The sequence below is a fragment of the Leisingera sp. CC-HEC096 genome, from assembly GCF_059429235.1.
The window spans coordinates 170,068-220,583 of the sequence record NZ_JCAIJS010000006.1 but is presented as its reverse complement, the minus strand read 5'-3'; the positions used below and the strand labels follow the sequence as shown (position 1 = coordinate 220,583).

Here is a 50,516-nt window from a genome sequence, read left to right as displayed (position 1 = left end):
GCGTAGCGATGACGCCGGACTCTGCGCGTCAGCTGCAGAAGCTGGGGTATGACTGCGCGATCGAGACCGGGGCGGGGGCCGCTGCGGGCTTCTCCGATGCCGCCTATGAAGCGGCCGGCGTCGAGATCATCAAGACACCGGCGGCGCTGTGGAAGGCGGCCGATATCGTCGCCAAGGTGCGCCAGCCGGATGCCACCGAGCTGAAGCGGCTGACCAAGGGCAAGACGCTGATTTCCTTCTTCAATCCGGCCGGAAACGAAGAAGGCATGGAGCTCGCCAAGGCTAAGGGCGCCAATGTGATCGCCATGGAAATGGTGCCGCGGATCTCCCGCGCCCAGAAGATGGATGCGCTCAGCTCCATGGCCAATATCGCGGGCTACCGCGCGGTGATCGAGGCGGGCAACAACTTCGGCCGCTTCTTCACCGGCCAGATCACCGCCGCGGGCAAGGTGCCGCCCGCAAAGGTTCTGGTGGTCGGCGCAGGCGTCGCGGGCCTGGCCGCCATCGGCACCTCGACCTCGCTGGGTGCCGTTACCTATGCCTTTGACGTGCGCCCGGAAGTGGCCGAGCAGGTGGAATCGATGGGCGCCGAGTTCGTCTATCTCGACTTCGAGGAGGAGCAGCAGGACGGTGCCGCCACCGGCGGCTATGCGGCTGTTTCTTCGCCGGAATTCCGCGAAGCGCAGCTCGCCAAGTTCCGCGAGCTGGCGCCGGAGGTGGACATCGTCATCACCACCGCGCTGATCCCCAACCGCGAGGCGCCCAAGCTGTGGCTCGCCGATATGGTGGCGGCGATGAAGCCGGGCTCGGTGATCGTCGACCTGGCGGCGGAGCGCGGCGGCAACGTGGAAGGCACCGTGAAGGACGAGAAAGTCGTCACGGACAACGGCGTCACCATCATCGGCTACACCGATTTCCCCAGCCGGATGGCGGCGCAGTCGTCCAGCCTCTACGCCACCAACATCCGCCACATGATGGCCGACCTGACGCCGGAAAAGGATGGCCAGGTCAACCACAATATGGAGGACGACGTGATCCGCGGCGCCACCGTGGCGTTTGAGGGCGAGATCACCTTCCCGCCGCCGCCGCCCAAGGTGCAGGCGATTGCGGCCAAGCCCAAGGAAACCGTGCCGGAGCTGACACCGGAGGAAAAACGCGCCAAGGAGGTTGAAGCCTTCAAGGCACAGACCAAGAGCCAGGTCACGATGCTGGCAGGCGGCGGCGCGCTGCTGCTGCTGGTCGGGCTGTTCGCGCCGGTCAGCTTCATGCAGCATTTCATCGTCTTTGCGCTGGCCTGTTTCGTGGGCTTCCAGGTGATCTGGGGCGTGGCGCACAGCCTGCACACGCCGCTGATGGCGGTCACCAACGCGATCTCCTCGATCATCATCCTGGGTGCCCTGATGCAGATCGGCTCGGGCAGCTTCCTGGTGATCCTGCTCGCCGCGCTCAGCGTTTTCATGGCCGGGATCAACATTTTCGGCGGCTTCCTCGTCACCCGGCGCATGCTCGCCATGTTCCAGAAATCTTAAGGAGGCCGGGCACATGGATTACGGTTTCACCACCGCCGCCTATGTCGTTGCGGCTGTTCTTTTCATCCTGTCGCTGGGCGGGCTTTCCAACCAGGAAAGCGCCAAGCGCGCGGTCTGGTACGGCATCGCCGGCATGGGGCTGGCGGTTTTTGCCACCCTGATCGGCCCCGGTTCGGGCCTGTGGCTCTTGTCGCTGCTGCTGATCGCGGGCGGCGGCATCATCGGCACCTATGTCGCCAAGCGGGTGCAGATGACCGAGATGCCGCAGCTGGTGGCGGCGATGCACTCGCTGGTCGGCCTGGCCGCGGTGTTTGTCGGCTTCATCGCCCATTTCGAGATCGGAAATGTGGCATCCGCTGCCAGCACCGAGGATCTCGGCACCTTCGCCAAGCTGATCGCCAAGAAAACCCCGGCAGAGATCGCTTTCCTGCGCGTGGAACTCTTCCTCGGCATCTTCATCGGCGCGATCACCTTCACCGGCTCGGTCATTGCCTTCGGCAAGCTGGCGGGCAAGGTCACCTCGGCCGCGACCAAGCTGCCGGGCGGCCACATGCTGAACGCCAGCGCCGCGGGCCTCTCCTTCCTCTGCCTGATCTGGTACTTCAACTCCGGCGGCTTCCTGCCTCTGCTGCTGATGACCCTGGCCGCACTCTTCATCGGCTACCACCTGATCATGGGCATCGGCGGCGCCGACATGCCGGTGGTGGTGTCGATGCTGAACAGCTACTCCGGCTGGGCCGCGGCGGCGATCGGCTTCTCGCTTGGCAATGACCTGCTGATCGTGGTCGGCGCGCTGGTGGGTTCTTCCGGTGCGATCCTCAGCTACATCATGTGCAAGGCGATGAACCGCTCCTTCATCTCGGTGATCCTGGGCGGCTTCGGCGGCACCGCGGGGCCTGCGATGGAGATCGACGGCGAGCAGATCGCCATCGACGCCGACGGCGTGGCGGCGGCGCTGGAAGAGGCCGACAGCGTGGTGATCATCCCCGGCTACGGCATGGCGGTGGCGCAGGCGCAGCAGAATGTGGCCGAACTGACCCGCCGCCTGCGGGCCAAGGGCAAGGAGGTGCGCTTCGCCATCCACCCGGTCGCAGGCCGCCTGCCGGGCCACATGAACGTGCTCCTGGCGGAAGCGAAAGTGCCCTACGACATCGTGCTGGAAATGGATGAGATCAACGACGATTTCCCGCAGACCGACGTGGCGATCGTGATCGGCTCCAACGACATCGTGAACCCTGCGGCGCAGGAGGACCCCAACTCGCCGATCGCCGGCATGCCGGTTCTGGAGTGCTGGAAGGCAAAACAGGTCTTCGTCTCCAAACGCGGCCAGGGCACGGGATACTCCGGCATCGAGAACCCCCTGTTCTTCAAGGAAAACACCCGCATGTTCTACGGCGACGCAAAGCAATCGCTCGACACGCTGCTGAACCAAATTGCGGCCTGAACACTCTCAAGAAAAGGATTTGGATATGACCACTGATCCAAAACGCGCAAACGCCATGGACGCCTATTGGATGCCCTTCACGGCCAACCGGCAATTCAAGCAATCCCCGCGCATGGTCGCTGCCGCTGAGGGCATGTATTACACCACCACCGACGGCCTGAAGGTGATGGACGGCACCGCGGGCCTGTGGTGCGTCAACGCGGGCCACGCCGCGCCGCGTATCACCGAGGCGGTGCAGAAGCAAGTGACGGAACTGGATTATGCGCCCGCGTTCCAGATGGGCCACCCCAAGGCGTTTGAGCTGGCAAACCGGCTGGCGGAACTGGCGCCGGGCGATTTGAACCACGTGTTTTTCACCAACTCCGGCTCGGAATCGGTGGAGACCGCGCTGAAGATCGCGCTGGCCTATCACAAGGCCAAGGGCGAGCAGGGCCGCACCCGGCTGATCGGGCGCGAGAAGGGCTATCACGGGGTAAACTTCGGCGGCATCTCGGTCGGCGGCATCGTCAACAACCGCCGGCATTTCGGCAGCCTGCTGACCGGGGTCGACCACCTGCGCCATACCCATGATCCGGAGCGCAACGCCTTTACCAAGGGCCAGCCGGAGCATGGCGCGGAGCTGGCGGAGGATCTGGTGCGGCTGATAGAACTGCACGGGAGTGAAACCATCGCCGCGGTGATCGTAGAGCCGATGGCGGGGTCCGCCGGGGTGATCCTGCCGCCGAAGGGCTACCTCAAGCGGCTGCGCGAGATTACCCGTGAACACGGCATCCTCTTGATCTTCGACGAGGTGATCACCGCCTACGGCCGCCTTGGCCGTGCCTTCGGCGCCGATTACTACGGTGTGGAGCCGGACATGATCACCACCGCCAAGGGGCTCACCAACGGCGTCATCCCGATGGGCGCGGTGATGATCAGCAGCGAGATCCACGATGCCTTCATGACCGGCCCGGAGCACATGATCGAGCTGTTCCACGGCTATACCTACTCGGGCAACCCGGTGGCCTGTGCCGCGGCGCTGGCGGCACTCGACACCTACCGCGAGGAGGAGCTGTTCGAGCGTGCGGCGTCTCTGGAAGGCTATTGGGCCGACGCGCTGTTCAGCCTCAAGGGGCTGCCGCATGTGAAGGACATCCGCTGCTCCGGCCTCGTGGGCGCGGTGGAGCTGGAGCCGGTGGCGGGGGTGCCCACGAAGCGCGCCTTCGACACCTACCTTCGCGCCTGGGACAAGGGGGCGCATCTGCGCACCACTGGCGACATCATCGCCATGTCGCCGCCGCTGATCATCGAAAAGAAGGAAATTGACGAGCTGATCGGCATTCTGGCCGAGTCGCTCATCGCGTAAGGACCTGCCCCTGGCTTGCGCCCGAATGGCGCGGGGCAGGGGCGGAACAGGGAGAAAGACATGAAAGACGTGCAAAGCAACGCCCGCATCAACGGCAGCCGCCTGTGGGACACGCTGATGGAGATGGCGCAGAAAGGCCCCGGCCTGCGCGGTGGCAACAACCGCCAGACGCTGACAGAAGCCGACAAGGAAGGCCGCGACCTGTTCAAGCGCTGGTGCGAAGAGTCGGGCATGACGGTTGGCGTTGACAGCATGGGCAACATGTTTGCCCGGCTTGAAGGCGCGGAGCCGGATCTGGATCCGGTGATGATGGGCAGCCACCTGGACACCCAGCCGACCGGCGGCAAATATGACGGCGTGCTGGGCGTGCTGGCGGGGCTTGAGGTGGTGCGTTCAATCCGCGATCAGGGCATCCAGCCGCGCCGCCCCATCGTGGTGGTGAACTGGACCAACGAGGAGGGCACGCGGTTTGCCCCCGCGATGCTGTCCTCGGGTGTTTTTGCGGGCGTTCATACGCAGGACTGGGCCTATGCGCGCGAAGACGCGGAGGGCAAGACATTCGGCGAGGAACTGGCCCGCATCGGCTATGTCGGCGACGAGCCGGTGGGCAGCCGCAAGATGCACGCGATGTTCGAGCTGCATATCGAGCAGGGCCCCATTCTGGAGGCCGAAGGCAAGGACATCGGCGTCGTCACCCACGGCCAGGGTCTCAATTGGCTGCAGGTGACGCTGACCGGCCAGGAGGCGCATACCGGCTCCACCCCGATGCCGATGCGCCGTAATGCGGGCCTTGGCGCTGCGCGGATCACCGACCTGGTGCATGAGATCGCGATGAGCCACCAGCCCGACGCCGTCGGCGCCGTGGGCCACTGCGACTATTACCCCAACAGCCGCAACATCGTGCCGGGCAAGGTGGTGTTCACCATCGACTTCCGCTCGCCCAGCTTCGAAACGCAGGCGGACATGGAGAAGCGCCTCCGCGAGGGTGCCGCCAGGATCGCCGAGGAGCTGGAACTGGGCCTGGAGATCGAGCAGGTCGGCCATTTCGATCCCGTTACCTTTGACGAAAACTGCGTCTCCGCCGTGCGCAGCGCAGCCGAAAAGCTGGGCTATTCGCACCGCAACATCATCTCCGGCGCCGGTCACGATGCCTGCTGGATCAACAAGGTTGCGCCTACCGCCATGGTGATGTGCCCCTGTGTCGATGGCCTAAGCCATAACGAGGATGAGGAAATCAGCCGCGAATGGGCTGCGGCGGGAACGGATGTGCTCTTGCACGCCGTGCTGGAAACCGCAGAAGTCGTGGAGTGAAGACTATGACTGCAAGAACCGTGATCAAAGGCGGCACCATTGTGGCCGCCGACCGCAGCTATGCCGCCGATGTCGCCATCGAGGATGGCAAGATCGTGCAGATCGGCACCGGCCTGAACGGCGACAAGGTGCTGGACGCCGAGGGCTGCTATGTCATGCCCGGCGGCATCGACCCGCATGTGCATCTGGAGATGCCCTTTATGGGCACCCATTCGGCGGATGACTTTGAATCCGGCACCCGTGCGGGTCTGGCGGGCGGCACCACCATGGTGGTGGACTTCTGCCTGCCCAGACCCGGCCAGTCGATGCTGGAGGCGCTGGAGGCCTGGCACGCCAAGTCGAAACGCGCCTGCGCAGACTACTCCTTCCACATGGCGGTGACCTGGTGGAGCGAGCAGGTCTTCAATGAAATGCAGCAGGTCGTTGATCTGGGCATCAACTCCTTCAAGCACTTCATGGCCTACAAGGGCGCGCTGATGGTGGATGATGACGAGCTTTTCGACAGCTTCCGCCGCTGCGCCGCGCTTGGTGCGCTGCCGATGGTTCATGCGGAAAACGGCGATGTGGTGGCCACCATGCAGCAGAAGCTGCTGGCAGACGGCATTCGCGGCCCCGAGGGCCACGGCCTGTCGCGCCCGCCCGAGGTTGAGGGCGAGGCCACCAACCGCGCCATCATGATCGCCGACATGGCGGGCGTGCCGCTCTACGTCGTGCATACCTCCTGCGAGCAGGCGCATGAGGCGATCCGCCGGGCGCGCCAGAAGGGCATGCGCGTCTTTGGCGAGCCGCTGATCCAGCATCTGGTGCTGGACGAGAGCGAATACCGCAACCCCAATTGGGACCACGCCGCGCAGCGGGTGATGTCGCCGCCGTTCCGTGACAAGGCTCATCAGGACAGCCTCTGGGCCGGCCTTCAGGCGGGTTCGCTGCAGGTGGTCGCCACCGACCACTGCGCCTTCACCGTGGATCAGAAACGCACCGGCATCGACGATTTCACCAAGATCCCGAACGGCACCGGCGGTCTGGAAGACCGGATGCCGGTGCTGTGGAGCGAGGGTGTCAACACCGGGCGGCTGACGCCGAACGAATTTGTCGCCGTGACCTCCACCAACATCGCCAAGATCCTCAACATCTACCCGCGCAAGGGCGCGATCGTGGAAGGCTCCGACGCCGATCTGGTGGTGTGGGATCCGAAGAAGACCAAGACGATTTCGCCCGAGACCCAGCAGTCGGTGGTGGAATACAACGTCTTCGCGGGCCGTGAGGTGACCGGCCTGCCGCGCTATACCCTCAGCCGCGGCGAGGTGGCGGTGGACGACGGCACTGTCTGCGCCACCCCGGGGCACGGGCGGTTTGTCGAACGGCCCGCCTTCCCTGAGGTCAACAAGGCGCTGTCCAAGTGGAAAGAGGTCACCGCGCCGCGCCAGGTTGTGCGCTCGGCTGAAAACATGCCGGCCTGCGTCTGATCATGGTCCCCGGCGCAGGCCGGGGACTTTTGCATGTGCTGCCTGCCGCAGAAGCAGGCAGCGAAAGAAGCCACATAACAGGGAGAAAACTCAAAATGGCTGAAATAACAAGCGGGTATTCCGCGCCCGGCGCCGAGGCGCCGCCGCGGGTGGATCTCACCGGGATCGACCCTGAACTTTATAACGAGGACCAGCTGCCGACGACGGCAGCGGAACGCACCTGGGACTGGCTGGCAATTGCCGCGCTTTGGGTCGGCATGGTGGTCTGTATCCCGACCTATCTGCTTGCGTCCTACCTGATCGGCTCCGGCATGAGCTGGGATCAGGCGGTGCTGACCATCCTCGCGGCCAACGCCATCGTGCTGATCCCTATGGTGCTGGTGGGCCATGCCGGCACCAAATACGGCATCCCGTTCCCGGTGCTGCTGCGCTCCTCCTTCGGCCCAACCGGCGCCAAGATCCCGGCCGTGGCCCGCGGCATTGTTGCCTGCGGCTGGTTCGGCATCCAGACCTGGGTCGGCGGCTCGGCGATCTTTGTGATCCTCAACACCCTGACCGGCGGTGCGCTTGCGGGCGAGGCGCTGCCGGTGCTGGGCATCAGCGCGGGCGAGTTCATCTGCTTCCTCGCCTTCTGGGCGCTGCATCTCTACTTCATCGCCAACGGCACCGAGTCGATCCGCTGGCTGGAGACCTACGCAGCCCCGTTCCTGCTGGCGATGGGCCTCGCGCTGCTGGCCTGGGCCTATGTGAACGCAGGCGGCTTTGGCGAGATGCTGTCGACCCCCAGCGCCTTTGATCCGGGCCAGCCGCAGGAGGGCCAGTTCTGGGTTGTCTTCTGGCCGAGCCTGACCGGCATGATCGGTTTCTGGGCGACGCTGGCGCTGAACATCCCCGACTTCACCCGCCACGCCAAAAGCCAGAAGGACCAGCTGCTGGGCCAGATGGTCGGCCTGCCGATCCCGATGGCGCTGTTTGCCTTCATCGCCTCCGCCGTGACTTCGGCCACCGTGGTGATCTATGGCGAGGCGATCTGGGATCCGATCCAGCTGTCTGAGAAAATGGGCGGGTTCTCGGTGATCATCGCGCTGTTTGCGCTGATCGTGGCGACGCTGACCACCAACCTGGCGGCCAACGTGGTGGCGCCGGCGCACGGGTTCTCGAACTTGGCACCGAGCAAGATCAACCTCAAGCGCGGCGGCTATATCACCGCGGGCATCGGCATTGCCATGTTCCCCTGGGTCCTGGTGAACCACATCATCGGCTGGCTGATCGCCTATTCGGCGCTGCTGGGCCCGATCGCGGGCGTGATGCTGGCGGACTACTACCTGCTGCGTAAAACCAAGCTGGAAGTAGCGGATCTGTTCAAGATGAACGGCATCTATTCCGGCAGCAACGGCACCAACTGGGCCGGTGTCTGGGCGCTGGTGATCGGCATCCTGCCGAACCTGCCGGGCTTCCTGGCCGGTGTCGGCATCACTGCGGGCACCTCGGACTTCTTTGCCACGATCTACACCTACGCCTGGTTCGTGGGCCTGTTCGTGGCCGGCGCCGCCTATCTGGTACTGTCGAAGATCCTGAACAAGTAACCTTTGGCCGGGGCGGTGCCCGCCGCCCCGGTTTCCCCCTCAGACAAACGGAGCCCGCATGCCCAAAGCCTATTGGATTGCCCACGTCACCGTGACCAACCCCGACCCCTACAAGAACTACGCCGAAGGCGCGACGGAGGCGTTCAAGAAATTCGGCGCCCGCGTGCTGGCCCGCGGCGGCGCTTGCGAGCAGATGGAAGGCGACGGCCATCCGCGCAACGTGGTGATCGAGTTCGACTCGATGGAAGCCGCGCTCAGCTGCTACAACTCGCCGGAATACCAGGCAGCCAAAGCGCACCGTGAGGGCGCCGGCATCGCCAATATCGTCATTGTCGAAGGCGCGCCCGGCTGAGCGGGCCTGCATTTGCACCGGTTGCTTGCCGCCCTGTGTGATGCTAGGCGGCAAGTCGGCGGCCAAGTCTTTGTTTTTTTAAAATCCTGCAGCCGACTGTATGCGGCTATGCTCGTGCCTTAAAATTGTCAGCTGACAATGACGTCAGCCCGGTTTGCGCCATGGCGATGCTCAGCTCTTCGCTCAGCGCCTCCCACAGCTGTTCCAGCCCTGCTTCACCGCCTGCGGCAATGGCAAATTGCAGGATCCGCCCAAGGAAGGTGAAGTCCGCCCCGGCTGACAGCGCCTTCAACACGTCCTCGCCAGAGCGGATGCCGCTGTCGTAGAAAACCGGCACGTCCGGCCCTACCGCCGAACGGATTTTGCTGAGCATCTCAATCGGGGCAGGCGCTGCTTCCAGCTGCCGGGCGCCGTGGCTGGAGACCTGGATCGCGTCCACGCCAGCAGCAACCAGCGTCTGCGCATCCACGACGTCCAGCACGCCCTTGACCACCAGCTTGCCGGGCCAGAGATCACGCAGCCGGGCCAGCGTGTCCCAAGTCGCCCGCGCCCGGCTTTCGGTGCGGTCGAAGTCATAGCCCTCCATCTCGAAATTCGCCATCACCGGCTTGCCCTTGAACAGCGTTGTCAGCGACCAGCGCGGGTGCATGGCAAAATCGAGGAACTGCCACGGGCCAATGCGGAACGGCATTTTGAAGCCATGACGCAATTCGCGCGGGCGGCGGCCTACCTCCGGCACATCAACCGTCAGCACCAGCGTCTGATAGCCGGCCGCGCGGGCGCGCTCGGCCAGCTTGAAGGTGCCGCTGCCGTCACCGCTGAAATAGAGCTGGAACCAGGCATAGCCCTCTGCCGCCTCCAAGATGGTCTCCAAAGGGGTCGACGCAACGGTGGAAACCCCATGCGGCACCCGGTAGCGAGCCGCCAACCGGGCCAGCATCAGATCGGCTCCGGGGGCCGACAGGTTGCACATGCCCATAGGGGCAATGCCGAAGGGCCGGTCCGCCTCGGCACCAAAAACCCGGACCGCCAGCGAGCGGCGGCTGACATCGCGCAGGATACGGGGCCGCAGGGCGATGGCATCCAGGGCGGCGCGGTTGCGCGCCGCCCCCGTTTCCTGCCCGGCGGCCCCGTCGATGTAGTCAAACACCATCCAGGGCAGCCGCCGCCGGGCCAGGCGGCGGGCGTCCTCGGCCGAATGGATGGCGCCTGCGCCCATCAGCTGGCCACGGCCTTCATGAAGCGGTCGCGGATCACCACAGGGTCCATCGTGATCACCGGCATCTTGGCGTTGCCGCTGTCGCATTTGACCACCAGAACAGTGGCCTCGCCGCTGGCCAGCGCCTCCTCCAGAGCCGGGCCGGTGTCCTTGTCCTGCACCTCCACCACCCGGGCGCAGCCGGCGGCGCGGGCCATGGCGGCGAGATCGGTGCGCTGGCTGGTGTAGGTCGGCTGGTCGCCGGTGGAGCCATAGGAGCCGTTGTCGACGATCATCAGGATGTAGTTGGAAGGCGCGTTGTTGCCGATGGTGGGCAAGGTGCCGAGGTTGGTGAGGATCGAGCCGTCACCGTCAATCACGATCACCGGTTTCGGCTGCGCCAGCGCCAACCCCAGCCCGATGGACGAAGCCAGCCCCATGGTGCCCAGCATGTAGAAATTGCTGGGCTGGTCGTCGATGGCGTGCAGCTCTTGCGACGGGATGCCGATGTTGCAGACCACCAGCTGGTTCCGCAGGATGGGCGCGATCTCTTTCAGGATTTCGGAACGGATCATTGGTCGCCATAGCCTCCCCAGAAGTTGGCGTCGGTCAGGATGGCAACGGGTTTGTTGCACATGAAGGTGTATTTCAGGATGTTGTCCAGCTCCTCGACGTCCTTCTGCCAATGGAAGTGGTAGGTCGGGATGTTGAGCTGGGCCAAAAGCGCCTTGGTATGCACCGCCATTTCGACCTGGCAGGCCACCGGCTCCCGCAGCTCGCCGCGGTAGGAGATCAGCATCGGAAGCGGCATCCGGTAGTACTGGATCAGCGTCGCCAGCGTGTTGATGGTGACGCCGATGGCGGTGTTCTGCATGATGATGGCCGGGCGCTTGCCGCCCATCCAGGCGCCGGCGCACAGGCCCATGCCCTCGTCCTCCTTGTTGGAGGGGATGTGGAAGATGTCGTCGCGCTGGTCGATTTCCTCGATCACGCCGGCCAGCTGCTTGCAGGGCACGGTCGTGACGAAGGAGACGCCGTTGGCCGCCAGATCGTCAGCGATCCTCTTGTCGATATTCATGGTCGGTTGCCTTTGCTTCGGGGGTCTTGTTTCGGAGTCAGGAGGTGCGGCAGACATGCACCGCGCAAGGCGCGTGGCGGACCACGCGGGCGGCTGTCGAACCGAGGAAAAAGTCGCTGAGCCCCGGTTTGTGGGAGCCGACGACGATGCAGTCCATGCCGTGCTGTTCGGCGTATTCGACAATGGCGCGGTAGGACCGGCCCTTGACGATCTCTGCCGTGACATTGCCGTGGCCTGCGGTTTTTTCAGCCAGCGCCTCGCGGGCTTTGTCGTAGCCTTCGCGCACGGTGTCTTCGTCAAGGTAGGCGGTGACAGAGCTGTGCGGCGGCTCGTAGACATGCAGCGCGGTGATGTGTCCGCCAGGGTTGCACAGGGTGGCGGCGGCCTTCAGCGTTGTTCCGGACACCCCGTGATCCAGGGCCATGGGAACCAGGATATTGTCATACATGGTTGCTCTCCGTTTGTTTGGGGCGCGGGCTCAGGCCCAGGGGTCGAGGATGATCTTGGGCGCCGCCACCGCGCCGCTGCGCAGGTCGCGGAAGGCGGCGGCGCCGTCCGACAGCGGCCGTGTTTCGGGCCAGTCCAGCGGGCCGAGGCGGCCGTCAAAAATGGCCTGCGCGGTGTCGCGGAAGTCCTGCGCGGTATAGGTGTAGGTGCCGATGAAGGTGATCTCCTGCAGGGTCATGCGGCGGATATCCAAACCGCCGGTGTCTTCGCCGAGGCCGACATGGGAAATCACACCGCCGGGCGCAGCGGCCGCGGAGGCGGCTGCACGGGTGGCGGCATAGCCCACGGCATCGACCACCAGCGGTACCATGCCCTGGAACTCGGGAACGGCTTTCTGGCCGCAGTGGTCTGCCAGAAAGGCCCGGCGCGCGGTGTTGGGTTCCTGGATCGTGACGTCCTCCACCCCCATCGCGCGCAGCGCCAGCGCGGCCGCCAGGCCGATGGCGCCGCCGCCGATCACCAGCGCGCGGCGTTCGGTGTCCGGATGCAGCGCCTCCAGTGCCAGACGGGCGGCGTGCCAGCTCACCGCCAGCGGCTCGGCCAGCGCGGCCTTTGCCAGCGGCACATCATCCGGCACGGTCACAAGGTTGCGCTCCGGCATTGCCACGAACTGGGCAAAGGCGCCCTCGCGCGGGGGCATGGAGATGATCTGGCGGCTGGCGCAGAGGTTTTCGCGCCCCGATGCGCAGGCCGCGCAGCTGCCGCAGGTGACCAGCGGGTTGATGGTGACCCGGCGGCCCGCCTGCGGTCCGTCCTCAATCACCCCCGCGGCCTCGTGCCCCAGGATCAGCGGCGCGGGCCGGCGGCTGTCGTGGCCCAGGTAGGCGTGCATGTCCGAGCCGCAGATACCGGAGGCCTGGATACGGATCAGATGCTCGCCGTCGCGGCCCGCCGCCATCGGCACGTCGCGGAACGCCAGCGTCTCAACCCCTTCATAAACCAAGGCTTTCATTTCGCCGTGAACCCTCCATCAACCATCAGGATTTGCCCGGTGACATAGGCCGAAGCCTCGGAGCACAGGAAAAGAAGCGGCCCGTCGATATCCTCCAGCCGGCCGTTGCGGCCGATGCAGGTCTGCGCGGCATTGCGGGCGGCGCGGGCCTCATCCCCGAACACCGCCTGGGTCAGCTCGGTCGGGAAGAAGCCCGGTCCGATGGCATTGGCGGTGATGCCAAAGGGCGACCAGGCCTCTGCCATGGCGCGGGTCAGCTGGCCTATGCCGCCCTTGCTGGCGCCATAGGCAATGCCGCCGGGAAAAGCGCGGGTTGTCTGGAGGGAGGCGAAATTGACAATCCGCCCCCAGCCCCGCTCCCTCATCGCCGACGCCAGTGCCTGGCTGAGGAAGAAGGGCGCCGAGAGGTTCAGCGCCAGGGTCTGGTCCCAGCCCTCGGCGGTGACCTCATCGGCGGGTTGCCGGGTGTTGACGCCGGCCGCGTGGATCAGGATGTCCGGCGCCCCGAAGGGAGCCGTAACAGTGTCCCGCAGCGCATCCAGCGCGCTGCGGTCCGCCACATCCGCGACCACGTAAGCCGCGCTTGGCCCGATCTCTGCACAGAGGCTTTCCAAGGCCTCCGCCCGGCGGGCCACCGCCACCACCTGCGCCCCGGCAGCGGCCAGCGCGATGGCCGCCCGCCGCCCCAGGCCAGAACTGGCGCCGGTAATGCAGGCGGTCCGGCCTGTCAGATCGAACAGGTTGCGCGGGTCAGCCATTGGCGGTCAGGTCAAAGGTTTCGTCCGGGAAGTACTTGGCCAGCCGCACGTCGGCAGCGCGGGCGTGGCCCTCCATCCCCTCCAGCCGGGCAATGCGGGCCGTGGCCTCCGCCACCGGTTTCGAGCCTTCACGGGTGGCGCGCTGCCAAGTGACGATTTTCATGTACTTGTGGACACTGAGCCCGCCGGTATAGCTGGCCGCGCGCGAGGTCGGCAGCACGTGGTTGGTGCCAGCCGCCTTGTCGCCATAGGAGACCGTGGTCTCCTCGCCCAGGAACAGCGAGCCGTAGCAGGTGAGCCGCTCCAGCCACCAGTCCAGATCCCCTGCCTGCACGGTCAGATGCTCGGGCGCGTATTCGTCGGAACAGGCCGCCATGTCCTCGCGGTCCGCGCAGAGGATCACCTCGGCATAGTCGCGCCAGGCGGCGGTGGCGTTCTCGCGGTTCACCTCGGGCAGGTCGTTGATGTAGTCCGGCACCCGCCGCATCACGTCCTCGGCCAGGGTGCGGTTGTCGGTCACCAGCCAGACCGGCGAGTTGTAGCCATGTTCTGCCTGGCTCACCAGATCGGTGGCGACGATATGGGCATCCGCGGTGCTGTCGGCCAGGATCAGGCTGTCGGTGGGGCCTGCGATCATGTCGATGCCGACGCGGCCGAACAGGATCCGCTTGGCCTCGGCCACGAACTGGTTGCCGGGGCCGACCAGGATATTCGCCTTGGGCAGGCCAAACAGGCCAAAGGTCATCGCCGCAACCCCCTGCACGCCGCCCATCGCCATGATCTTGTCAGCGCCGCAGATATGGGCGGCATAGACGATGGCAGGGGCCACGCCGGTATCCGGGCGCGGCGGTGAGCAGGCGGTGATGTGTTTGCAGCCTGCCACCTTGGCGGTGGTCACGGTCATGATGGCGCTGGCGATATGGCTGTAGCGCCCGCCGGGCACGTAGCAGCCCGCCGCATCCACGGGGATTACCTTCTGCCCGGTGATGAAGCCGGGGGAGATTTCGGTTTCCACGTTCTGCATCGTGCTCTTTTGCAACTCGGCAAAGCGGCGCACGTTGTCATGGGAAAACCGGATATCGGCCTTGAGCTTCTCCGGCACCAGGGCGCAGGCGGCTTCGATCTCCTCCGCCGTCAGCAGCACGTTGCCTTCGTAACGGTCGAACTTGGAGGCATATTCCAGTGCCTTGGCATCGCCGCCGGCCTCGATGTCGTCCAGGATGCCCTGCACGATCTTGTGGGTCTCAGAGGCATCCGACTTGGGGGTCAGCGCAGCCTTTTTCAGGTATTCTCGGGTCATTTTCAGGGGGTCCTACTTGTAGATATCAGGAAGCAGCGTGGTCGAGATCGGCGGGAAATAGGCGATCAGCAGCACCACGATCAGCATGGTCAGCACGAAGGGCACGGCGCGGGCGGCGATCTTGAGAATGGATTCACCGGTGATGCCGGAGACGACGAACAGGTTCAGGCCCAGCGGCGGGGTGATGAAGCCCACGCCCAAAGCGGTGATCATCATGATGCAGAACTGGATTTCGTTCATGCCGATGTTGTCGGCGAGCGGCTTCAGGATCGGCGCCAGGATCACGATGTTGGGCGTCGTTTCCATCACGCAGCCCGCGGCGATCAGGATGCAGATCATCAACAGGATCAGCATCGCCGGATCATCGGTCAGCCCGGTCACCGCGGTCACAAACCCCTGCGGCACACCCATGATGGCCAGCGCCTCTGCCAGCGGGGCGGAGAAGGCGATGATCGGCAGGATCACCCCGTTCACCTTGGCAGAACTGACAAGCATCGCCGGGAAATCCGACAGTTTCAGCGTGCCGAGCAAGAAGCCCATCAGGATGGTGACGACCACGGCAGTGGCGCCGGCTTCGGTCGGGGTCAGGCGGCCGGAGAAAATACCGTAGAAGATGATGCCCGGCACGATGAAGGCATACCAGCCGGATTTCAACGCGTGGCCCAGGTTGCCCAGCCATTCGCCCAGACCCATGTTGCCGCCGGTCTCATAGGTATAAAGGCGGTTCATGATGATATTGGTGATCAGGATCGACACCAGGATCGCAAGGCCCGGGATCAGCGCCGCCAGAAAGAGGGTGGAGGCGGAGATGCCCAGCACCAGACCGATGATGATATAGGCGATGGAGGGCGGGATCAGGATGCCGGTGCAGGCACCCGCGGCCACCAGGGCGCAGGCATAGGGGCGCGGATAGCCGCTTTCGACCAGCCGGTTGATGGTCATCCGGCCCACAGCGGCGGCACCGGCGGCGTCAGAGCCGGAGATTGCCGCGAACATGCCGCAGACCAGCACCGTGGCAGACCCGAAGCCGCCGCGCGTCCAGCACGTCAGTGCTTCGGCCACATCCAGGAATTTCTTGCTGAGCCCGGTGCGCACCAGCACGTCGCCGGTCAGGATGAAAAGCGGCACCGCGGTCAGCGCAAAGGCGTCGATACCGGTGAACAGGCTCTCGCCGATGGCGCTGAGCGGCAGATCGCCCGACATCACCAGCATGGTGATGGCTGCTGCGCCGATGGCGGCCCAGACCGGAACCGCCAGCGCGATCAGCGCCACGAACATGATCACTGGCAGGTAGAAGTCCCAGCCCAGCTCGACTGTTTGGTTGAGTGAATTCCACAGCATCGCTTAGGGCCCCTCAATCAAACAGCTTGTCGCCTTCAAAGACGGGCGTGCCGTCGCGAAGGCTGCGGTAATCGCGCAGGAAGGATTGCAGCAGGCGCCAGATCATCAGGGCAAAGCCCGCAGGCACCGCCATCAGGAACCAGACCATCGAAATCCGCAGCCCGTGGCTGACCGATCCGAACTTGGCGGAGACCAGCACCGTCTCGAACGACCAGTAAAGCGCCACCAGCGCGACGATGAACATCACCAGGTCGCCGAAGATGTAGAGCAGCGCCTTGGGCCGGGGGCCGAGGTAGTGCATCAGCACATCAATGCGGATATGCGCGCGTTCCTTGACCGCAGCTGCGGCGCCGATCCAGGCCAGGTAGATGAAGGAATAGCGGACGATCTCCTCGCCCCAGATCGAGGAGAAAGCAAACAGCTCCCGCCGGATCACCTCGATCGCCATGGTGATGACCAGCATCACGTAGAAGGTCAACAGCAGCCAGCGCTCCGCGTTCTTGTCTATCGTTCGCAGGATTTCCATCGCTGTTCCCGGTGTTCAGGCACACCCCCGCAGCCAGCCCGGCGGGCTGCTGCAGAAGCGGCGGTTTCGGTAGCGGGCGGCGGCCGGTGCCCGGCGCGCGCCCCTGCGGCGGTCAGGCGTCGTGGACGAAGTATTTGCCTTGGGTGCCTGCGGCCTCCTCCAGCTTGGCGAAATTGTCCATCGACCCGGCCAGCTCAGTCTTGAAGGAATCCCATTCGCTGCGCTGGTAGCCGCCGGCGTCTTTCCACTCTGCCAGCTGGTCATCGCTCAGCGAGTGGAATTCGACGCCTGCCTTGGTCAGTTCCGCCATTGCATAGGCGCGGGCGGAGGGCACCTTGGACAGGTTCTGATGGGCGGTCATTTCCGAGCCCCACATCACGCCGTCCTGCACATCGGCGGGCAGCGCGTTGAACCACTCCAGGTTGCAGGAATAGACCTGGCTGTCCGGCACCGCCTGGGTAAAGGTCACATGGCTGAGGATGTCTTTGAAACCAAAGACATACAGCGCCCCGACCGACGGGTCGAGCGCATCTGCCACACCCTGCTTGATCGCCGAGGGAGTCTCGCCCCAGGCGACCGGCGTCGGGTTGGCGCCGACCATGCGGTAATACTGCTGCAGCATTTTCGATCCCGGTACCCGGAATTTCACACCCGCCATATCGCCCGGCGCCATTACCGCGTTGCCGCCCTTGCGCACGGCCACAACACGGGGGTCGATGTTCACATAAAACAGCGCCTTGAAACCGGCAGCCTCGACCTTGGGGTGGACCTCGGCCTTCCAGAAGTCAGAGGTCACCAGATTGGTGAAACGCTGGTTGGAGCCGCAGAGGTAGGGCATGTTGATCAGATCAACGGTGGAGGCGAAGGGCGCAAAATTCGATAGCGAATGCTGCGCCGCCTGAATGGTCCCGCCTTGAACTTTCTGCACCAGCGCGCCACCCGCACCCAGCTGGCCGCCGGGGGCCAGCTTGACGTAGATCTTGCCGTTGGTGGCGTTCTGGATGTTTTCCTTCAAGTCCAGCTGCATGATCGGATAGCTGCGCGACGCGCCCAGCACGTAGGCGGTGGCAACGGTCATGATATGCTCCGCCGCACGCTCGCGCTCTTTCTCCTCCTTGGCGGTCTGCGCGGCGGCCTCCGACGACCACAGGACACCGCCTGCACCCGCCACCAGCGCCGCGGTGAAGGAGCCGGTCGAGGCCAGTTTCAGAAAATTGCGGCGCTCAGCAGATTTGAGGCCATCCTTATCAGTCGTCATCGTCTTCCTCCCTTGGAAATCTTTCAGCTGCCGCTCTTTTTCTTGTGGTCAGCCTCCCGCTTGAGGATCGCGGCCACGAACAGGACCGACGCCGCAAACAGAACCAGCATCTCTCCCACATCGCTCAGAAAGCCGCCGCCGCCGAATGCGCCCAGGGCAACATTGGCAAAGAACACGGCAAAGACGGCAACGGCAGCGAAGAGAAACATCGTTAGATCCCGTTTTTTGATCCCAACACCATTTGTAAGCGCTTACATCAATAATGCAAGCGCTTACATTGATGGATGGCAACTGCTGGATTTTGTGCTAAGACAGGGGCGATGGAACGACAGGCGTGACATGGGAAAAACCCGCTCAGCTCCGACACTTAACGATGTTGCACGGGAGGCCGGGGTTTCGACCGCGACGGTTTCGCGCTGCCTGAATTCACCGGAACGGGTGATCGAGGCGACCCGCCAGCGGGTCATGCAGGCGGTCGAATCACTGGGCTATACCCCGAATTTCGCGGCCCGGGTGATGGCGGCCAAGCGCAGCTTCACCATCGGGGCGATCATTCCAACCATGGACAATGCGATCTTTGCCCGCGGGCTGCAGGCCTTTCAGGATGAGCTGCGGGAGCGCGGCTATACGCTGCTGGTGTCCAGCTCGGCCTATGATCCGGAGGCCGAACGCGAGCAGATCCGCACCCTGGTGGCGCGCGGCGCCGACGGGCTGCTGCTGATCGGGCATGAACGCGACCCGCAGATTTATGAGTATCTTGACCGCCATCAGGTCCCGTCTCTGGTCGCCTGGTCCTATACGCCGGAGGCGATGCGGCCCTCCGTCGGGTTCAGCAATGCCAGCGCCATGCGCGCGCTGGCGGACAGCGTCCTCGCGGCGGGCCACCGCCGGATTGCAATGATTTCAGGCGTGACGGAGGGTAACGACCGGGCGCTGAGCCGGGTGCTGGGTGTCAGGCAGGCGTTGCAGTCGGCCGGCTTGGGGGAGAGTGCGCTTACTCTGATCGAAACCCCGTATGAAATCGACAAAGGGGCAGAGGCGTTCCGCCAGCTGATGGCGCTGGATCCGCGCCCGACCGTGGTGATGTGCGGCAATGACGTGCTCGCAGCGGGCGCCTTGCGCGAGGCTAAAGGGATGGGCATCGCGGTGCCTGAGCAAGTCTCCGTCACCGGCTTCGACGACATTGAGCTGGCCGGAATTGTCAGCCCGGCGCTGACCACGGTACATGTTCCGCACCGCGAGATGGGCCGCAAGGCCGCGCGGGAGCTGGTGGCGATGGTCGAAGGCACATCGGCAGGGCAGCCGGTCTGCATCAGCACGCACGTCGTGACACGGCAGTCTCTGGCTGCGCCGCCTGACGCGTCATAAGCCCTGCATCAGCCTTTTAACGCCATAACTGCGCGCAGCAGGGGCTGTCCCATCACGTGTGAAACCCGGCAAGCGTGCCTGCCGGGTTTTGTTGCATGCCAGTGGCGTGTCGCCCGCTGTGGTCACTCCGCAGCGATTGCGCGGCCGCCTTGTTCTTCAGGCTCGAACGGCGACCATTCAAGGCCGCCGTCGTACCGCCAGGCCAGCTTGCCTTCGCTGTCCATCGCAATCAGGGACAGCCAGCGGTTGTCGAACAGCTCCCGGACACCGGAATGGCGCTTCAGTATATCGGTCATCGCCTCCCGCGGGGCTTCGATGATGACGGACAGGCGCAGCGGATCATGCTGGAAACCCTCACCGTCATGCACGGACTGCCAGGGCAGACCGGGGCGCAGCGATCCGCCGTTGCCTTCCAGCACACCGATGCCGCCCGCAACATTGTGGAGCAGCTTGTTGCCGCCGCCGAACAGCTCCGGTGCCACGGTGGAGCCGTAGTACTGCAGGCTGATCCAGCTGGCGACCTGCACCGGGGCGGTCATGATCAGCTCCAGCACGCCAAAGCCCTCGTCGGCCCGACAGTCGTAGTTGTGCAGGAAGGTGTTGCCGGACAGGTCCGCGCCCTCTGTCCGCTGGCGCGGGGCGGCGATAAGCGCCTGGCATCCGGCCAGGCCCCATTCGGGGCGCAGCTCGGCCCAGTCGCTGGCCCGGCGGGCAATGTCCTCCTCCCCCTTGGCGCGGGGCAGCCTGGCGGCGCGTTCGGAGCGGGCCAGCCGCCCGGCGCCGTCCAGCCAGCGCTTCAGCCGGGCCACATCCGCCTTCCAGTCCTGGCCGGGCAGATCCTGATCATACAGCGTGACCGCATCGGTGGTGGTATGGTGCAGGGCCGGAAGGAACAGCGTATCGGCGGGAATGCTGATGCCTTCGTCCTGCAGCCCCTTGCGCACCTGGGCGTCATTCAGCAGCCCGGCCAGCAGGCGCGCATTCACATCGCCGGCATGGCCGCCGCAGGCACCGCACTGCAGGGCGCTTTCATGCGGGTTGTTGGTGACGTCGGCGCCGTGCCCCGTCAGCATCACGATCCGGGCGAAATTCTGCGTTAGCGACATCGCGGACAGCACGGATTTCGCCATGCCGATACGGGTCTTCAGGCCGATTTCCGGGTCAAGCTGCGGCGCGGGGTCCGGCTTGGCGCCAGCCGGGCGGCCAAGCGAGTCCCGCAGCAGCTTGCTGACGTAAAGCGGGCCGGTCGCCTCGACAAAGGCAAAGGATGAGACCGCCGCCAGCTTGAAGCGCCCCCAGGCGCGTTTGGCCCGCGCCGCGTAGCGCCGGGTCTGATCGGCGGTGTCCGGTTCGGCGGCCTTGGAGGCCACTCCGGCCTGCAGCAGGACCGGGCCGCGGGTCTCGATCACGTCCGAACCGGCGGTCTGGTGTGCGCTGGCGAGGCCGAAGAAGCCCGCGAAACCGATGGTCTCGATACCGGCATCCTGCGCTTCCAGCATCCGGCGGAACACTTCGGACCGCACGTCGATGCAGAAGGCGGCCTGCACGGCAGGGCGCCCCGTTGTCAGACGCGGCTGGCGGGAGGTCAGGACGCCGGAAAGCTTGCGTTGCTGCGCCCGCTCGGCGGCGTCCTGAAGCACCGCATCGATGACCAGATCCTGGCTGGGGGTGACAGGCATTTCGTGTTGTGCGGCAACCTCCGACCACCGGCTGGCAATTTCGTCCTTGTAGAGATGGAACAGCGCCTCGTCGAAGACCATCCGGATGGCCAGCAGCTCAGCCGCGGTGTTGTCCGCCTGGCCGTCCAGTTCCGCCTGCCACAGCAGATAGCGGGCATACTGCGCCCAGCCGCCCAGTGTGATCAGCCACCTGTGGTAGGCGGTCTCAGCGGCCTCGGCCGACACGCCGAGAGTTTCGGAGGCGCGCCCGATTGCCCGCCAGTGGGACCGGTTGGTGGCGGCAACAAAGGCGCCAAAGCCCTTGAGGCCGTGGATTTCCGGGGTCAGATCGCGGGAGGCGAATTCGCGCCAGGCGCTGAACGCGCCGCCGGTGCGGTTGGGCTGCCACAGGGCCTGTCCCTGATCGAAATGGCTGGACGCCCAGGCGCCGATCCGCTCCTCGATCAGCCCGGGCCAGTCGATGCCAGACACATCTGCCGCCAGCTCTGCCACTGTCGGCAGGGCGCTCAGCGGAGCGCTTGCGGTCCGGAGAGCTGCCTTGACCTCTTCCAGATCGGGCTGGCCAAAGCGGGTTTCGGCACTGGCAAGCGCATCGCGCAGGTCCTCCACGCCGATCTCCTCGGCGTCGAATTTGGCCGCCCAATGCGCGCGCTCCGGTGTGATCCGGGTGCCGGCGACCCGCGCCATGCGCGCCGCCGCCACTGCCAGGGGTTCACCGGTCTGGCCGAGGAAGGGATTGACCGCAACGCTGGAGGAGAGCGGGAACAGCGGCGGGATCGCTTTCACCGCCTTGTTTGCCTCGGCAACAAATTCCAGCAGAGCAGCAGGGTAGGTTTCGTGCTTGGTAAACATGTCTCGCTCCGTTTCAGGCGGTTTTGCGGTTCGACCAGCCGTCCAGCAGCCTGTCGAAGATCGCATTTGCGTAAAGCCCGCTGGACAGATGCACGCGCATGCCTGCGGCGGCCGGGTGCGTGGCCCAGAGCGGGAAGGTGGCCTGAGCCACGGCAACCGCGCCAAAGCTGATCAGCGCCAGCACGATCAGCGCCCATTCCAGCGGGCCCGGGGCGGGGGCCGGCGGCAGCGTGCCGGCGGTCATGTACTGAGCCACCGATTGCAGCAGGAAGTAGCTCACCGAGGTTGCGGAGGCATAGATCACGGTCCTGCGGGTCAGCGCCCCGGGGGCCGCATCGGCAAAGCCCTGAGCCAGAATGTAGGCGACGCCGAAGATCAGGATCACGCCCAGGGCGATGGCCTGAACCGACTTGCCGTCAAAGCCGAAGACAGCGCCGATCAGTCCGTACATCACAATGCCGATAGCAAAGGCCTGCAGCACGTTGCGGGCGCTTGGCACCGCGACGGGGCCGGGGCGGCGGATGGCCGCGACATTGCGGACCGCCTCGCCCGCGCTGAGAAAGGCGTGCGCCTTGTACAGCGAATGCGCCACGATATGCAGCAGGGCCAGCGGGAACAGCGCCAGGCCGCATTGCATGACCATGAAGCCCATCTGCGCAATGGTGGACCAGGCCAGAGAGGTCTTGACCGCGGCCTGGGTCAGCATCACCAGCCCGCCAAACAGAGCCGTGAACCCGCCCAGCATCACCAGCAGCGCCATCACGCCCGGCGCGGCCAGCATTACATCGGCGAAGCGGATCAGCAGGAAGCCGCCGGCATTGATGACACCCGCATGCAGCAGGGCCGAAACCGGGGTCGGGGCCTCCATGACTTCGGTCAGCCAGCCGTGGACCGGAAACTGCGCTGAGGCCAGCACTGCCGCCAGGGCGATCAGCAGTACTGCGGCGGCGGTTGCCGGACCGGGCTGCGCGGCGGCCAGGATCGTGGAGATGTCAGATGTGCCGTAGGTCAGCACCAGCAGCAGCACTGCGCCTGCCAGCGCAATTTCGCTTGCCCGGGCAACATAAGCTTTTTTGCGCGCGGCGCGGCGGGCGGTTGTGCGCTCCGGGTAGAACAGGAGCAGGCGGTTCAGCAGCAGGCTGGTTGCCACCCAGGCTGCCAGCAGCTGGATGAGGTTGCCCGACATCACCAGCAGCAGGACCGCGGCCAGGGTGGCGGACATCCAGCCGGTAAACGCCCCCTGGCGCGCTTCGCCGTCCATGTAGGTGGCCGCGTAGCGCATGACGATCCAGCCGATGAAGCTTACCAGCACCAGCATCGTGGCGCTGACCGCGTCCAGCCGTACCGAAAGCCCGGCCCCCCACAGGCCAATTGGCGCGGAGGTCCCTGGGCCTTCAAGAATAAGCAGTCCCGCTGCAGCTGCTGAGATGGCAAAGGCGGCAAGCGTTGCCCATTCCGCCAGCTCGGGCAGCAGGCCCGGGCGGCGGCCCGGGTGCTGGCGCGCATAGACTGCTGTCGCCAGCAGGATGAGCGGGCTTAGAAAAGGCAGTAACAGGTAGCTCATGGTTCAAATTCCTCGGTCTCAGCAGGTGGAATCGCTCTGCAAACCGAGATAGGGCAGGCTTCATGTTTAAAAAAATTCATTGTTTGATAGGTATAGTTCTAATAATTAGAACGGTATGCCGCTGAACTATCATCATTTGCGCTATTTCTGGGCCGTTGCACACGACGGGAATCTGACCCGGACCGCGCAGCAGCTGAACCTGTCGCAATCTGCCCTGTCCGTTCAGATCAAGCAGCTGGAAGAGCATCTTGGCCATGCGCTGTTCGAACGCCGTGGCCGGCAGTTGCACCTCACCGAAGCAGGCCGGATCGCCTTGGACCACGCAGACGCGATTTTTGCTGCCGGGCAGGAGCTTGTCGCCACATTGCAAGAGGCAGGCCGCACCCGTCAGGCCTTGCGCGTTGGCGCGCTTGCCACTTTGTCACGCAATTTCCAGATCGGTTTTCTGCGCCCGATTCTTGCGCGCACGGACGTTGAGGTGATCCTGCGGTCCGGAAGCCCTACCGAACTGCTGGAGGGGCTCGGGACGCTCAATCTGGATCTGGTGCTGATGAACCGGGAGCCTCCGGACGACAGTCTGGCGCCCTATGAAACCCATCAGATTGCTGAACAGGCCGTCAGCATTGTCGGCTCTCCGGAGCGGTTCGATCCGGAATGCCCGATCCGCGAGCTGCTTGCTGCGCACCCGTTCATTCTGCCCACTACTGACAATGCCCTGCGCACGGCTTTCGACGCCATGGCCAGCCGGCTGTCGGTGCGTCCGCAGGTTGCGGCAGAGGTGGATGATATGGCGATGATGCGTCTGCTGGCGCGGGAAAACATCGGCTTGGCCCTGGTGGCGCCGATTGTGGTGCAGGATGAATTGACGTCCGGCCGGCTGGTGGAAGCCAAGGAGCATCCGAAGATCAGAGAAACATTTTACGCCATCACCCTGCGCCGCCGGTTTCCCAACCCGGTTGTGCAGGAGCTGCTGGCGAGCAGCTTTGATCCGGCACCGCTGCCCTGAGCCTCTGACCGGTCAGGGCCGCTGCGGGGATTCGTCACGTTTGAAAAAATGCTTCACTCTGGCAATCCGCTGCCGGATACGAGGCCGCGGGCCCGCTGCGCTGCGCCGGGGCAGGGCACCTGGGGCAACTTGACACTCACCGCCATATTGCAAACCTGGATCTTTTCGTATACCGCGGCATACAAATAGCATCCGGGGTGGCGGCGGCGGTTGCCGGAACCAGGGTGCTAGCTCCTTTTAACGCTTACTCGCCGGGACAGCCATGAGCCTTTACACAGACTACCTGAATGAGATCGAAACCCGCAAAGAGCAGGGTTTGAACCCCAAGCCCATCGACGATGGCGCGCTGGTTGAAGAGCTGATCGCGCAAATCAGGGACACCGGGAATGCGCACCGCGACGATTCCCTGAACTATCTGATTTACAACACCCTGCCCGGCACCACGAGCGCCGCAGGGGTCAAGGCGAAGTTTCTGAAAGAGATCATCCTGGGTCAGGCCGAGGTTCCGGAAATCTCCACCGCTTTCGCATTTGAGCTGCTGTCCCACATGAAAGGCGGCCCGTCGGTTGAGGTGCTGCTGGACCTGGCGCTTGGCGAGGACGCCGCGGTGGCCGGGCAAGCGGCCGACGTGCTGAAGACGCAGGTCTTCCTGTACGAGGCGGATACCGACCGTCTGAAGCAGGCGTATGCAGCCGGGAACGGCATCGCTAAGGACATTCTGGAAAGCTATGCGAAGGCAGAGTTTTTCACCAAGCTGCCGGACATCGACGAAAACATTGAAGTCGTCACCTATGTCGCTGCTGAGGGCGATATCTCCACCGACCTGCTGTCGCCGGGCAACCAGGCGCACAGCCGCTCGGACCGGGAACTGCACGGCAAGTGCCTGATTTCCGAGAAGGCCCAGCAGGAAATCGAAGCGCTGAAGCTGCAGCACCCGGGCAAGCGCGTGATGCTGGTTGCTGAAAAGGGCACCATGGGCGTGGGATCCTCCCGCATGTCCGGCGTCAACAACGTCGCGCTGTGGACCGGCAAGCAGGCCAGCCCCTATGTGCCGTTCGTGAACATCGCGCCGGTTGTGGCAGGCACCAACGGCATCTCCCCAATTTTCCTGACCACCGTTGGCGTGACCGGCGGCATCGGGCTCGACCTGAAGAACTGGGTCAAGAAAACGGATTCCGACGGCAATCCGATCCTGAACAACGACGGCAACCCGATCCTGGAGCAGAAATACTCTGTCGAAACGGGCACCGTGCTTTCGATCAACACCAAGACCAAGAAGCTGTGCAGCGCTGAGACCGGCGAAGAGCTGGCGGACGTTTCCTCTGCCTTCACCCCGCAGAAGGTCGAATTCATGAAGGCCGGCGGCTCCTATGCCATCGTGTTCGGCAAGAAGCTGCAGAGCTTTGCTGCCGAGACCCTGGGCGTCGAGCCGGCACCGGTCTTTGCGCCGTCCAAAGTGGTTTCGCATGAAGGCCAGGGTCTGACTGCGGTAGAGAAGATCTTTAACAGGAACGCCGTGGGCGTGGCTGGGGACACTGTCTTGCACGCAGGGTCTGACGCCCGCGTTAAGGTCAACATCGTCGGCTCGCAGGACACCACCGGCCTGATGACCGCGCAGGAACTGGAGTCGATGGCCGCGACCGTCATCTCGCCGACCGTGGATGGCGCCTATCAATCCGGCTGCCACACCGCGTCCGTATGGGATCTGAAAGCGCAGGCCAACATCCCCAAGCTCATGAAATTCATGAACAAGTTCGGCCTGATCACTGCGCGGGACCCGAAAGGCGTCTACCATTCCATGACCGACGTGATCCACAAGGTGCTGAACGACATCACTGTGGATGACTGGGACATCACCATCGGCGGCGACAGCCACACCCGCATGTCCAAGGGCGTGGCCTTCGGCGCCGACTCCGGCACCGTGGCGCTGGCGCTGGCAACCGGTGAGGCGACCATGCCGATCCCCGAGTCCGTCAAGGTGACATTCAAGGGCCGCATGAAAGACCACATGGACTTCCGCGACGTGGTGCATGCCACCCAGGCGCAGATGCTGCAACAACACGGCGACAACGTGTTCCAGGGCCGCGTGATCGAAGTGCACATCGGTACCCTGCTGGCCGACCAGGCGTTCACCTTCACCGACTGGACTGCGGAGATGAAGGCGAAGGCCTCGATCTGTATTTCCAACGACGAAACCTTGGTGGGCTCGCTGGAACTGGCAAAGTCGCGCATCCAGGTGATGATCGACAAGGGCATGGACAATGAGGCTGGCACCCTGCAGGGGCTGATCGACAAGGCGGACAAGCGCATCGCCGAGATCACGTCCGGCGAAAAACCCGCCCTGACGCCGGATGACAGTGCCAAGTACTACGCCGAAGTTGTTGTTGATCTCGACGCAATCGACGAACCGATGATCGCGGACCCGGACGTCAACAACGCCGATGTGTCCAAGCGCTACACCCACGACACCATCCGCCCCGTGTCCTATTACGGCGGGGACAAGAAGGTCGACCTGGGCTTTGTCGGCTCCTGCATGGTGCACAAGGGCGACATGAAAATCGTCGCGCAGATGCTGAAGAACCTGGAGAAGAAATCCGGCAAGGTCGCGTTCAACGCACCCCTGGTTGTGGCGGCGCCGACCTACAACATCATCGACGAGCTGAAAGAAGAGGGCGACTGGGAAATCCTGCAGCGCTACTCGGGCTTTGAGTTCGATGACCTGATGCCGAAAAGCAAGGCGCGCACCGAATACGAGAACATCCTGTATCTGGAGCGTCCGGGCTGCAACCTCTGCATGGGCAACCAGGAGAAGGCTGCCAAGGGCGATACGGTTCTGGCCACGTCGACGCGCCTGTTCCAGGGCCGCGTCGTGGAGGACAGCGCAGACAAGAAGGGCGAGTCCCTGCTGGCCTCGACGCCGGTCGTCGTCCTGTCGGCGATCCTGGGCCGAACCCCCAGCATGGACGAATACAAGTCCGCCGTGGAGGGGATCGACCTGACCAAATTTGCGCCGCCGCTGGAAAAACCTGCAGGCGCGCGCTCGGTCCACTTCTGACGCCAGCTCAAACCTCTGGACCGCCGGGCGGGCGCAAAACCTAGCCCGGCGGTCAGCCTCACTTGGAGCCGGGCGGATTTACCTCCGTACGGTGCGCCCTTCTGAGCTGGTAATCCTGATTATGTTGCCTGTCTATTGAAGCACGGGAGGCGCGACTGTGCCGGATAACGGTACGCGCCCGGCCTCCCGGCGGCCGCTTCCCGCATTGCCGCAACATGCCCTCTAAAGCGTTTACAGTCTGGGTTCTGGCCCTGGCCGTTTGTCTCCGGGCCGCGCCGGCCGGCCCGGCCGGCGCGGGGAGTGCGCGCATAAGCAACGGAAATATATCACTTTATTTTGCTCTGGGGCGTTGGATCCTGCCAGCAGGATCTTCCGCTATAACACGTGAAAGAAATACACGTTAAACGGTAATTGCTTTTTCACACTCTTCTTATAGGATGTGAAAGGTCCAACGAGGTACAGCTCATGAACCTTTCTCTCTCCAGATTCTTTGAACACACCCCGGCGACCAATCTCGACAATTGCGACCGTGAGCCGGTTCATCTGACGGGAATGATCCAGAAGGGCACTGGCCTGCTGGTTCTGGACCAAACCGATGGCCGCATTGTCGGCGTGTCAGAGAACCTCCATGAAATCCTGGGCGAACCCGCTGACGCATTGCTTGGCGCGGATATCGGAATCCTTTCGGAGGACATCGCCGAGCAGCTGGCCGAACTGACGGACAGCCCGCACATTTCCCACGAAATCCTGGACGCGCAGTTTGAGGCGGATGACGCTGTCTATGATGTCGTCACGCACACGCACGCGGGCCGCCGTTTTGTCGAGTTCATCCGCAACGAAGCGCCCTCAGCGGCATTGGTGCGAAAACGGATGCGGCGCTGCGGGTCGGCTTGTTCGCAGATCATGGGCGCAGCGACCTTCGAGGAGGCGATGCAAGTCGCCGCAAATGCCGTGCGCGATCTGACGGGTATGTCCCGGGTCAAGATCTACCGGTTCCTGCCGGACTGGTCAGGCGCGACAATTGCCGAATCGCGGGACGACCGGATGGTGTCGATGCTGGGAATGCACTTCCCTGATACAGATATCCCAAAGCAGGTCCGGGAGCTGATGACGATTGTGCCTTACAGGTTCGTGGGGTCGGTTCAGGACGAAAACGTGCCGATCCGCGCGCTGGCCGGTGAGGCTGGCGAGCTGGACATGACCTGGTCGATGGGGCGCGCGGTATCCGTGATGCACACCGCCTATCTGCGCAACATCGGGGCGTCCTCGTCATTCTCCTGCAGCCTGATGGACAAGGGCAAACTGTGGGGCCTTATTGCCTGCCACCACGTTGAGGAATCGATTGTGCCCTCGGACAGCTGGGCACTGGCGCAGGAAATCGGCACCGCGCTGATGCTGCGCTATGATCAGGCGCAACGCACCGAAACCGCAGACATGATCTCGCAGTTGCGGCGGATCGAAAGCAACTTCGCGGCTGAACTGCGCCAGACCGGCGACGTCGAGGATGTGATCAAAACGCTTGTCCCGGTGCTGCAGAAATTCCTGCGCGCCGACGGGTTCGCCTTTCAATACGGGCTCAACCTTCACACCTCCGGTGAGACACCGCCGCCGGAGTTCATCCGCGATCTGATCCGGTGGACCAAAGATAACCTGACCGGGGAAGACCAGTTCCAGACGATCTCGCTGCAGTCCATCTACCCGGACTCGGTGCCCTACAAGGACGTCGCCTGCGGGGTGCTGGTGCAGCCGATTGTCGTGCACCGGGTGTGCCAGCTGATTTGGTTCCGCGGGCCGATCACGCAAAAGGTGACCTGGGCCGGACGTCCGGATGCCAAGATGGTTTCAGACGAGAAAACAGGTGTCACCCTGGGACCGCGGACATCTTTCGACAAATGGGTAAATGAGCATTCCGACCAGAGCCTTCCATGGGAGGAGGCTGAGCTGCAGGCCGCCCGCGAAATCTTCCAGGAATTTCTGGACATTATTTCCTCCCAGCTTCTGCTGAAGGAGGAAAATTCCTCGCTGCGCCGCTTTGCGCATATGGCAGCGCACGACCTTAAGGCGCCGCTACGGGGCATAAGCACGGCGCTGCAATGGATGGAGGAGGACGAGGCTGACCCCGAAAGCGTCGAAGAGCACCGCCACCTGGCCGCGCAGCAGGCGCTGAAGCTGCAGCGCCTGACCGAAAGCCTGTTGGAACTGGCCGTCTTGCAGGAGCAAAAGCCGCAGATGATGCCTGCTGACCTTGGTCTGCTTGCGAAGCAGGCCACTGAACTTTTGAGCCACGACATCGCATTGGCGGGGGCCGACGTCCGGGTTGGTGACCTGCCTTCCTGTATTGCGGCGCCGGATTTGCTGATCCGGATTTTCCTGAACCTGATCGGGAACGCTCTTAAGTACGGCCGTTCTCCGGAACGAGTGCTCCAGATTACGATTTCAGCGCAGCAGGACCCCAGCTGGCACCGCATTGTGATCGAGGACAACGGCCCCGGAATCCCGCCCCAGTTTGCAGAGCGGATCTTTGAACCGTCCCAGCGGCTGGTAACAGATGAGAAGGCCGAAGGATGCGGCTTTGGCCTGTCGATCTGCGCTGAAATCGCCAAGTTGCACAGCGGGCGCATCTATGCCGACAAGACATTTGATTCCGGTGCGCGGTTTGTCATGGAACTGCCGAAAGCGCCGCAGCAGTGACTCTCTCAGAGGACGCATCCCGCGTGCCCGCGCGCTTGTGGCTTCGCGATGAAACGCACCGCTTGCACCTGGACCTGCACGCACATCCGCTCTACCTCCGCTTGCCCGCGCCGGACCTCACCTACCAGGAATTGAGGGCAACCGCGGCAGTAACGTATTCAGCGGCGGCGGAGGCTGAGGCTATCCGGGCCCGCCGCCGGATCTGGCCGGAGATTTCTCTATCCGACCATCTCCAGGCACTGGAGAGAGACCTCGGCGATGCCGCCTGCCTGGTGCCGTACTCCGGGCAATCGTATTTGAACACCGATGCCGGCTTGCTCGGAGCGCTCTATGTCATTCATGGATCCGCATTCGGCGCGGCCTCGTTCGCCAATTCGATCTGGCGCGCTGTCCCCTCCGCCCCACTTTCCTTCGTTGTTCCCCGCAACACACAGGCCTGGCGGTTTTTGTGCCAATTGCTTGATGAAATGCCTGCGGCCGATCTGCCGCTGCTGGCAGAGGGGGCAAAGGAAGTATTCCGCAACTACAAGCGGCTGGCCGATTTGCAGCTGCAGTCCAGCTGCGCTGCCAGGCCGCCGGTACTCTCCAGCAGCACCACGTCGCAGGGCGTTCCAGCTCAGGCAGAAGCCCCTCGCTAGGCACTTTCTTCACGAGAACGGCCGGGCCCCTGCCGAAGAATGCTCGGCCAGAAACTTTCAATCACCGCATTGGTGAGGTCCGTGAGCCAGGCAGCTGGCGCTGACAGTCTCCCAACCATTGAACAGGCCGTGCTTCGACGCAGAAGATAGGCAGAGAAGCGGGCGGCAAGCCCCCTAAGGCGCCAGCAGCTTCCCTTGGCACTATGCACCTGGAAGAAAGGCGCACCGGCTGCCGGCTGCTGGCGCTCGTGCTGATCAGGCGCTCAGCCGTTGCGGGGCCGCGTGACGAGCAGCTGCCGGATTGGCGCCGCCGAGGTCGAAGCTGCCGACAATTCCGGTCAGGCTGTGCGATTCATTCTGCAGCAGCTGGCTGGCGGCGGCGGCTTCTTCCGCCATGGCCGCATTCTGCTGGGTCATGCTGTCGAGCTGATGCATGGCGCCATCAATCTTCTCCAGCCCGCGGGACTGGGCGCGCACGCCGTCAGCAATATCCGTGACCAGGCCAGACACCGCCGACACCTGCTCGATGATGCTGGTCAAAGCGTCGCCGGCGCGGCCGACCATCGACACTCCGTTGGCCACGTGCTCTTCGCTGGCGCTGGTCAGCCCCTTGATCTGCCCCGCCGCGTTGGAGGCGCGCTGCGCCAGCGCCCGAACTTCGGAGGCGACCACCGCAAACCCGGCGCCTGCCGGTCCCGCCCTTGCAGCTTCGACACCCGCGTTCAGCGCCAGCAGGTTGGTCTGGAAAGCAATGTCGTCGATCATATTGATGATCTTGGAAATTTCCGAAGACGCTTCCTGGATCTGATCCATTGCTTCCACGGCTGACGTCACAACCTCAGTGCTTTGCTCCGCTTCGCTGCGGGCGCCGCGCATGGTTTCGTCCATTTTGCCCGCCCGCTCCGCGGTGGAGCGAATGCCCTCCGTCAGATCGCGGATGGCGCCTGCGGTTTCCTCCAGGGTGGCTGCCTGGCTTTCGGTGCGATGCGCCATTTCCGTGGCGGCGCCGCGCTGCTCCTCGGAGAAGCGCCCGACATTTTCGGCGGCGCCGACAACCTGGGCCATCGAACTGCGGAGTTTCTCGAGGCTGCGGTTGAAGTTCTCTCGCAGCGCTTCGTACTGGCCCGCAAACGGGGCCTGGATGTCGCAGGCCAGGTTGCCGCGCTGCAGTTCGGACAGCGCTGCGCTCATGCTGTCGACCACCGCCGCGGTATGCCGCGCAGCCTCTACTTCACGTGCTGCGGCTTCATCCGCGTCTTTCAGCTTGCCGCGGAAGCTGTCGAGGCTTCGCGCCAGGTCGCCCAGCTCGTCTCCGCGGTCGCGGCCGTCGATTGCGGTATCGTAATTGCTGTCCGCCAGCGCATTAGTGGCTTCGCGCAGGACATGGATCGGCCGCGTGACGCTGCGCGCCGCAAGCCAGGACACGCCGATGGCCGCCAGCAGCGCCACGCCGATCAGGCCGGCTGCCGTCAGGCGGATCCGTTCGACCACGGCGAACGCGGTATGCTCATCGGTTTCCAGCACCAGCGACCAGTCAAACCCCGGCAAGCCCAGCGGCATCACCAGCGCAATCGCACGCTCACCCAGCGAGGAAGCCACTGCCTCGAACTGGCCAGCTTCCCGGGCCTTCGCGGCCTGGATCTGCGGTGTGTCGGGCATTGACTGCAGGACCGGAAACAGCCCTTCGACCGAAGACGGGCTGCGGGCGAGGCCATCGCTGCTGACGACAAAGATATTCTGGTGGGTGCCGCCCGACAGGTTGCTGGTCAGGGCGTTGACAACGCCCGCCGTGCCCAGCTGCACCGCGATCACCCCGACCACCTCCTTGCGTTTGGAAAACACCGGGGCGGCCATGAAGGCAGCGACGCCGTCCGCGCTGTGGCTGTAGGCGGAAAAATCTGCGGCTTCCACGGTGCCGGCCTCTGCCTGCAGTGCGGCCTGAAACACCTGGGCCAGCCCGCTGCTGCCGCCGGGCTGAATGTCCGTCAGGAAGTCACCCTGCTTCTTTACCGAATAGACCACCTGCCCCTTGGCGCTGATCAGGTAGAGATCCTGATAGCCGTTGAGGCGCAGGCTTCGCAGGAAGGTCGGGTGATAGGTGACATGCGATTGGTTGTAATAGCTGCCGTCGCCCGCGTCTGTCAGTTCCTCCCGCTGGTCCGCGGGGTGCGGGTTTGCCTCAGCATAGGTCTGTTTCAGATAGGCGATAGGGTCGTCTTCCTCGACCATGCCGATCACCCGCTCGAAATTGCCGATCGCCCGGAAAACCGCAGGCTGGCCCGCCAGGCTCGACACATCGGAGCGTGCGGCCTTGATCAAAAACTCCAGCGCCTGGGCGCCGGACTTGGCCTCAATCTCCTGCGCGGCAAAGGCGTTTTCCCGGATGCTGCGCTCCGCCATTGAATAGACAAGCAGAGACACAGTGACGAGGAACGCGCCCGTCAGCGCCACCATGATCATCGGCAGTTTTAGTTTCAGCGGCAGTTTCGTGGTCCGGGGCATTGGCGAAAGTCTCCTGCAATCGGCGGCACGCCCCGGCTGCGGGGGCGCATACAGGAGTGTTAATCAGGAAATTCCTGAGAAAGTGTGTACCGCGATGCCACCGCAAATGAAGTTTTCCGGAATTGACGTTTCCATTATGCCGCAAAATTGAAGTCTGGAACGTTCTGAAGGCAGGAAGATGCTTCTCTTTATTTTTATAGGTATTCTGTCTGCATGTATTGAAAGTACCGAAATTCTGATGACGCAAATCAGCTGTGCCGAACATATTCATATTCCATGATCTTGCAGAAACAAGCCGGTGTGGTTTGACCGGAGACTAGCGATTGAACCGGTGCTGGAGTAACCTTCTGGCAGTTCCTTGCCCCGATGCAATTTGTACTCGGAAATGCTGGTGAGGCCGGTCCAAGCCGCCTGCAATTGAAAAACTTAACGGTTGGCCGCGCCGGAAGCCCTCAAAATTGCAGGAGAAATCGACGAAACAAGTTGTCAAATACGCCTTGCCGGATGAAAACTCGGCCATGGATGATAAAGACCACGACATTTTGCGGCTGATCCAGTCCAACGCTCAACTGACCGCCGAGGCCATCAGCCACGAGGTCGGGCTGTCAGCGCCCGCAGTTCAGAAACGGCTGAAGAAGCTGCGCGACACCGGTGTGATCGAGAGGGAAATCGCCATCCTCTCCCCGGCCCGGCTGGGGCGGGAGATGACGGTGATCGTGCAGGTGGTGCTGGAGCGGGAAAGCCGGATGCATCTTGATGCCTTCAAGCGCAAGATGCGCAAGGCGAAGCAGGTTCAACAGTGCTACTACACCACCGGCGAAGCCGATTTCATCCTGGTGGTCATCGTCAAGGACATCAAGGAATACGAAGCCTTTACCCAAGAGTATTTCTTTGATGAGTCCAACGTCAGCCGCTTCACCTCCTCGGTGGTGATGGACCGGGTCAAGGTGTCCCTGGATATCATTTAGCCTGGGTGGCGCCGTACCGGGTCAAATTCGCCTCAGGGATCTGACGCCGGCCGGGAATGTGCAGCAACCAATGTGTCGAGGAACAGTTTGGTGATGCGGTTCACCGCAGGGCGCTTGCGGGTGACTGCGGCGAACTGGCTGCGGTAAAAGGCCTCGTCCGGCAGCACCTTCCTCATCAGCCCGTTGCGGACAAATCCTGCCGCCAGGTGGTCTGGCAGGAACCCTAGATAGCTGCCCGACATAATCAGGATCGCCAGCGCCTGTTCGTTCTGCACCTTGGCAGCGCGGCGGAAACCCAGCTTTTGCCCGACGTGCAGGTTCGGCGAGTTCACCCTTATGCCTGCATAGTTCATCGCTTGCACGTCCCGCAGCCCCAGGCTGGTGTGGTCGCAATCAAAAAACGGATGCCCCTTGCCGCAGTAGAGAAACATGTTTTCTCCATAGAGCGGCATGTAGTCCAGGCTGGGCGATGGCCGGTGCAGGGCCAGAATGCCGATGTCGAGCTGACCGCCGATCACCCTGGTCTCGATCAGGTTGGGCGGTTCCAGAGACAGTTCGATCTCGACCGAGGGGGCGGCCTTGTTGAAGTCGCGGATACCACCTGGAACAAAGGCTTCCGGATTGGAGGCGCATTGGTCGAACAGTGCAATCCGGATGGTGCCGGCCAGCTGCTGCTTGATTTCATTCACCTCGGCGCGGAAATCCGCCACTGAGGTCAGCAGGCCTTCGGCGGATTTCAGGACCTTGATGCCATCATCCGTCAGCGAAAACCCCGCCGGACCGCGGTTGCACAGTTTCAGGTCCAGCCGCAGCTCCAGGTCGGCGATGTATTTGGAGATCGTTGATTTGCCGATATTCAGCTCGGTTTCCGCGGCAGCCAGCCCGCCGCTTTCTGCCACTGCCTTGAACACCCGCAGCAGTTTCAAGTCGGCATCAGCAACATGTTTGACGTGTGATTTCCGGTTCATGCCTAAGTTCGATATATGTGAAACTTTGCTTTCAAAAGTTTACATTCTAGAAACATAAAACGCAATGTAGCTTCCCGCAGACCAAGGACGGATCGGACTGGCAATCACGCTGTGGAGGGCGGGCCAGCGCGCACCTTGGGCCCCAGGATGACAATACGGGAGGAAGTTATGTCATTTCTCAAGAAGGTCTGCACGCTGACCGCAGCCGTTTCTGCCGCCGCGTTGCTGACCGCCGGTGCGGTATCCGCGAAGAACTTCAAGATCGCTGTCGGCGACAGCGCCGGCAGCCCGCAGGAAGCCACCGGGAAGTTCTTTATCGAGGCGCTGGAAGCAAAATCCGGCGGTGAGCACAGCGCGACCCTGTTTCTGAACGGCCAGCTGGGCTCAGAACAGGACACCGTGAATGAGGCGGCGATCGGCACCTTGGACATGTCGCTTCTGGCGATCAATAACGTCACCCCGTTCTCCCCGACCGTGGGCGTGTTCACCCTGCCCTATGTGATCTTGTCGCTGGAAGATGCTGAAACCCTGACCCAAGGCCCTATCGGTCAGGAACTGACGGAAAACACATTGCGCGATGCCGGCGTGCGCATCATCGCCTGGACCTACACCGGCTTCCGCCGCCTGACCAACTCCAAGAAGCCGGTGACCTCTGTCGCCGACCTGCAGGACCTGGTGATCCGTGTTCCCAAGAACGAGATCATGATCGAAACCTACAAGTCCTGGGGCATCAACCCGACCCCGATGGCCTGGTCCGAGACCTTTACCGGCCTGCAAACCAAAGTGGTTGACGGTCAGGACAACCCCTACATGACCATCAACGCGATGAAGTTCTATGAAGTGCAGGATCACGTCACCAACCTGCGCTACATTTTCTCGATCGAGCCGCTGATCGTGTCCGAGGCCGTGTTCCAGGGGCTGAGCGAGGAAGATCAGCAGACCATCCTGGAAGCAGGCAAGGAAGCCACCCTGAAATCGGCCCAGTTCCTGCGCGACTCCGAGGCCGCGATCAAGGAAGAGCTGATCTCCAAGGGTATGGAAATCGTCGACCCCGAAAACGATGAAGCCGAGTTCATCGAACTGGCCACCGGCGCCGTTTGGCCGCAGTTCTACGACTCCATCGGCGGTGTCGAAAAGCTGAACGCGGTGCTGACCGCCATCGGCCGCGACCCGGTCCAATAAGCCTCCGGCATATCCAATCGAACAACGGGGCAGCGTCCATGCGCTGCTCCGCACAGGGGAGGAGACCATCATGTTCTGGAAGTTCCTGGACAATATAGAAAGCTATATCTGCCGCTTACTGCTGTCCGGCTTTGTCATTCTGCTGTTTGTGCAGATTATCTCGCGCGAGATGTTCGGGCACTCGTTTTCCTGGATCGAGGAACTCTCGGTCTACATGTTTGTCTGGTTTGTCTACTTTGGCGCCTCCTACGCGGCACTGAAGGGCGCGCATAACCGGGTCACCTTCCAGTTCAAGTTCCTGCCCGCGGGCTGGATCAAATACATTGAGGCCTTTGCCGACCTGTTCTGGCTGTTTTTCAACTGCTATTTTCTGTGGCTGGCCACCGATTTCGTCTTCAACAAGATGAACAAGTTCTGGAAATCGCAGACCTTGGGCATCGAGATGAAATATATCTACATGGTGCTCCCCATCGCGTTCACGCTGATGACTATCCGCATCCTGCAGGTGAACTACCGGAAACTGATCCGTGGCGAAGAAATCCACGATCCCGACCAGATCGACCTTGATGAAATCAAGGCCGCCGCTGGCGCGGATGGCCGCGTGTGATCAAGGGAGGGATAGAAAAATGGAAACCGAAATCGTCACGATCCTGTTTGGATCATTTCTGCTGCTTCTGTTGCTCGGCGCCCCGATCACCGTTGCGCTGGGGGTGTCCTCGCTGCTGTCGTTCCTATACTTGGACGAAAATCCAATAAAATTCGTGCAGATCGCCTTTACTTCAGTCGGGTCCTTCCCGCTGATGGCGCTGCCCGCGTTTATCCTGGCCGGTGCGCTGATGGAGGCGGCGGGGATCTCCAAACGCCTGATCAATGTGGCCGAAAGCCTGGCCGGTCCGTTCACAGGCGGTATTTCCGCCGCCACTGTGATGGCCTGCCTGTTCTTCGGCGCGATCTCCGGCTCCGGCCCGGCTACCACCGCGGCTGTGGGCATGCTGATGATCCCGGCCATGATCAACCGCGGGTACGAGCGCGGCTATGCCTCTGCCGTGACCGCGTCGTCGGGCGGCCTCGGCATCATCATCCCGCCATCGATCCCGATGGTGATCTTCGGGATCGCAGCGCTTGGCATGGCACCGCCGCCCGAGGCGGTGGAGAAATTCGGCACCTTCCAGTCGGTCTCGATCTCGAAACTGTTCATCGCAGGCTTTGTCCCGGCCTTCCTGATCGCCACCAGCCTGCTGATCATGAATTTCCTGATGTCCAAGAAACGCGGCTACAAGGGCTCTGCTGACGGCTGGTCGGTGCGCAACGTGATGTGCGAAATGTACCGTGGATTCTGGTCCCTGATGGCGCCGCTGGTGATCCTGGGCGGCATCTACACCGGCTTTTTTACCCCGACTGAGGCCGCGATCGTCGCGATCTTCTACACTCTGGTTATTGGCGTCTTCATTTACCGCGAGCTGACCTGGTCGTCGTTGTTCCAATCGCTGGAGGCCACGACCTGGCTGACAGGCCGTGTGCTGCTGATCCTGTTCACCGCCACCGTCTTCGGCCGCCTGCTGGTCGAAAACCAGATCCCGGTGCTGATTGCGGAGTCGATGCTGAGCTTCACCCAGAACCTTTATGTCATCTGGGCGCTGATCATCTTCTTCCTGCTGTTTGTCGGCATGTTCATGGAGACGCTGGCGACGATCCTGATCCTGGTGCCGGTGATGCTGCCGGTGGCCTATTCGGTCGGAATCGACCCGATTCATTTCGGGGTGGTGATGGTCTGCACCCTCGGCATCGGCTTCCAGACTCCGCCCTTGGGGGAGAACCTTTTCATCGCTTCGGGCATCTCGAACATATCGATCGAGACGATCTCGCTGCGCGCCCTGCCCTTTGCCGCAGTGAACACGATTGCGATCTTCATCATAGCGTTCCTCCCGGAAATCTCGCTGTGGCTGCCGCGGCTGTTTGGCTATTGATGGGAAAGGAACAGACATGACACCGATGATCACCAGCATCCTGTTTGCCACCGACCTGTCGCACAACTCCACCTTAGCACTGCGCCATGCGGCAAGTCTGGCGCACGCGACGGGGGCGGAAATTCATGTGCTGCACGTGAATGAGCCGATCTCGGAGGATGCGCGCATTACCTTTGAGATGTTCGTGCTGAACGACGAAACCCGCAAAACTGCGGCCAAGCGGCGGCACGAGATGGTCAAGCAGGTACTGGCCGAACGCCAGGCCCGGTTCTGGGCAGCTTTCGAAGGCGATGACGCGAAAATCCGCGACCAGGTGACCTCGGTCGAGGTGACCGACGGCCACCCGGCGGAGGTTATTCTCCGCCGCTCGGTCGAGCTTGGCTGCGATCTGATTGTGCTCGGCGCTCATGACCACGGGTTTTCCCACACCTTCCTTGGCACCGTGGCCAAGCGCGTCCTGCGCCGGTCGCAGATCCCGACGCTGGTGGTGCCCTACCAGAATGGCGAGGACGTCTGACCCTGTCCGCAAGCGGCCACCCCTTGGCCGCTTGCGGTATGTGTCCTAGCCCTTGGCCGGAACGGTCCTGACAGCGGGATGCAGGTTCTTGTAAGGCACCTGTTTCAGGTCGCAGGGAAACACACCGGGGGCGGCCACTGGATAAACGGCGCTGGCAATGGGCTCGAAATCGGCGCGGAAATGGGCGGTGCTTTTCACGCAGATGGTTGCGTACGCCTTGGGATCCAGGCCGATATGGGTGAAATGCGCCAGGTCCAGGCATTGGTTCCGAATGCTGGTCACGACAAGGGTGATATCCGCCTCCGACCCGTGCAGCCGCAGCGCTGCCGTGGGGCCCAGCGTCGCCACCCCGCCGCCATACATCCCGCCGGTATAGCGGCAGCTGCCGTCACCAAGCGCAACCACCTGAAACTCAGCGTCAAACGGCTGGTCCCCTGCCACACCTGAGCGTCCGCCAAGCGCTGCGCGGAAGATACCGCCCTCCCCCGCCTCATGCGCGGCGGCTGCGGCCTGGGGGTCATGGAACAGCCCCATCAAGACACCTTGCGCCCGGGCCGCGGCCAGTGCCGCCAGCAACCCGGTGGTGTCGGAGGTGCCGCCGGCACCCGGATTGTCCTGAACGTCTGCCAGCACCACAGGCTTGCCTGCGCGGGGCTGGCAGGCAATGGCCGCCGCTTGCTGCGGCGACAGCATCGGGTGGTACGACTGCGCCTCCAGCGCGGCGAACAGGGTCTCGATCTGGTCCACCGCCCGCCCCGCGGCCTCAGCCGTGGTGCCGTACGCCACGCAAGAGGGCCGGGTGTCCGGGAAATCCGCTGCGGTGAAGCCGAGCGCAATGTCAGCCAGAACTCCGGCTTCCTCCAGCGGCGGCAGCGCGGCATAGAGCTCGGCGCCGGGGGCTGCACCTGTGTACTGGGCGTGCAGCGGGATCAGATAGTCCATCTGCCGGAACGCCTTGTTCAGCTTTTCTCCCGCCAGCAGCCTCTGCATAACCGGCAGGCAGCGCGCGCCGGTGCCGCCCATGTCCAGATGCGGATAGGTCCGGAAAACGGCGATGTAATCCGCCAGTTCCACCAACGCTGCCGAGATATTGGCGTGCAGGTCCAGGCTGACCACGATGGGCAGGCTGCCTCCGGCTTGCTCCCGCACCCGGCGCAGAATCTCGCCCTCACCATCGGCAAAGGTTTCGGTCACCATGGCACCATGCAGATCAAGGTAGATTCCATCCAGCGGCCCAGCCGCCTGCAGCCCGTTCAGGATCATGCCGCAGATGGTGTCAAACGCCTCGTCCGTCACATGCGCCGAGGGTTCTGCCGCGCACCACAGGATCGGTAGCACTTCCATCCCGGCCTCCTCCGCTGCCCGGGCAAAGCCTGCGATGGGCAGGTTCATGCCGCGGGTTTCGCGGACCACATCCTCTCCGTGCAGCATGGCGGGCCAGGAATCGGCCATCTCAAACTCCGCCAGCCCGGCCTTTTTGATGCCAAAGCAATTGGTTTCATGCTGAAAGCCCGCAATGGCGATCCGCGGTTTGGCCTGCCTCATGTGTGCTCCTGCGCCCAGACGGTCCGTCCGCGGCGGATTGTTTGAGTGACTTTGGTGGTTTCGATGGCATCCGGGTCTTCCAGCGGGTTGCGGTTCAGCACCGCGAAGTCCGCAAGCTTGCCGGGTTCGATGGAGCCGCGGGTGCCCTCCTGAAACACCTGCCAGGCGGCGTCGATAGTCTGCGCCCTGAGGGCTGACAGAGCGCTGATCCGCTGGTCCTCTCCCAGCAGCCTCCCGCTTGCGGTCAGCCGGTTCACTGCGCAATGGGCCAGGTGGATAGGCCGGGTCGGCGTGACCGAGGCGTCGTTGTGGATGGTGTAGCGTACGCCATAGCGCTCAGCGGAGGCGCAGGGCGAAACCCGCTTGGCCCGTTCCGGCCCCAGGAATATGTCGTAGTGGCGGTCGCCCCAAAAATGCACATGCGCCGGGAAGAAGCTGACGGTCATACCCAGCGCTGCCATCTGCTGCAGCTGGTCATCGCGCAGGGCTTGCCCGTGGATGATGGTGTGGCGGTGGTCGGCGCGCGGGTTGGCCTCCAGCGCCGCGGCAACCGCGTCGATAAACATCTGCGCCCCGGCATCGCCGTTGCAGTGGCAGTGGATCTGGAAGCCCGAATCATGCAGCTTCTTCACTTCTGCATGGTGTTCGGCAGTGTCAGCATAAGGCATCCCGCAAGGGTGCGCCGGGTCCACTGGCTTGTGATATGGCGCACTGAGGAAGGCTGTCTGCAACTGGAACGCCCCGTCGGTGAACAGTTTGCGGGGCCCAAGAGTGAAATGCGGGTTGCCGGGCCAGTGGAGCGCTTCGGGCCCGCGGCTCAGCGCTGGCTCCAGCTCTCCAATGGGCAGCAGCATCAGGTCGTAACCCGGGTCCTGATCTGCGGGCAGAGAGGCGAAATGCTCCAGCATTTTCCGCGTGGCCCAGGCGTTTTGGGCATAGGTGACACCATGCTCCAGGTATTCGTCCCGGCAGCTGTTGAACCCGGCCCAGAAGCGGTCGCGGTCGATCAGGAAATCGGTGTCTCCCATTTCACCCATCGCTGACAGGCCCTCGATCAGCCCGGTCAGCGCGCCGGTCTGAGGGTCGCGGCCGAAGCGGCCGCCCAGGGGATCGGGCGTATCGCGGTTCACACCGTTGCGTTCCAGCGCCAGCGAGTTTGCAGATCCGTTGTGGCCGGAAGCGTGGATCACCCAGACGGGGTGTTCGGTCGAGACACTGTCCAGCTCGGTGCGTGTGGGCATCCTCCCCTCTGCAATGGCAGTATTATCGAACAGCACCCCCATCACCCATTCCCCGGCGGGCGTCTCCGCCGCCTTGGCCCGCAGCCGGTCCAGCGCGGTGGGGATATCCGGGCAGTCGCCGCTGGGGGCAGAGGCGAGGTTCACCCGGAACAGCCGGATGAAGCCGGGATCGGGGAAATGCCCGTGCGGGTCGATGAAGGCGGGGATCAGGGTCTGGCCCTGCAAGTCCACCTCAACAGTGCCCGCAGGCATCTGCGCGCGCAGGTCCGCCTCCGCGCCAACGGCGCGGATGGTCTCGCCTTCGGTCAGCACCGACTGGGCGCAGGAATTGGCCGCGTCCATCGTCAGGACAGCGCCGTTGAAATACAATGTGCTGGTCATGGTCTTTCAGATGTTGAGGGGTTTCGGGCGGAAGGCCGTCAGCTCAAGGGAGCAAGGCAGCGCAACCCGTGGCCGTTTTCGACCTCCCATTGCGGGGTTTGAATGCAGATCTCCTGCGCGAAGGGACAGCGCTCGCGGAACTCGCAACCCTTGGGACGGCGCAGCAGGCTGGGCGGTTCGCCCTTTAGCGCGATGCGCTCCAGCCGGGCGTCGGGATCGGGCTCCGGGTTTGCAGACAGCAGGCAGCGGGTATAGGGATGGCGCGGGTCCTTGAAGATGGCCTCCGTCGTGCCCTCCTCAACCAGCCTGCCCAGGTACATGATGCCCATCCGGTCCGCCACATGGCGCACGACATTCAGGTTGTGGGTGATGATCACCATCGCCAGCCCCAGCCGTTCGCGCAGGTCGTTCATCAGGTTCAGAAGCTCCCCCTGCACCGACACGTCCAGCCCCGCGGTGGGTTCGTCCGCCAGGATCAGCTTCGGCTCCAGCGCCAGCGCGCGGGCGACACCGACCCGCCGCGCTTGCCCGCCTGACAGCTGATAGGGATAGCGGTCTGCAAAATGCGCAGGCAGGTTCACCATTTCCAGAAGACGCTTGGCCTCGGCGTCCAGATCGCGGTCCTTCATGCCTTGGATGCGGTAGGGTTCAGTGATCAGGCTGCGGATCGTCAGACGCGGCGACAGAGAGCCGACCGGGTCCTGGAACATCATCGAGATGTCCTTGCGCAAGGGGCGCAATTCGCGTTCCGAAGCGCCGCGGATTTCCCGGCCTTCGAACTTGACCGAGCCTTCCTGCGCCGGGGCCAGACCGGCAATTGCTCGTATCACCGTGGTCTTGCCAGAGCCGCTCTCGCCCACCAGCGCATAGGTTTCGCCTGGCTCAACGGTGAAGCTGACACCGGCCAGCACGTTGACAGGGCCATAGCTGGTCTTGAGGTCTTTGACTTCCAGCAGGCTCATTCCGCGGCCTCCTTGTGGTTCAGCCAGCAGGCGGCGTGGTGGCCGTCCTTCAGCTGTGTTAGCGGCGGAACATGCGACGCGCAGCGCGGCATCGCCTGGTCGCAGCGGTCGCGGAAGATGCAGCCGCCGGGCAGGTTTGCCAGATCAGGCACCTCGCCGGGGATCGTTGGCAGCACGCGGGCGCGTTCCTTGATGTGGCCCGGGTCGCAGTCGATCAGGCGGCGGGTGTAGGGGTGCTTGGGATCGTGGAAGATCTCGCGCACCTCGCCGCTTTCGACCACGGCGCCCGCGTACATCACCACTACGCGATCGCAAAGCTCTGCAATCACGCCCAGATGGTGCGAGATGAACAGGATGGCGCAGTCGAACTCCTGCTGCAGTTCCTGCAGGCGCTCGATGATCTGCACCTCCAGCGTGGCATCCAGCGCCGTTGTCGGCTCATCTGCGATCAGCAGGTCGGGTTCGGACATCAGCGCCATGGCTATGGCAATCCGCTGCCGCATCCCGCCGGAGAACTCATGCGGGAACTGGTCCAGCCGTGCCTCCGGGTCGGGGATGCCGACGGCCCCCAGCATCTTGGCCGCCCTCGCCCGTTTCTCGGCCTTTGATGCCTTGGAACGGTGCTGGATATCGAGCATCTGCTGACCGATAGACAGCACCGGGTTGTGGGTCTGCATTGGATCCTGGAACACGATGGAGATATCGGCGCCGCGCAGATCACGCATCTGGCGCTCGGGTTTTTGCAGCAGGTCTTCACCCTTGAACCGCACCTCGCCCTGACGAAACCGGGTGTTCGGCGCGGTCAGCCGAAGGATCGAGGAGATCAGGGTCGACTTGCCGCAGCCCGATTCACCAACGATGCCGACGATCTCCCCCTTGCGGACGTCAAAAGAGATTTCGCGCAAGGCTTTCAGGTCGCCGCGGGCGGTCTCATAGTCGACGCTGAGGCGGTCAATTTCCAGAAGCGTATCGGTCATCGCTGTTTCCTCAGTTTCGGGTCAACCACATCGCGAAGGCTTTCGCCCAAGAAGGTGAAGCCAAGCGTTGCCAGGATGATCGGCAGCCCGCCGCCCACCACCAGCCAGGGGGTCTGGCGGATCAGGGAATAGCCGTCCTTCAGCAGCGCACCCCAGCTGGGTGTCGGCGGTTTCACCCCAAGGCCGAGGAAGGACAGCCCCGCCTCCAGCGCGATCACGGTTGGGATGTCCATCGCCGCCAGCACCGCCAGAACGCCGACGATATTGGGCAGCATGTGCACGCCCAGAATACGCTTCATGCTGGCGCCCATGGATCGTTCGGCCAGAATGAATTCCGAGTTGCGCAAGGTCAGCGTCTGGGTCCGTGCCACCCGGCCGTAGGTCGGGATCGAGGTCGCCATGACCACAAACACCACGGTCTGCAGGCTTGGCCCCACCAGCGCAACCACCGCCAGCGCAAACATCACCGTCGGGAAGGAACGGATGGTGTCGAAGAACAGCATCAGCAGGTTGTCGAGCCATTTCGGCCCGTAACCCGCGATCATGCCCAGAGTCAGGCCGATGGCCATGGCACCGAAGACCGCGGGCAGTGCCACTTTCAGCGCCACCTGGCCGCCCATGATCACGCGGGAGAACGTATCGCGCCCCAGCTGGTCAGTGCCAAGAAGATGCGCCGCGGAGGGCCCTTGCAGGCGGTCCTTGATATTCATCGCCACGGGATCATAAGGCACGATCCAGGCGGCAAAGATCGCGCAGAACACGATGGTGCCGACAATGATCAGCCCCATCAGCCCCAGCGGGTCGCGGGCGACGCCGTGAAGGATCTGGCCCAGCTCGGACCGGGATTTGGGCGAGGCCCCAGGCGGGGAGGCCGGCTGTGTTCCGGATTGAACGTCAGACATTGCAGCCTCCTCAAATCGCCGTGCGGGCGCGGGGATCGAGCCAGGCGTTGATCAGGTCGGCCAGCGCGGTGGACACCACGAACAGGCCTGTCGAGATCAGCACCGACCCCATCACGATCGGGTAATTACGGGTGGTGATGCTGTCGATCACCAGCTTGCCCAGGCCGGGGCGGGCAAAGACGATCTCGGCAAAAACGGCAGAGGACAGCAGGAACCCCATGCCGACGCCGATCACTGTGACCACCGGCAAAATGGCGATACGCAGCGCATAGACCATCACCACCCGGCGCTCGCTGATGCCAAAGGCGCGGGCGGTGCGGATATGACTCTCGCCCATCACCTCCAGCATCGAGGCGCGCACCAGCCGGGCGATGTAGCCCACCCAGCTGAGGCCGATGGCAAAGGCGGGCAAAACCAAGTGGTTGAGACGGCCCCAGAAGCCCTCTCCCGCGCCGATGGCCGGGAACCATTGCAGGTTCACCGCAAAGATCAGCAGCGACAGCAGCGCGACCACAAAGGCGGGCGCGGCCACGAAGCTTACCGAAATTGCAGCGGTGATGCGGTCAATCAGTGTGTTCGGATGCGCGGCCGCATAGGCGCCAAGCGCGATGCCCAGCGTGGCGGACCAGGTAATAGAGCCCAGGATAAGCCACAGGGTGTGCGGCAATTGCTGAAACACGATCTCGGTCACCGGGCGGCCCGAGAACACGTCTATCCCCAGGTCCCCCTGCAACAGGTTTCCGTAGAAAATGAGAAGCTGTTTCCAGATCGGCTGATCCAGCGCCAGCTCAGCCGTCAGCCGCGCCTGCAGCTCAGGCGTGGCGCGCGGGCCCAGCATGATCTGGACCGGATCGCCGGGCACGGCGCGGATCATCAGGAACATGACGGTGACCGCCACGATCAGGATCAGCAATGCCAGCCCGAACCGCCGGGTTGCATAAAGTAACATGGCCGCATGGCTCCCTTATCTTCGCTGTGCGGATGAAAACGGCACGGCCGCGCCGCAAGCTGCAGCCGTGCCAGGTCAGGCCCGGGGGGAGGACCGGGCCTGAGGGGAGTGTCAGGCCTTGCCGAAGTAGCGCAGCAGCGCCAGCCCGTCGGGCCGCAGCGCAGGCACCACACCCGCCGAATGGATCACCGGCGTCGCCTCATGGGTCAGGAACCGGTAGGCACCGCTTTCCTCCATCAGATCCTGCGCGCGCTGATACATCTCGGCCCGCTTTGCCTGATCGGTCAGCTGATAGGCAGAGGCGTGGATCTGGTCGAACTCTTCGTTGCTGAAGCGTTCCCAGTTCCAATGGCCGACCTGCTCGGTGGTGAACCAGGAGGTCGCATAGTACGGGTCGGGGGTCATCGAGTAGCGGTTCAGCACCAGCTGCAGGTCCTCGTTATCCGCGCTGGCCCAAAAGGCCCCGGATTCCAGCACATTCACCTCAACCGTGATGCCGATCTGCGCCAGCGTCGCCTGGATCACCTGCGCCGCGGTGGTGAAGGTGGTCTTGTTCAGCGTGTCGAGTTTCAGCGTGACATTGGTCTCACCGGATTCCGCCAGCAGCGCAGCAGCTTTCTCGAAATCCGCCTGCGGCGGCACCAGCGACTGGGGGCGGTTGCCTGCAAGGCCCGGGGCAATGATGCCGGTGGAGGGTTCGACAGCGCCGAAATATGCGGCCTCCAAGACCGACGGCACGTCGATGGCGTGCTGGATGGCCTGGCGCAGTTTCTTGTTCTGCAGCTTTGGGTGATCCAGGTTCATGCCCAGCCAAGCATAGTACAAGGACGGGTATTCCAGCAGTGTGCCGCCATTCGGCACCCCGGCGCGGTAGCGCTCCACCGAACCCAGCGAGACGCGGGTGAAATCCAATTCGCCCGCCTCGAATGCGATCTCGGCAGTGTTTTCGTCGTCGATCGGCAGGATCTCGATGGTATCCCAGGCGGGGGCTTCGCCCTTCCAGTCCGGGTTCCGCTTGAGCACGGTCTTTTCCTTGGGCGACCAGCTGTCGCGCAGGTAGGGTCCGGACTCCGCCAGCGGATCCGTCGTCGCCTTGCCGCCCGCGGCCTCCCAGGCCTCTTTCGACACGATATTGCCGGTGATATAGGGCAGCGCGATGCTCCACAGCGGTGCAAAGGGTTCTTTCAGAACGATGGTTCCCTCGCGCTCGCCGGTCACCTCGACGTGGCTCAGCGGCCCCATGTCGGGTTTGTTCGGGCTCTCGGTCTCCTCCGCCACAATCCGTTCAAAGCTGTATTTCACGTCTTCGGCAGTCATCGCGCCAAAGCCGTTCGTAAACCCGATGTCATCGCGCAGTGCGAATTTGATGTGCGTCTCGTCACCCTGCTCGATCATCGCGGCGGCATCCATCTGCCAGTCCCATTCGCGGCCCGGCTTGTACTGGATCAGCTTGTTGTAGATCGCGGCGTGGATCTCCTCGTCGATCACACCTTTGGAGTACGCGGGGTCAATGCTTTGCAGATCGCCATAGGAGCGCACCCGCAATGTCCCGTCCCCAGCCGCCATGGCGCGGCTGCCCAAGCCCATCGGCAGAACGGCTGCCGCACCCAGCGCAGTGGCGCCCTTCAGGAATTTGCGCCGCCCCACCGGCGCCTTGGTCCATTCGATCCGCATTGTATCCTCCCTTGGATCAGATCAGGAAGCCCGCAAAACGCGGGCCTCCCATTGCGCCGTTCCTCAAGCCGCCCGCACCCCTATGTCCTCCTGGTCTGCGGTCCGCCAAAATCACACGGCTTGTTTCCAGAAACGCCGGTTTCGCCGGATTCAAAACTGTGCAAACATGCGCGGAGTGACGCTAGATGGCTGGTCCTAGCGTCAAAACGCGAAGGATTTTGGCACTTGTCCGTCAATTTTTCAGAAAACCTGCGTTCGCTTTGCGCCGAGCATGGCAGCATTGCGCATATCTGCCGCGAGATCGGTCTCAACCGGCAGCAGTTCAACCGCTACCTCAATGGCAGCAGCCTGCCATCTGCGCACAACCTGCGCAGGATCGCCCGCTACTTCGGGATTGCAGAAGCGCAGCTGTTTACCGCGCGTTCCGATTTCGAAGCCCGCCTGGACGCCGCGGCCGGCCCAGGGCAGCATGGCCCGGGTGAGCAGTTTCTGGCCCCGTTCCGCGGCCAGCAGCGCAATTTGAAACGCTACCTCGGCTTCTACCACGCCTATTTCCACACCCCCTCCTGGGGCGATGGGATCTTTTGCGCGCTGACCCGGTTTATCGAAAAGGACGGGCTGATCCTGTCTCGCAACCTGGAAATCGCCCATGACCCGGAACAAAGCATCCGGCAGATCTCGCGGTATCAGGGGTTGGTCACGATGCGCGGCAACCGACTGTTTATCACTGAGCATGAGCGCGCTCATGAAGGCAGCGTTGCGCAGACCATCCTGTTCTCCGCCCACCGCCAGCAGCTCAAGTACCTGCGCGGCATGACTATGGGGCTGGCCTGGCGGCCGTTTCCCCGCCCCTATGCGGCGCGGACGATCTGGAAGCGGCTGGATGAACGGGTGTCTGCACGCGAGGCAATTGCCGCCTGCGGCGTCCACCCGGTACGCAGCACGCGCATTGATCCGACGGTGCGGAAGTATCTCGAAACTCCGGCCAAGGAGGATCTGCCGGACGCTCACGGCAGTTTCCTGTTCTGAGATCAACCGCTTACTGCGTGATTGAACGCGGCTCTATCCCGCCGCCAGATGGCGGGTGGCCATGGAAAACAGTTCAGCCTGCGAGGAAATCCCCAGCTTGGAATAGGCATGGTGCCGGTGCACTTTCACCGTGCCCTCGGCAATGCCCAGATAGGCGGCGGCCGAAGGTGTCGAGTGGCCTTGCAGGATCAGCTGCACCACCTCCCGCTCGCGCGGGCTGAGAACGCCGGTGCCAAAAGTCTGCATGCGGTCTTCCCAGCCCTCCTGCTGGAACCCTTGCGCCGCGGTTTCCGCCTGCCCCCACTGCCGCCGGAGGGCGGCGGAAATCACCTCGAACACCGCGTTCAGCCTGCCGGTATCCGCTGCCTCAAACCGCTGCTGGCGGGCAAAGCGGGCGAGTGAAACGATCAGCCAGCGCTCTGCCCCGTCCTGCACCAGCACGCCGATCTCATCGCTTATGTTTATCTTGCGGTAGAAGGCGCGGTAGTATTCCGAGCGGTAGAACGCCTCCGGCGCCAGGTCCATCAACCGGTAGGCGCCAGGTTTGCAGCCGTTGCGGCAGGCCTGGTAAAGCGGGTCCAGCAGGTAGGGGCCGCTCGCATAGAACTCCACCGTGATTGCCGCCTGCAGTTCATCCAGGTCCTGATACAGCGACACCGGCGGCGACGCGCCCTCATAGCGCGAGATGATCATCGAATCGAAACTGCAGCATTGGCCAAGAATCTGCCGCAGCGCGCCGGGAAAACGCTCGGTGCCGGCGGTTTCGGCCAGGGCAGCCATTGGGCCCACCCACGGGGCAGGCAGCACGGGGAAGGCGGAATCTGACGTCATCTATACCTTTAGATATATATCTGTTGTTGAGTTTACCGGCATAAGCGCGGATTTCAAACTGGGCTCAAGCAAATTCCAATCAAACGGAGCCCCAGATGACCGATACCTCCAGCGTGAACCCCGTGCAGGGCGACCTGGCATTTACCCGCGAAACCGACCGCGGGGTGATTGCTGAGGCCAGCTATGCCGGCGCGCTCAGCTTCATGCGCCGCCGCTACACCCGCGACCTGAGCGGCGCGGATGTTGCGGTGATGGGCGTGCCCTTCGATCTGTCGGTCTCCAGCCGCTCTGGCACCCGGCTGGGCCCGCGCGCGGTGCGCTCCGGCTCCAGCCACATAGCCTGGTCGAAACCCTGGCCCTGGGAGGCCGACCCTTATGAGGCGCTGCGGGTCGTCGATTACGGCGATTGCGAATTCGACTATGGCTACCCGCACCAGGTGCCGGGGCAGATCGCCCAGGCGGCGCGGGACGTGCTGGCAACGGATACCGCGCTCTTGTCGATCGGTGGCGACCACTTCATCACCTATCCGCTGCTGAAGGCGCACGTGGAAAAGCACGGGCCGCTGAGCCTGATCCAGTTCGACGCCCATTCCGACACCTGGGCCGACGAGGAAGGCCGCATCGACCACGGCACCATGCTGTGGCACGCCATCCGCGAAGGGCTTGTGGATCCCACCCGCTCGGTCCAGGTCGGTATCCGCACCCACAACCCCGATCCGATGGGCATGAACATCATTGACGCCATCGAGGTGCAGAAAACCGGCCCCGAGGCGGTGGCGGAGAAAATCCGTGGCATCGTCGGCAGCCATAAGACCTATGTCACCTTCGACATCGACGCTCTGGAGCCCGCCTCCGCCCCCGGCACCGGCACCCCGGTGATCGGCGGCCTCAGCCCCTATCAGGCGCAGGAGATCATCCGCGGGCTGGCGGGCACCGACGTGGTCGGCATGGACGTGGTCGAGGTCGCCCCGGCCTACGACATCTCCGAGATCACCGCCATCGCGGCAGCCACGATCGCCAACGATTTGCTCTGCCTCTACGCCGCCGGAACTTCCGGCCAGCGCTGAGGCAGTGCGCAACAGGGAGGACAACATGGCCAATCCAACGACCATTCTCG

43 protein-coding genes (1 of these 43 running past the window's edge) are annotated in these 50,516 nt (G+C 63.4%); 20 read left to right on the top strand and 23 right to left on the bottom strand.

The annotated features are described in order from the left end of the window. The 7 genes from AC5STI_RS21335 to AC5STI_RS21305 form a co-directional block, all read left to right on the top strand. A partial coding sequence (locus tag AC5STI_RS21335; RefSeq protein ID WP_495448258.1) for a Re/Si-specific NAD(P)(+) transhydrogenase subunit alpha occupies nucleotides 1-1,529 on the top strand: 1,529 nt, incomplete at its 5' end. A 13-nt stretch (nucleotides 1,530-1,542) separates the two neighbouring features. Continuing rightward, on the top strand, nucleotides 1,543-2,973 hold the full coding sequence (locus tag AC5STI_RS21330; protein ID WP_495448257.1) for an NAD(P)(+) transhydrogenase (Re/Si-specific) subunit beta: 1,431 nt from the start codon (nucleotides 1,543-1,545) through the stop codon (nucleotides 2,971-2,973). 25 nt (nucleotides 2,974-2,998) lie between these two features. After that, nucleotides 2,999-4,318 carry an omega-aminotransferase AptA gene (gene aptA / locus AC5STI_RS21325; protein ID WP_495448256.1) on the top strand — a complete coding sequence of 440 codons (1,320 nt, stop codon included), beginning with the start codon at nucleotides 2,999-3,001 and terminating at the stop codon, nucleotides 4,316-4,318. 60 nt (nucleotides 4,319-4,378) lie between these two features. Then, nucleotides 4,379-5,629, top strand: coding sequence for a Zn-dependent hydrolase (locus AC5STI_RS21320; RefSeq protein WP_495448255.1), 1,251 nt, complete (start codon nucleotides 4,379-4,381; stop codon nucleotides 5,627-5,629). A 5-nt stretch (nucleotides 5,630-5,634) separates the two neighbouring features. After that, nucleotides 5,635-7,095 carry a dihydropyrimidinase gene (hydA, locus tag AC5STI_RS21315; protein ID WP_495448254.1) on the top strand — a complete coding sequence of 487 codons (1,461 nt, stop codon included), beginning with the start codon at nucleotides 5,635-5,637 and terminating at the stop codon, nucleotides 7,093-7,095. Nucleotides 7,096-7,190: 95 nt separating this feature from the next. Then, complete coding sequence (locus AC5STI_RS21310) at nucleotides 7,191-8,681, top strand: NCS1 family nucleobase:cation symporter-1 (protein ID WP_495448253.1); 1,491 nt, start codon at nucleotides 7,191-7,193, stop codon at nucleotides 8,679-8,681. A gap of 58 nt (nucleotides 8,682-8,739) precedes the next feature. Then, on the top strand, nucleotides 8,740-9,033 hold the full coding sequence (locus AC5STI_RS21305; protein ID WP_475053352.1) for a DUF1330 domain-containing protein: 294 nt from the start codon (nucleotides 8,740-8,742) through the stop codon (nucleotides 9,031-9,033). A 106-nt stretch (nucleotides 9,034-9,139) separates the two neighbouring features. On the opposite strand, the gene AC5STI_RS21300 is transcribed toward AC5STI_RS21305, so the two are convergent. The 11 genes from AC5STI_RS21300 to AC5STI_RS21250 all read right to left on the bottom strand — a co-directional run bounded on the left by AC5STI_RS21300 (nucleotide 9,140) and on the right by AC5STI_RS21250 (nucleotide 18,160). Beyond that, nucleotides 9,140-10,252 carry an alpha-hydroxy acid oxidase gene (locus AC5STI_RS21300; protein ID WP_495448252.1) on the bottom strand — a complete coding sequence of 371 codons (1,113 nt, stop codon included), beginning with the start codon at nucleotides 10,250-10,252 and terminating at the stop codon, nucleotides 9,140-9,142. Further along, nucleotides 10,252-10,806, bottom strand: coding sequence for a sulfopyruvate decarboxylase subunit beta (gene comE / locus AC5STI_RS21295; protein WP_495448251.1), 555 nt, complete (start codon nucleotides 10,804-10,806; stop codon nucleotides 10,252-10,254). The genes AC5STI_RS21300 and comE overlap by 1 nt, the downstream gene beginning before the upstream one ends. Then, nucleotides 10,803-11,309 (bottom strand): sulfopyruvate decarboxylase subunit alpha, encoded by a 507-nt coding sequence (comD, locus tag AC5STI_RS21290; protein WP_027256510.1) that lies wholly within the window; start codon nucleotides 11,307-11,309, stop codon nucleotides 10,803-10,805. The genes comE and comD overlap by 4 nt, the downstream gene beginning before the upstream one ends. Nucleotides 11,310-11,346: 37 nt before the next feature. Then, a complete protein-coding gene (locus tag AC5STI_RS21285; RefSeq protein WP_495448250.1) occupies nucleotides 11,347-11,757 on the bottom strand; it encodes a universal stress protein in 411 nt (136 codons plus the stop codon). 30 nt (nucleotides 11,758-11,787) lie between these two features. After that, nucleotides 11,788-12,768, bottom strand: a complete 981-nt coding sequence (locus tag AC5STI_RS21280; RefSeq protein ID WP_495448249.1) for an alcohol dehydrogenase catalytic domain-containing protein — start codon at nucleotides 12,766-12,768, stop codon at nucleotides 11,788-11,790. Further along, nucleotides 12,765-13,526, bottom strand: a complete 762-nt coding sequence (locus tag AC5STI_RS21275) for an SDR family NAD(P)-dependent oxidoreductase (protein WP_495448248.1) — start codon at nucleotides 13,524-13,526, stop codon at nucleotides 12,765-12,767. Before AC5STI_RS21275 ends, AC5STI_RS21280 begins: the two co-directional genes overlap by 4 nt. After that, nucleotides 13,519-14,826 (bottom strand): histidinol dehydrogenase, encoded by a 1,308-nt coding sequence (gene hisD / locus AC5STI_RS21270; protein ID WP_495448247.1) that lies wholly within the window; start codon nucleotides 14,824-14,826, stop codon nucleotides 13,519-13,521. The genes AC5STI_RS21275 and hisD overlap by 8 nt, the downstream gene beginning before the upstream one ends. Nucleotides 14,827-14,838: 12 nt before the next feature. Next, entirely contained in the window at nucleotides 14,839-16,167 is a 1,329-nt protein-coding gene (locus tag AC5STI_RS21265; RefSeq protein ID WP_495448246.1) for a TRAP transporter large permease, read from the bottom strand. Nucleotides 16,168-16,180: 13 nt separating this feature from the next. Continuing rightward, nucleotides 16,181-16,693, bottom strand: coding sequence for a TRAP transporter small permease (locus AC5STI_RS21260; RefSeq protein WP_475053333.1), 513 nt, complete (start codon nucleotides 16,691-16,693; stop codon nucleotides 16,181-16,183). A 112-nt stretch (nucleotides 16,694-16,805) separates the two neighbouring features. Further along, nucleotides 16,806-17,951 (bottom strand): TRAP transporter substrate-binding protein, encoded by a 1,146-nt coding sequence (locus AC5STI_RS21255; protein ID WP_475053331.1) that lies wholly within the window; start codon nucleotides 17,949-17,951, stop codon nucleotides 16,806-16,808. A gap of 23 nt (nucleotides 17,952-17,974) precedes the next feature. After that, entirely contained in the window at nucleotides 17,975-18,160 is a 186-nt protein-coding gene (locus tag AC5STI_RS21250) for a hypothetical protein (RefSeq protein WP_475053329.1), read from the bottom strand. A 130-nt stretch (nucleotides 18,161-18,290) separates the two neighbouring features. Here AC5STI_RS21250 and AC5STI_RS21245 point away from each other — a divergent pair, with 130 nt between their 5' ends. Next, nucleotides 18,291-19,319, top strand: coding sequence for a LacI family DNA-binding transcriptional regulator (locus AC5STI_RS21245; protein WP_495448245.1), 1,029 nt, complete (start codon nucleotides 18,291-18,293; stop codon nucleotides 19,317-19,319). Nucleotides 19,320-19,441: 122 nt separating this feature from the next. On the opposite strand, the gene AC5STI_RS21240 is transcribed toward AC5STI_RS21245, so the two are convergent. Beyond that, a complete protein-coding gene (locus AC5STI_RS21240) occupies nucleotides 19,442-21,850 on the bottom strand; it encodes a YbcC family protein (protein ID WP_495448244.1) in 2,409 nt (802 codons plus the stop codon). A gap of 13 nt (nucleotides 21,851-21,863) precedes the next feature. Beyond that, nucleotides 21,864-23,414 carry a proton-conducting transporter transmembrane domain-containing protein gene (locus tag AC5STI_RS21235; protein ID WP_495448243.1) on the bottom strand — a complete coding sequence of 517 codons (1,551 nt, stop codon included), beginning with the start codon at nucleotides 23,412-23,414 and terminating at the stop codon, nucleotides 21,864-21,866. Between the two features lie 115 nt (nucleotides 23,415-23,529). Between AC5STI_RS21235 and AC5STI_RS21230 the strand changes: the two genes are divergently transcribed. The 4 genes from AC5STI_RS21230 (at nucleotide 23,530) to AC5STI_RS21215 (ending at nucleotide 30,804) form a co-directional block, all read left to right on the top strand. Next, nucleotides 23,530-24,420 (top strand): LysR family transcriptional regulator, encoded by an 891-nt coding sequence (locus tag AC5STI_RS21230; protein WP_495448242.1) that lies wholly within the window; start codon nucleotides 23,530-23,532, stop codon nucleotides 24,418-24,420. A gap of 262 nt (nucleotides 24,421-24,682) precedes the next feature. Further along, nucleotides 24,683-27,475, top strand: coding sequence for a bifunctional aconitate hydratase 2/2-methylisocitrate dehydratase (locus tag AC5STI_RS21225; protein WP_495448241.1), 2,793 nt, complete (start codon nucleotides 24,683-24,685; stop codon nucleotides 27,473-27,475). 465 nt (nucleotides 27,476-27,940) lie between these two features. Then, nucleotides 27,941-30,166: an ATP-binding protein gene (locus tag AC5STI_RS21220; protein ID WP_495448240.1), complete on the top strand. Its 2,226-nt coding sequence runs from the start codon at nucleotides 27,941-27,943 to the stop codon at nucleotides 30,164-30,166. A gap of 62 nt (nucleotides 30,167-30,228) precedes the next feature. Further along, a complete protein-coding gene (locus AC5STI_RS21215; RefSeq protein WP_495448239.1) occupies nucleotides 30,229-30,804 on the top strand; it encodes a heme oxygenase-like domain-containing protein in 576 nt (191 codons plus the stop codon). 255 nt (nucleotides 30,805-31,059) lie between these two features. On the opposite strand, the gene AC5STI_RS21210 is transcribed toward AC5STI_RS21215, so the two are convergent. Continuing rightward, nucleotides 31,060-33,306, bottom strand: coding sequence for a methyl-accepting chemotaxis protein (locus AC5STI_RS21210; RefSeq protein ID WP_495448238.1), 2,247 nt, complete (start codon nucleotides 33,304-33,306; stop codon nucleotides 31,060-31,062). A gap of 518 nt (nucleotides 33,307-33,824) precedes the next feature. Between AC5STI_RS21210 and AC5STI_RS21205 the strand changes: the two genes are divergently transcribed. After that, entirely contained in the window at nucleotides 33,825-34,274 is a 450-nt protein-coding gene (locus AC5STI_RS21205; RefSeq protein ID WP_495448237.1) for an Lrp/AsnC family transcriptional regulator, read from the top strand. A gap of 32 nt (nucleotides 34,275-34,306) precedes the next feature. On the opposite strand, the gene AC5STI_RS21200 is transcribed toward AC5STI_RS21205, so the two are convergent. Continuing rightward, nucleotides 34,307-35,242 carry a LysR family transcriptional regulator gene (locus AC5STI_RS21200; RefSeq protein ID WP_495448236.1) on the bottom strand — a complete coding sequence of 312 codons (936 nt, stop codon included), beginning with the start codon at nucleotides 35,240-35,242 and terminating at the stop codon, nucleotides 34,307-34,309. Nucleotides 35,243-35,410: 168 nt separating this feature from the next. Between AC5STI_RS21200 and AC5STI_RS21195 the strand changes: the two genes are divergently transcribed. The 4 genes from AC5STI_RS21195 (at nucleotide 35,411) to AC5STI_RS21180 (ending at nucleotide 38,908) form a co-directional block, all read left to right on the top strand. Further along, nucleotides 35,411-36,424, top strand: a complete 1,014-nt coding sequence (locus AC5STI_RS21195) for a TRAP transporter substrate-binding protein (RefSeq protein WP_495448235.1) — start codon at nucleotides 35,411-35,413, stop codon at nucleotides 36,422-36,424. A 70-nt stretch (nucleotides 36,425-36,494) separates the two neighbouring features. Further along, nucleotides 36,495-37,031: a TRAP transporter small permease gene (locus AC5STI_RS21190; protein ID WP_495448234.1), complete on the top strand. Its 537-nt coding sequence runs from the start codon at nucleotides 36,495-36,497 to the stop codon at nucleotides 37,029-37,031. Between the two features lie 19 nt (nucleotides 37,032-37,050). Beyond that, nucleotides 37,051-38,391: a TRAP transporter large permease gene (locus tag AC5STI_RS21185; RefSeq protein ID WP_495448233.1), complete on the top strand. Its 1,341-nt coding sequence runs from the start codon at nucleotides 37,051-37,053 to the stop codon at nucleotides 38,389-38,391. 16 nt (nucleotides 38,392-38,407) lie between these two features. Beyond that, the gene (locus tag AC5STI_RS21180; RefSeq protein ID WP_495448232.1) at nucleotides 38,408-38,908 is read left to right on the top strand and encodes a universal stress protein; all 501 of its coding nucleotides are present in this window, start codon (nucleotides 38,408-38,410) and stop codon (nucleotides 38,906-38,908) included. Between the two features lie 45 nt (nucleotides 38,909-38,953). Here the strand turns inward: AC5STI_RS21180 and AC5STI_RS21175 are convergent, their stop codons facing one another. The 7 genes from AC5STI_RS21175 to AC5STI_RS21145 form a co-directional block, all read right to left on the bottom strand. Beyond that, nucleotides 38,954-40,453 carry a M81 family metallopeptidase gene (locus tag AC5STI_RS21175; RefSeq protein ID WP_495448231.1) on the bottom strand — a complete coding sequence of 500 codons (1,500 nt, stop codon included), beginning with the start codon at nucleotides 40,451-40,453 and terminating at the stop codon, nucleotides 38,954-38,956. Then, the gene (locus AC5STI_RS21170) at nucleotides 40,450-42,075 is read right to left on the bottom strand and encodes an amidohydrolase (protein WP_495448230.1); all 1,626 of its coding nucleotides are present in this window, start codon (nucleotides 42,073-42,075) and stop codon (nucleotides 40,450-40,452) included. The genes AC5STI_RS21175 and AC5STI_RS21170 overlap by 4 nt, the downstream gene beginning before the upstream one ends. Nucleotides 42,076-42,113: 38 nt before the next feature. After that, entirely contained in the window at nucleotides 42,114-43,037 is a 924-nt protein-coding gene (locus AC5STI_RS21165; RefSeq protein ID WP_495448229.1) for an oligopeptide/dipeptide ABC transporter ATP-binding protein, read from the bottom strand. Next, nucleotides 43,034-44,014, bottom strand: a complete 981-nt coding sequence (locus AC5STI_RS21160; protein ID WP_495448228.1) for an ABC transporter ATP-binding protein — start codon at nucleotides 44,012-44,014, stop codon at nucleotides 43,034-43,036. The genes AC5STI_RS21165 and AC5STI_RS21160 overlap by 4 nt, the downstream gene beginning before the upstream one ends. Then, on the bottom strand, nucleotides 44,011-44,916 hold the full coding sequence (locus AC5STI_RS21155) for an ABC transporter permease (RefSeq protein ID WP_475053681.1): 906 nt from the start codon (nucleotides 44,914-44,916) through the stop codon (nucleotides 44,011-44,013). The genes AC5STI_RS21160 and AC5STI_RS21155 overlap by 4 nt, the downstream gene beginning before the upstream one ends. A 10-nt stretch (nucleotides 44,917-44,926) precedes the next feature. Then, on the bottom strand, nucleotides 44,927-45,865 hold the full coding sequence (locus tag AC5STI_RS21150) for an ABC transporter permease (RefSeq protein ID WP_495448227.1): 939 nt from the start codon (nucleotides 45,863-45,865) through the stop codon (nucleotides 44,927-44,929). Between the two features lie 111 nt (nucleotides 45,866-45,976). Further along, on the bottom strand, nucleotides 45,977-47,539 hold the full coding sequence (locus AC5STI_RS21145; RefSeq protein WP_495448226.1) for an ABC transporter substrate-binding protein: 1,563 nt from the start codon (nucleotides 47,537-47,539) through the stop codon (nucleotides 45,977-45,979). Nucleotides 47,540-47,764: 225 nt separating this feature from the next. Between AC5STI_RS21145 and AC5STI_RS21140 the strand changes: the two genes are divergently transcribed. Continuing rightward, nucleotides 47,765-48,568 carry a helix-turn-helix transcriptional regulator gene (locus tag AC5STI_RS21140; RefSeq protein WP_475053677.1) on the top strand — a complete coding sequence of 268 codons (804 nt, stop codon included), beginning with the start codon at nucleotides 47,765-47,767 and terminating at the stop codon, nucleotides 48,566-48,568. Nucleotides 48,569-48,601: 33 nt separating this feature from the next. On the opposite strand, the gene AC5STI_RS21135 is transcribed toward AC5STI_RS21140, so the two are convergent. Then, the gene (locus AC5STI_RS21135; protein WP_495448225.1) at nucleotides 48,602-49,348 is read right to left on the bottom strand and encodes a helix-turn-helix transcriptional regulator; all 747 of its coding nucleotides are present in this window, start codon (nucleotides 49,346-49,348) and stop codon (nucleotides 48,602-48,604) included. Nucleotides 49,349-49,494: 146 nt separating this feature from the next. Between AC5STI_RS21135 and speB the strand changes: the two genes are divergently transcribed. Both speB and AC5STI_RS21125 read left to right on the top strand, forming a co-directional pair. Beyond that, nucleotides 49,495-50,466 carry an agmatinase gene (gene speB, locus AC5STI_RS21130; protein WP_495448224.1) on the top strand — a complete coding sequence of 324 codons (972 nt, stop codon included), beginning with the start codon at nucleotides 49,495-49,497 and terminating at the stop codon, nucleotides 50,464-50,466. Between the two features lie 25 nt (nucleotides 50,467-50,491). Next, nucleotides 50,492-50,516, top strand: the start of a protein-coding gene (locus AC5STI_RS21125) for an extracellular solute-binding protein (RefSeq protein ID WP_495448223.1). Its footprint extends 1,061 nt past the window's final position; the window shows 25 of its 1,086 coding nt (coding positions 1-25); the start codon lies at nucleotides 50,492-50,494; the stop codon falls past the right edge of the window.

Bases quoted from the DNA above. Each gene is read 5' to 3' on its own strand.
- AC5STI_RS21180 (WP_495448232.1), top strand. From the start codon at position 38,408: ATGACACCGATGATCACCAGCATCCTGTTTGCCACCGACCTGTCGCAC.
- AC5STI_RS21155 (WP_475053681.1), bottom strand. From the start codon at position 44,916: ATGTCTGACGTTCAATCCGGAACACAGCCGGCCTCCCCGCCTGGGGCC.
- aptA (WP_495448256.1), top strand. From the start codon at position 2,999: ATGACCACTGATCCAAAACGCGCAAACGCCATGGACGCCTATTGGATG.
- AC5STI_RS21255 (WP_475053331.1), bottom strand. From the start codon at position 17,951: ATGACGACTGATAAGGATGGCCTCAAATCTGCTGAGCGCCGCAATTTT.
- AC5STI_RS21330 (WP_495448257.1), top strand. From the start codon at position 1,543: ATGGATTACGGTTTCACCACCGCCGCCTATGTCGTTGCGGCTGTTCTT.
- AC5STI_RS21170 (WP_495448230.1), bottom strand. From the start codon at position 42,075: ATGACCAGCACATTGTATTTCAACGGCGCTGTCCTGACGATGGACGCG.
- speB (WP_495448224.1), top strand. From the start codon at position 49,495: ATGACCGATACCTCCAGCGTGAACCCCGTGCAGGGCGACCTGGCATTT.
- AC5STI_RS21190 (WP_495448234.1), top strand. From the start codon at position 36,495: ATGTTCTGGAAGTTCCTGGACAATATAGAAAGCTATATCTGCCGCTTA.
- AC5STI_RS21280 (WP_495448249.1), bottom strand. From the start codon at position 12,768: ATGAAAGCCTTGGTTTATGAAGGGGTTGAGACGCTGGCGTTCCGCGAC.
- AC5STI_RS21300 (WP_495448252.1), bottom strand. From the start codon at position 10,252: ATGGGCGCAGGCGCCATCCATTCGGCCGAGGACGCCCGCCGCCTGGCC.
- AC5STI_RS21175 (WP_495448231.1), bottom strand. From the start codon at position 40,453: ATGAGGCAGGCCAAACCGCGGATCGCCATTGCGGGCTTTCAGCATGAA.
- AC5STI_RS21225 (WP_495448241.1), top strand. From the start codon at position 24,683: ATGAGCCTTTACACAGACTACCTGAATGAGATCGAAACCCGCAAAGAG.
- AC5STI_RS21165 (WP_495448229.1), bottom strand. From the start codon at position 43,037: ATGAGCCTGCTGGAAGTCAAAGACCTCAAGACCAGCTATGGCCCTGTC.
- AC5STI_RS21250 (WP_475053329.1), bottom strand. From the start codon at position 18,160: ATGTTTCTCTTCGCTGCCGTTGCCGTCTTTGCCGTGTTCTTTGCCAAT.
- AC5STI_RS21245 (WP_495448245.1), top strand. From the start codon at position 18,291: ATGGGAAAAACCCGCTCAGCTCCGACACTTAACGATGTTGCACGGGAG.
- AC5STI_RS21210 (WP_495448238.1), bottom strand. From the start codon at position 33,306: ATGCCCCGGACCACGAAACTGCCGCTGAAACTAAAACTGCCGATGATC.
- AC5STI_RS21265 (WP_495448246.1), bottom strand. From the start codon at position 16,167: ATGCTGTGGAATTCACTCAACCAAACAGTCGAGCTGGGCTGGGACTTC.
- AC5STI_RS21285 (WP_495448250.1), bottom strand. From the start codon at position 11,757: ATGTATGACAATATCCTGGTTCCCATGGCCCTGGATCACGGGGTGTCC.
- AC5STI_RS21240 (WP_495448244.1), bottom strand. From the start codon at position 21,850: ATGTTTACCAAGCACGAAACCTACCCTGCTGCTCTGCTGGAATTTGTT.
- AC5STI_RS21185 (WP_495448233.1), top strand. From the start codon at position 37,051: ATGGAAACCGAAATCGTCACGATCCTGTTTGGATCATTTCTGCTGCTT.
- AC5STI_RS21230 (WP_495448242.1), top strand. From the start codon at position 23,530: ATGCCGCTGAACTATCATCATTTGCGCTATTTCTGGGCCGTTGCACAC.
- AC5STI_RS21195 (WP_495448235.1), top strand. From the start codon at position 35,411: ATGTCATTTCTCAAGAAGGTCTGCACGCTGACCGCAGCCGTTTCTGCC.
- AC5STI_RS21260 (WP_475053333.1), bottom strand. From the start codon at position 16,693: ATGGAAATCCTGCGAACGATAGACAAGAACGCGGAGCGCTGGCTGCTG.
- AC5STI_RS21220 (WP_495448240.1), top strand. From the start codon at position 27,941: ATGAACCTTTCTCTCTCCAGATTCTTTGAACACACCCCGGCGACCAAT.
- AC5STI_RS21160 (WP_495448228.1), bottom strand. From the start codon at position 44,014: ATGACCGATACGCTTCTGGAAATTGACCGCCTCAGCGTCGACTATGAG.
- AC5STI_RS21200 (WP_495448236.1), bottom strand. From the start codon at position 35,242: ATGAACCGGAAATCACACGTCAAACATGTTGCTGATGCCGACTTGAAA.
- comE (WP_495448251.1), bottom strand. From the start codon at position 10,806: ATGATCCGTTCCGAAATCCTGAAAGAGATCGCGCCCATCCTGCGGAAC.
- AC5STI_RS21235 (WP_495448243.1), bottom strand. From the start codon at position 23,414: ATGAGCTACCTGTTACTGCCTTTTCTAAGCCCGCTCATCCTGCTGGCG.
- AC5STI_RS21135 (WP_495448225.1), bottom strand. From the start codon at position 49,348: ATGGCTGCCCTGGCCGAAACCGCCGGCACCGAGCGTTTTCCCGGCGCG.
- AC5STI_RS21275 (WP_495448248.1), bottom strand. From the start codon at position 13,526: ATGGCTGACCCGCGCAACCTGTTCGATCTGACAGGCCGGACCGCCTGC.
- AC5STI_RS21310 (WP_495448253.1), top strand. From the start codon at position 7,191: ATGGCTGAAATAACAAGCGGGTATTCCGCGCCCGGCGCCGAGGCGCCG.
- AC5STI_RS21305 (WP_475053352.1), top strand. From the start codon at position 8,740: ATGCCCAAAGCCTATTGGATTGCCCACGTCACCGTGACCAACCCCGAC.
- AC5STI_RS21150 (WP_495448227.1), bottom strand. From the start codon at position 45,865: ATGTTACTTTATGCAACCCGGCGGTTCGGGCTGGCATTGCTGATCCTG.
- AC5STI_RS21320 (WP_495448255.1), top strand. From the start codon at position 4,379: ATGAAAGACGTGCAAAGCAACGCCCGCATCAACGGCAGCCGCCTGTGG.
- hisD (WP_495448247.1), bottom strand. From the start codon at position 14,826: ATGACCCGAGAATACCTGAAAAAGGCTGCGCTGACCCCCAAGTCGGAT.
- AC5STI_RS21145 (WP_495448226.1), bottom strand. From the start codon at position 47,539: ATGCGGATCGAATGGACCAAGGCGCCGGTGGGGCGGCGCAAATTCCTG.
- comD (WP_027256510.1), bottom strand. From the start codon at position 11,309: ATGAATATCGACAAGAGGATCGCTGACGATCTGGCGGCCAACGGCGTC.
- hydA (WP_495448254.1), top strand. From the start codon at position 5,635: ATGACTGCAAGAACCGTGATCAAAGGCGGCACCATTGTGGCCGCCGAC.
- AC5STI_RS21205 (WP_495448237.1), top strand. From the start codon at position 33,825: ATGGATGATAAAGACCACGACATTTTGCGGCTGATCCAGTCCAACGCT.